The organism is Rhizobium sp. PL01, assembly GCF_033447125.1.
Classification (GTDB): domain Bacteria; phylum Pseudomonadota; class Alphaproteobacteria; order Rhizobiales; family Rhizobiaceae; genus Pararhizobium.
Genome location: NZ_JAWQUM010000010.1, coordinates 1 through 57,671 on the forward strand (window position 1 = coordinate 1; position 57,671 = coordinate 57,671).

45 protein-coding genes and 6 pseudogenes (1 of these 51 running past the window's edge) are annotated in these 57,671 nt (G+C 58.9%); 39 read left to right on the plus strand and 12 right to left on the minus strand.

What is annotated here, in order from left to right:
- Positions 1 to 181: pseudogene (locus R6X40_RS31650) on the minus strand (IS110 family transposase); the annotation flags it as partial.
- Here R6X40_RS31650 and R6X40_RS21870 point away from each other — a divergent pair.
- Positions 121 to 660 (plus strand): annotated as a pseudogene (locus R6X40_RS21870) (ABC transporter ATP-binding protein); the annotation flags it as partial. The pseudogenes R6X40_RS31650 and R6X40_RS21870 overlap by 61 nt on opposite strands.
- A gap of 98 nt (positions 661 to 758) precedes the next feature.
- Here R6X40_RS21870 and R6X40_RS21875 read toward each other — a convergent pair.
- A pseudogene (locus tag R6X40_RS21875) lies at positions 759 to 1,138 on the minus strand (DDE-type integrase/transposase/recombinase); the annotation flags it as partial.
- Positions 1,139 to 1,342: 204 nt separating this feature from the next.
- Here R6X40_RS21875 and R6X40_RS21880 point away from each other — a divergent pair.
- Both R6X40_RS21880 and R6X40_RS21885 read left to right on the plus strand, forming a co-directional pair.
- A complete protein-coding gene (locus R6X40_RS21880; RefSeq protein ID WP_318416045.1) occupies positions 1,343 to 1,648 on the plus strand; it encodes a hypothetical protein in 306 nt (101 codons plus the stop codon).
- A 245-nt stretch (positions 1,649 to 1,893) separates the two neighbouring features.
- Complete coding sequence (locus R6X40_RS21885) at positions 1,894 to 2,019, plus strand: DDE-type integrase/transposase/recombinase (RefSeq protein WP_318416503.1); 126 nt, start codon at positions 1,894 to 1,896, stop codon at positions 2,017 to 2,019.
- A gap of 93 nt (positions 2,020 to 2,112) precedes the next feature.
- Here R6X40_RS21885 and R6X40_RS21890 read toward each other — a convergent pair whose 3' ends face one another.
- Complete coding sequence (locus tag R6X40_RS21890) at positions 2,113 to 2,868, minus strand: hypothetical protein (protein ID WP_318416047.1); 756 nt, start codon at positions 2,866 to 2,868, stop codon at positions 2,113 to 2,115.
- 59 nt (positions 2,869 to 2,927) lie between these two features.
- Positions 2,928 to 3,581 carry a TetR family transcriptional regulator C-terminal domain-containing protein gene (locus tag R6X40_RS21895; protein WP_318416048.1) on the minus strand — a complete coding sequence of 218 codons (654 nt, stop codon included), beginning with the start codon at positions 3,579 to 3,581 and terminating at the stop codon, positions 2,928 to 2,930.
- Positions 3,582 to 3,852: 271 nt separating this feature from the next.
- Between R6X40_RS21895 and R6X40_RS21900 the strand changes: the two genes are divergently transcribed.
- The 12 genes and pseudogenes from R6X40_RS21900 to R6X40_RS21955 form a co-directional block, all read left to right on the plus strand.
- Complete coding sequence (locus R6X40_RS21900; protein ID WP_318416049.1) at positions 3,853 to 5,955, plus strand: FAD-dependent oxidoreductase; 2,103 nt, start codon at positions 3,853 to 3,855, stop codon at positions 5,953 to 5,955.
- Between the two features lie 9 nt (positions 5,956 to 5,964).
- Entirely contained in the window at positions 5,965 to 7,236 is a 1,272-nt protein-coding gene (locus R6X40_RS21905) for an MFS transporter (RefSeq protein ID WP_318416051.1), read from the plus strand.
- Positions 7,233 to 9,251 (plus strand): CocE/NonD family hydrolase, encoded by a 2,019-nt coding sequence (locus tag R6X40_RS21910; RefSeq protein ID WP_318416053.1) that lies wholly within the window; start codon positions 7,233 to 7,235, stop codon positions 9,249 to 9,251. Before R6X40_RS21905 ends, R6X40_RS21910 begins: the two co-directional genes overlap by 4 nt.
- A gap of 31 nt (positions 9,252 to 9,282) precedes the next feature.
- Positions 9,283 to 10,227, plus strand: coding sequence for an ABC transporter permease (locus R6X40_RS21915; protein ID WP_318416054.1), 945 nt, complete (start codon positions 9,283 to 9,285; stop codon positions 10,225 to 10,227).
- A gap of 1 nt (position 10,228) precedes the next feature.
- The gene (locus tag R6X40_RS21920; RefSeq protein WP_318416055.1) at positions 10,229 to 11,137 is read left to right on the plus strand and encodes an ABC transporter permease; all 909 of its coding nucleotides are present in this window, start codon (positions 10,229 to 10,231) and stop codon (positions 11,135 to 11,137) included.
- The gene (locus R6X40_RS21925; RefSeq protein WP_318416057.1) at positions 11,134 to 12,036 is read left to right on the plus strand and encodes an ABC transporter ATP-binding protein; all 903 of its coding nucleotides are present in this window, start codon (positions 11,134 to 11,136) and stop codon (positions 12,034 to 12,036) included. The genes R6X40_RS21920 and R6X40_RS21925 overlap by 4 nt, the downstream gene beginning before the upstream one ends.
- Positions 12,033 to 13,037 (plus strand): ABC transporter ATP-binding protein, encoded by a 1,005-nt coding sequence (locus R6X40_RS21930; protein ID WP_318416059.1) that lies wholly within the window; start codon positions 12,033 to 12,035, stop codon positions 13,035 to 13,037. The genes R6X40_RS21925 and R6X40_RS21930 overlap by 4 nt, the downstream gene beginning before the upstream one ends.
- A 52-nt stretch (positions 13,038 to 13,089) precedes the next feature.
- On the plus strand, positions 13,090 to 14,652 hold the full coding sequence (locus R6X40_RS21935) for an ABC transporter substrate-binding protein (protein ID WP_318416061.1): 1,563 nt from the start codon (positions 13,090 to 13,092) through the stop codon (positions 14,650 to 14,652).
- A 59-nt stretch (positions 14,653 to 14,711) separates the two neighbouring features.
- The gene (locus R6X40_RS21940; RefSeq protein ID WP_318416063.1) at positions 14,712 to 15,890 is read left to right on the plus strand and encodes an aromatic ring-hydroxylating dioxygenase subunit alpha; all 1,179 of its coding nucleotides are present in this window, start codon (positions 14,712 to 14,714) and stop codon (positions 15,888 to 15,890) included.
- A gap of 48 nt (positions 15,891 to 15,938) precedes the next feature.
- Positions 15,939 to 16,688 carry an electron transfer flavoprotein subunit beta/FixA family protein gene (locus R6X40_RS21945; RefSeq protein WP_318416065.1) on the plus strand — a complete coding sequence of 250 codons (750 nt, stop codon included), beginning with the start codon at positions 15,939 to 15,941 and terminating at the stop codon, positions 16,686 to 16,688.
- A gap of 26 nt (positions 16,689 to 16,714) precedes the next feature.
- Positions 16,715 to 17,644 carry an electron transfer flavoprotein subunit alpha/FixB family protein gene (locus R6X40_RS21950; protein ID WP_318416067.1) on the plus strand — a complete coding sequence of 310 codons (930 nt, stop codon included), beginning with the start codon at positions 16,715 to 16,717 and terminating at the stop codon, positions 17,642 to 17,644.
- 5 nt (positions 17,645 to 17,649) lie between these two features.
- Positions 17,650 to 17,860 (plus strand): annotated as a pseudogene (locus R6X40_RS21955) (electron transfer flavoprotein-ubiquinone oxidoreductase); the annotation flags it as partial.
- A gap of 105 nt (positions 17,861 to 17,965) precedes the next feature.
- Here R6X40_RS21955 and R6X40_RS21960 read toward each other — a convergent pair.
- Both R6X40_RS21960 and R6X40_RS21965 read right to left on the minus strand, forming a co-directional pair.
- Positions 17,966 to 18,805: an alkaline phosphatase family protein gene (locus tag R6X40_RS21960; RefSeq protein ID WP_318416506.1), complete on the minus strand. Its 840-nt coding sequence runs from the start codon at positions 18,803 to 18,805 to the stop codon at positions 17,966 to 17,968.
- Between the two features lie 87 nt (positions 18,806 to 18,892).
- Positions 18,893 to 20,476 (minus strand): ABC transporter substrate-binding protein, encoded by a 1,584-nt coding sequence (locus tag R6X40_RS21965; protein WP_318416069.1) that lies wholly within the window; start codon positions 20,474 to 20,476, stop codon positions 18,893 to 18,895.
- Between the two features lie 229 nt (positions 20,477 to 20,705).
- Here R6X40_RS21965 and R6X40_RS21970 point away from each other — a divergent pair, with 229 nt between their 5' ends.
- The 3 genes from R6X40_RS21970 to R6X40_RS21980 all read left to right on the plus strand — a co-directional run bounded on the left by R6X40_RS21970 (position 20,706) and on the right by R6X40_RS21980 (position 23,235).
- The gene (locus tag R6X40_RS21970) at positions 20,706 to 22,127 is read left to right on the plus strand and encodes a PLP-dependent aminotransferase family protein (RefSeq protein ID WP_318416070.1); all 1,422 of its coding nucleotides are present in this window, start codon (positions 20,706 to 20,708) and stop codon (positions 22,125 to 22,127) included.
- Between the two features lie 491 nt (positions 22,128 to 22,618).
- A complete protein-coding gene (locus R6X40_RS21975) occupies positions 22,619 to 22,792 on the plus strand; it encodes a hypothetical protein (RefSeq protein WP_318416072.1) in 174 nt (57 codons plus the stop codon).
- Between the two features lie 149 nt (positions 22,793 to 22,941).
- Positions 22,942 to 23,235: a hypothetical protein gene (locus R6X40_RS21980; RefSeq protein ID WP_318416507.1), complete on the plus strand. Its 294-nt coding sequence runs from the start codon at positions 22,942 to 22,944 to the stop codon at positions 23,233 to 23,235.
- Positions 23,236 to 23,460: 225 nt separating this feature from the next.
- On the opposite strand, the gene R6X40_RS21985 is transcribed toward R6X40_RS21980, so the two are convergent.
- Positions 23,461 to 24,297, minus strand: coding sequence for a PDZ domain-containing protein (locus R6X40_RS21985; RefSeq protein ID WP_318416073.1), 837 nt, complete (start codon positions 24,295 to 24,297; stop codon positions 23,461 to 23,463).
- A gap of 363 nt (positions 24,298 to 24,660) precedes the next feature.
- Here R6X40_RS21985 and R6X40_RS21990 point away from each other — a divergent pair, with 363 nt between their 5' ends.
- From R6X40_RS21990 to R6X40_RS22020, 7 genes are all read left to right on the plus strand, one after another.
- Positions 24,661 to 24,810 (plus strand): hypothetical protein, encoded by a 150-nt coding sequence (locus tag R6X40_RS21990; protein WP_318416075.1) that lies wholly within the window; start codon positions 24,661 to 24,663, stop codon positions 24,808 to 24,810.
- A 1,984-nt stretch (positions 24,811 to 26,794) separates the two neighbouring features.
- Entirely contained in the window at positions 26,795 to 32,785 is a 5,991-nt protein-coding gene (locus tag R6X40_RS21995) for a hypothetical protein (RefSeq protein ID WP_318416076.1), read from the plus strand.
- Between the two features lie 25 nt (positions 32,786 to 32,810).
- Positions 32,811 to 33,416 carry a hypothetical protein gene (locus R6X40_RS22000; RefSeq protein WP_318416078.1) on the plus strand — a complete coding sequence of 202 codons (606 nt, stop codon included), beginning with the start codon at positions 32,811 to 32,813 and terminating at the stop codon, positions 33,414 to 33,416.
- Position 33,417: 1 nt separating this feature from the next.
- Positions 33,418 to 35,301 carry a hypothetical protein gene (locus R6X40_RS22005; protein ID WP_318416080.1) on the plus strand — a complete coding sequence of 628 codons (1,884 nt, stop codon included), beginning with the start codon at positions 33,418 to 33,420 and terminating at the stop codon, positions 35,299 to 35,301.
- Between the two features lie 23 nt (positions 35,302 to 35,324).
- Positions 35,325 to 35,885, plus strand: coding sequence for an SCO family protein (locus R6X40_RS22010; protein WP_318416081.1), 561 nt, complete (start codon positions 35,325 to 35,327; stop codon positions 35,883 to 35,885).
- On the plus strand, positions 35,882 to 37,228 hold the full coding sequence (locus R6X40_RS22015) for an ABC transporter substrate-binding protein (RefSeq protein ID WP_318416083.1): 1,347 nt from the start codon (positions 35,882 to 35,884) through the stop codon (positions 37,226 to 37,228). The genes R6X40_RS22010 and R6X40_RS22015 overlap by 4 nt, the downstream gene beginning before the upstream one ends.
- A gap of 94 nt (positions 37,229 to 37,322) precedes the next feature.
- Positions 37,323 to 38,723, plus strand: a complete 1,401-nt coding sequence (locus R6X40_RS22020) for a hypothetical protein (protein WP_318416085.1) — start codon at positions 37,323 to 37,325, stop codon at positions 38,721 to 38,723.
- Positions 38,724 to 38,873: 150 nt separating this feature from the next.
- On the opposite strand, the gene R6X40_RS22025 is transcribed toward R6X40_RS22020, so the two are convergent.
- Together R6X40_RS22025 and R6X40_RS22030 are read right to left on the minus strand one after the other, a co-directional pair.
- Entirely contained in the window at positions 38,874 to 39,305 is a 432-nt protein-coding gene (locus R6X40_RS22025) for a type II toxin-antitoxin system VapC family toxin (protein WP_318416087.1), read from the minus strand.
- A 5-nt stretch (positions 39,306 to 39,310) separates the two neighbouring features.
- Positions 39,311 to 39,556: a type II toxin-antitoxin system VapB family antitoxin gene (locus R6X40_RS22030; protein WP_318416089.1), complete on the minus strand. Its 246-nt coding sequence runs from the start codon at positions 39,554 to 39,556 to the stop codon at positions 39,311 to 39,313.
- Between the two features lie 526 nt (positions 39,557 to 40,082).
- Between R6X40_RS22030 and R6X40_RS22035 the strand changes: the two genes are divergently transcribed.
- The 14 genes from R6X40_RS22035 (at position 40,083) to R6X40_RS22100 (ending at position 55,475) form a co-directional block, all read left to right on the plus strand.
- Complete coding sequence (locus R6X40_RS22035; RefSeq protein ID WP_318416090.1) at positions 40,083 to 40,952, plus strand: alpha/beta hydrolase; 870 nt, start codon at positions 40,083 to 40,085, stop codon at positions 40,950 to 40,952.
- Between the two features lie 404 nt (positions 40,953 to 41,356).
- Positions 41,357 to 43,477, plus strand: a complete 2,121-nt coding sequence (locus R6X40_RS22040) for a TonB-dependent siderophore receptor (protein ID WP_318416092.1) — start codon at positions 41,357 to 41,359, stop codon at positions 43,475 to 43,477.
- Positions 43,478 to 43,964: 487 nt separating this feature from the next.
- Positions 43,965 to 45,029, plus strand: a complete 1,065-nt coding sequence (locus R6X40_RS22045) for a LacI family transcriptional regulator (RefSeq protein ID WP_318416094.1) — start codon at positions 43,965 to 43,967, stop codon at positions 45,027 to 45,029.
- Between the two features lie 30 nt (positions 45,030 to 45,059).
- Positions 45,060 to 45,806 (plus strand): transporter substrate-binding domain-containing protein, encoded by a 747-nt coding sequence (locus R6X40_RS22050; RefSeq protein WP_318416096.1) that lies wholly within the window; start codon positions 45,060 to 45,062, stop codon positions 45,804 to 45,806.
- 83 nt (positions 45,807 to 45,889) lie between these two features.
- A complete protein-coding gene (locus R6X40_RS22055) occupies positions 45,890 to 47,539 on the plus strand; it encodes an amino acid ABC transporter permease (RefSeq protein WP_318416098.1) in 1,650 nt (549 codons plus the stop codon).
- Positions 47,520 to 48,935: a GH1 family beta-glucosidase gene (locus tag R6X40_RS22060; protein ID WP_318416100.1), complete on the plus strand. Its 1,416-nt coding sequence runs from the start codon at positions 47,520 to 47,522 to the stop codon at positions 48,933 to 48,935. The genes R6X40_RS22055 and R6X40_RS22060 overlap by 20 nt, the downstream gene beginning before the upstream one ends.
- The gene (locus R6X40_RS22065) at positions 48,925 to 49,626 is read left to right on the plus strand and encodes an SDR family oxidoreductase (protein WP_318416102.1); all 702 of its coding nucleotides are present in this window, start codon (positions 48,925 to 48,927) and stop codon (positions 49,624 to 49,626) included. Before R6X40_RS22060 ends, R6X40_RS22065 begins: the two co-directional genes overlap by 11 nt.
- A 248-nt stretch (positions 49,627 to 49,874) precedes the next feature.
- Positions 49,875 to 50,801, plus strand: coding sequence for an amino acid ABC transporter permease (locus R6X40_RS22070; RefSeq protein WP_318416104.1), 927 nt, complete (start codon positions 49,875 to 49,877; stop codon positions 50,799 to 50,801).
- Positions 50,798 to 51,562, plus strand: a complete 765-nt coding sequence (locus R6X40_RS22075) for an amino acid ABC transporter ATP-binding protein (RefSeq protein WP_318416106.1) — start codon at positions 50,798 to 50,800, stop codon at positions 51,560 to 51,562. The genes R6X40_RS22070 and R6X40_RS22075 overlap by 4 nt, the downstream gene beginning before the upstream one ends.
- Positions 51,563 to 51,594: 32 nt before the next feature.
- Positions 51,595 to 52,455 (plus strand): ABC transporter substrate-binding protein, encoded by an 861-nt coding sequence (locus R6X40_RS22080; RefSeq protein ID WP_318416108.1) that lies wholly within the window; start codon positions 51,595 to 51,597, stop codon positions 52,453 to 52,455.
- Positions 52,456 to 52,477: 22 nt separating this feature from the next.
- Positions 52,478 to 53,263, plus strand: a complete 786-nt coding sequence (locus tag R6X40_RS22085) for a GntR family transcriptional regulator (protein WP_318416110.1) — start codon at positions 52,478 to 52,480, stop codon at positions 53,261 to 53,263.
- Between the two features lie 27 nt (positions 53,264 to 53,290).
- Positions 53,291 to 54,031: a BtpA/SgcQ family protein gene (locus R6X40_RS22090; protein ID WP_318416112.1), complete on the plus strand. Its 741-nt coding sequence runs from the start codon at positions 53,291 to 53,293 to the stop codon at positions 54,029 to 54,031.
- A complete protein-coding gene (locus R6X40_RS22095) occupies positions 54,028 to 54,546 on the plus strand; it encodes an ureidoglycolate lyase (RefSeq protein WP_318416114.1) in 519 nt (172 codons plus the stop codon). The genes R6X40_RS22090 and R6X40_RS22095 overlap by 4 nt, the downstream gene beginning before the upstream one ends.
- Positions 54,543 to 55,475 carry a carbohydrate kinase family protein gene (locus R6X40_RS22100; protein ID WP_318416116.1) on the plus strand — a complete coding sequence of 311 codons (933 nt, stop codon included), beginning with the start codon at positions 54,543 to 54,545 and terminating at the stop codon, positions 55,473 to 55,475. The genes R6X40_RS22095 and R6X40_RS22100 overlap by 4 nt, the downstream gene beginning before the upstream one ends.
- A gap of 264 nt (positions 55,476 to 55,739) precedes the next feature.
- On the opposite strand, the pseudogene R6X40_RS22105 reads toward R6X40_RS22100, so the two are convergent.
- From R6X40_RS22105 to R6X40_RS22120, 3 genes and pseudogenes are all read right to left on the minus strand, one after another.
- A pseudogene (locus R6X40_RS22105) lies at positions 55,740 to 56,041 on the minus strand (hypothetical protein).
- 59 nt (positions 56,042 to 56,100) lie between these two features.
- Positions 56,101 to 56,664 carry a BrnA antitoxin family protein gene (locus R6X40_RS31655; protein ID WP_412178438.1) on the minus strand — a complete coding sequence of 188 codons (564 nt, stop codon included), beginning with the start codon at positions 56,662 to 56,664 and terminating at the stop codon, positions 56,101 to 56,103.
- Between the two features lie 541 nt (positions 56,665 to 57,205).
- A pseudogene (locus tag R6X40_RS22120) lies at positions 57,206 to 57,671 on the minus strand (GGDEF domain-containing protein); it runs 820 nt beyond the window's last position.

The following is a 57,671-nucleotide window of genomic DNA, read 5'->3' on the forward strand; positions in this document are numbered from 1 at the left end:
GATTGACATGCTGGACGCGCTCCGCGGTTAGAACCTTGCGCTCCCGGCAAACCCGGCGGCGATCTTCTTCCTCGGGGCTAGGTGTTTTGACCATTGCACAAACACGCGGCTCTCCACGCTTATCCACACCAGTCCTTTCTTCGGCAATGGTCGCGTGCTGACGAAGACGCCGTCGTCGGCGCCATGGCGGCAACTCATACTGAGGACCTCTCCGGCCGTCTTGTCGACGAACTGTCCGGCGGCCAGCGCCAGCGCGTCTGGATCGCCATGGTCTTGGCGCAGGAGACGCCAATACTGCTGCTCGATGAGCCAACGACCTTCCTCGACATAGCCCACCAGATTGAGATGCTGGACCTACTCTACGACCTCAATCTGCAGGGCCGCACCGTTGTCGCCGTGCTACATGACCTCAACCACGCCTGCCGCTACGCCTCTCATCTCATCGCCATGAAGGCCGGGCTCATTGTCGGTGAAGGTGTTCCAACCGAGATCGTCACCGAGCAACTGGTCGAAGATGTCTTTGGTCTGCAATCGCAGATCATCAGCGATCCGGTTTCGGGAAAGCCTCTCATCGTACCGAAGGGGCGGCATTCCCAAATGCATTCCACACAAAGAAAAAATGGCGCCGAGGGTGACATTGCAAGTCGAGCATCAACGTAGACTTTCACCGCCTGGAAGGCGGTGCGCGCAAACAGGGCCTACAAGGGCGTTGTCACGTTGTTTCCGAGGTGATGAAGTTAGGTGTGTCTGGGAAAAAATCAAGCACAAGCGCCGGTGACAGGTTTCCAGATGCGCCATCTCGCGGATACGGTGAATGTGGGTGGCGAGAGCTGAGCATTTCCGGGGCGGTGCAACGAAGAGATTTCGGATAGCTGAAAAGATCGATATGAAACGTTGCAGGCCACCGGGCGGGCCGAAATCCTTTCATCATTCGTTCCCGTTTTCGTAGTGGCAGGTGAGAATTCTCTGCTCGATTGTTCAGGCCTTTGTGAGAGCGATGTTCGACAGTGGGCATGACATCCCGTTTCGCCGCACCGTATGAGCGCAGTTTGTCGGTAATGATGCGCTTCGGCGTCAGCCCTTGCTTTTTGAGCAGTCTGACAAGCAATCGCTTGGCAGCCTTGGTGTCTCGGCGGGTCGAGAGCTTGGCCGCGCTATAGAAGGCATCCATGTGGAGGTAGCGACCTCATTAAAGAGGGGGGCTGCTCTGTTAGCACATGGCGCAGCCAGGTGAGTGGGTTTATCCCACATCCGTTGGGCTGGGGGAGTTCACACCGAATTGCGACTACCGAAGCGACGTCGCGGCCAAAGAAACGCTACGTCCGACGACCTCATTGAGGCCGTGCGGCAGCTCGTACTCATTGCCAACGATGACCTGATTGCTGGCATACTCAATCGCAATGGATTGACCACTGGCAATGGAAATCGCTGGACAAGGGAACGCGTCACAGCACTCCGGTCGTACCGCAAGATCCCGGTCTACCGGCCGCAGTCAGACGGGATAGAGCCTTGGCTCAATCTGGGAAAGGCGGCGAAGCTACTCGGCGTTACGCCAAAAACAGCGAGAATCGTATCGGAAGCAGGTGAGATCGAGGGCCTGCATCCCCTTGCCGGCCGGTTCATGGATCTTCAGTCGCTCAAAGCTTGAACTCCCGCAAGCAAAACAGCTCGTCGATCGCGCGCGACAGAACCCCAGATACCCCGCACGATCGCCAAAAAATCAAGGAAACCTATTTACGTCAACAACATAGAAAGATGGGCGTTATGAAACACGATTGTAGCATCGACGCCAAGTCTCCAACTTGGCAGGCCAGCAAAACAATAACTGGTTGCCGCTGTTGCAAGGATGGTTTCTGGCCGATCGAGACTTTGCAGGTCACAGTCCTCAACAACATGATTGAGCAAGACCGCCGGTTTATCAGAAAGTTGACCCGTCCGATGAAGGGCTTCAAATCCTTACAGTTTGCATCAGCGAGCCTGGATGGCATCAAAGTGGTACACCTGGTCCGAAAGCACTAATTTCCGGAGAAAAGCCAATCGGCATGTCAGCAATTTTCTGCACTTGCTGTATAACTGGGTCCAGCAACAACCGTCCTAACCACTTTCAAACATTTACGACAAAACCCCGGCGCCTGCCAGTATCGACAGGGCATCGGATACCCCAACACGGCGATAGGATTCCGAAACGACGCCCCTTTCACGCAACCGCTCACGCCGCTGTTCGATCGCAAGGCGCTGGCCGTCGCTGACGTCATCTTTCCGTTCCCGCAGCCAATCCGTGTAGGATGTGTCGGATTCCTTGACCGGCCGCGCTGCGGTCGAGACGGCTGATGGGCTGCGTTCGGGAGAAAACGGCCGCAAGGCCTGACGCGGATTGTACTCCGTTCGCTTGTCATTGCCTGCAATGACGATATCCGCATTTTCGGCTCGACCGGACGGGCTGTAGACGAAGGCCGAAACGATCCGGTCGAAAGCCGCATCCTCTTCCTTTGGACGATGCACGACCTGACGGGGCCGGCGGTCGGGAACGGCAATCCGCGTGATGCCGCGGTCATTGATGGCGTCGAGGATTTCGCGATGATCGTTGGAGAGAATGATCTCTCGCCGCGCCGGCCAGAAATCATAGGGCGCATGGGCGCCGTGGCCTTTACCGATATGGAAGGCATAGATTTCCGGATAGACCGCCAGCGTCGTGCGGCGGCTGGGCTTGATATCGTAGAACAGGGTCATCGCCAGCTGCAGGAGGTGCGTCGCCCCGATGCCGCCAAACGCCTCGTCGATGACCAACCCGAACCGGTCGTGCACATTCCAGTCGGGAAAGATATCAGCGGACGCCGCCGGCAGTCCGTCGACTTGAACGTTAAACATTCCCATTTTCAGCAGGCTGGCGACATGCATTCGAAACCCTTTCTCTCAAAGAAACAGCATCACGTCACTTGTTCGGCATAGGCGCCGCGGCGCAGTCCTTCAATCCAGTTACGACAGAGCAGGATGCCGTCTTCCGGTCGGAATGCAGCGGGGTTCAAGCACCACGCGAGCCAGAGCCCGTCGAGGAGCGCGGTGAAGGCAATGGATGTCAGCCGCAAGTTGCCGACGGCAAAGCCTTCCGCCTCGGCGAGATCTCGCAGCAATCCCTCAACGGTGACGACATAGGACGAATATTCGCCCTGTTGGGATGCGCTCATGCGCGGCGAATGCAGGATAAGCCCCCAGAAGACTACCCAGACGCCGAGCACGTCACGGTCGAACAGCATGGGTGAGAATGAGGCCTCGATGAAGGCGTCGAGCCGCTCGCGCGGTGAGGGCGGGGCGGCATTGACGGCTGCGGTGATCGCCTGCAGCAAGCCCTCCGACATGATGTCGAAGGCGTAGGCGACCAGTTCATTGATCTCGCCGAAATGATGGGTGATCAGCCCTTGCGTGACGCCGGCCTCGGCAGAGATCTGCCGCACCGAGACGCCAGCATTGCCATGTTTGACGATGCAGCGCAAAGCCGCTTCGCCCAACTGGCGGCGGCGGTCTTCCGGCGTCTCGCGCCGAAAGCGGGTGGAAGGTTTCTTGGCCGGCTTTGTCTTGATCACAGGGGCTCTCGTTCGGCATAAAGCTTATCATCTCCATCGTGCCGGTTTGAAAGAGTTTTGATCGAGCCTGGAAAATCGAACTCAAAAACTCTCCCGGCATGAAGAAGATGATTATCTGTATCCACAAAAATGCATAAATACAATTGCTTAAAACAGAAATTATAAGATCGTATAATTTCTGTTGCGCGAATTTTTTTTCGTGCTTATCCTTTTCCTCAATCAGCCGCCAAGAAGCGGACGCCCAAAAGGGCAGGGGAACAGAGGTAGAGCCATGACGCGGGATTCCCGTTACGACGTGCTGTTTGAACCTGTGAAAATCGGCCCGGTCACGGCGCCGAACCGTTTCTACCAGGTTCCGCATGCCAGCGGCATGACCAACGCCCTTCCCAGGGTGCGCGCGGCCTTCCGCGAAGCCAAGGCCGAGGGCGGCTGGGGCGTCGTCTGTACGGGTGCCTGTTCCACCGATCCGAGTTCCGACGATGCACCGCTGCCGATGGCAACGATGTGGGATGAAAACGATGTCCGCGCCCATGCCCTGATGACGGATGCCGTCCACCGGCACGGTTCTCTGGCCGGAGTCGAGCTCTGGCATGGCGGCGCCGCGGTTATGAACCGTGCCAGCCGGCTGCCACCGCTGTCGCCATCGGGCATTCCGTGGATGGCGACCCATATCGGCTTCATGGGCAACCTGCGCCCAAAGATCATGGACAAGTCCGATATCCGCAATGTACTGAAATGGCAGGCTGAAGCCGCGCGCAAGGCCCGCAGCGCCGGTTTCGATGTCGTCTATGTCTATGCCGGAATGGGCTATCTCGGTTACGAATTTCTGTTGCCGGAATACAATCACCGCACCGACGAATATGGCGGATCGATTGCCAACCGGGTCCGTTTCGTGCGGGAGTTGATCGAGGTTACAAAGGATGCTGTCGGCGAGCATTGTGGCGTCGCGCTGCGTGTTAGCCTGGAGGAATTGCGTGGCCGCCCCGGCCAAAACCAGCCGTCCGAAGCGCATGAATTGATCGAGCTTCTGGCAGACTGTCCCGACTTGTTCGATGTCAAGATGGACTCAAGCCCGACGGACTGTTCCGCCTCGCGATTTACTGGCGAGGGCAGCCATGAGCCGGTGATCGATTTCGTCAAGACGATGACCAACAAACCCGTGGTCGGCGTCGGCCGCTTCACATCGCCCGATACGATGGTGTCGCAGATCCGTCGCGGCGTCCTGGATTTCATCGGCGGCGCCCGCCCATCGATTGCCGATCCGTTCCTACCCGCCAAGATCCGCGAAGGACGGGTCGAGGAAATCCGCGAATGTATCGGCTGCAATATCTGCATTTCCAGCTGGCATGACGGCGTTCCCGTTCGTTGCACGCAAAACCCGACGGCGGGCGAGGAATGGCGGCGTGGCTGGCATCCCGAGCGCGTGGCGCCGAGTGCGACCAAGGAAAAGGTGCTGATTGTCGGCGGTGGTCCGGCCGGGCTCGAATGCGCGCTGACGCTTGGCCGCGCTGGTCATGAGGTGACGCTTGCCGATTCAGGCCGCGCCTTCGGTGGCCGCCTGACGTTTGAACGGACGCTGCCCGGCCTGTCCGCCTGGAACCGTGTTGCCGAATACCGGCTCGGCCGCCTGAACGACATGAGAAATGTCTCGATGTATCTGGAAAGCACGCTGGGGGTTGATGAGATCGTCGACCTCGCCCCCGATCGTGTCGTTGTCGCAACCGGCGCCCGCTGGACGAACATGCTCTATTCAACGCTTGAAATCCCTGTCGGTACGCTGGAGCATCCGAACGTCTTCACGCCCGACGATATCGCCGCCGGCCGGATGCCGGAAGGTCCGACCCTCGTCTTCGATTTCGACAATTATTACATGGGCGGCGTGCTGACCGAGCATCTGGCATCGATCGGCATCGACGTATCCTATGTCACGCCGGCAGGCCAGGCGTCCGCCTGGACGATCATGACCAACGAGCTGCCGCTGGTCCACAGGGCGCTTGCCAATCGCAAAGTGCCGGTGACGACGCTGCATATGGTCACTGACTTTGACGGCGAGACAGCGACGCTCACCCATCTGTTCAACGGAGAGCAGATCGCGGTTGCCTGCAGATCGGTTCTGATCGTCGGCATGCGCAGCCCGCGCGGCGAGCTTTATGACGCTCTGATGGCGCGATCGGATGAGCTGACCGCGGCCGGAATCCGCAGCGTCGAGCGCATCGGCGATACGCTGGCGCCTGGCGCCATCGCCCACGCGGTTCATAGCGGCCACAAACTGGCCCGCGAGCTTGGTACCGCCGAGATCGGCAAACCCTATCGTCGCGATACACCCTTTGTCGATGCCGAGCCTGACTTTGCGCCGCGCGTTGCGGCGGAATAGGGGTCGTCGATGAACCAGCTCCCGAGCCTGTCGCCATGGTCGATCGCTTCGCCGCTTGCCGGTGGCGCGCTTCATGCCGCCGGTTCGGGATTGTTTCACACGCTTCTGCCGTTGCGCATCGTCGCCAATGGCGAGGGCGCCAATATCGTTGGTCTCGTCGTCATGGCGGAAGGCGCCGGTTTTCTCGTCGGCTGCGTCGGCTCGGTGCGGCTGATCCGGTCGGTCGGCGAAGTGCGCGCCTATGCTGCGTTTTCAGCACTTTCGGCCGTGCTTCTTCTGTCGCTCGCCACCGAGCCTCGCGTTCTGGTGCTGATGGCAATCATGGCCGTGATGGGCTTCGTCAATGCCGGCCAAGCCGTAATCATCGAAAGTTGGTTGAACGCGATGGTCCCGAACGAAGGCCGTGGCCGGGCGCTGACCCTCTATATCCTGGTGATCGGTCTCTTTTACGGGCTTGGGCAATTGCTGGCCCGGGACATCAACCCCGCTGGCGACGCCATGCTGATGATCGCAGCCGCCTTCTATGCGCTGGCGCTGGTTCCCGTGACCGCCATCTGGGTCGGCGAGCCGCAGTTGCATGCACCGGTTGGCGTGCATTTTCTCAGAGCCTTCCGGACCTCGCCACTCGGCACGCTGGCCTGCCTTATGACCGGGCTGATTTCATCCACCTTTGCCAGCATCGGCTCTCTCTATGGGCTGGAGCTCGGCTTTACGCAGGACCGTATCGTTGTCCTGATGGCGGCCGTGGCGTTGGGGGCGCTGTTCCTGCAGTTTCCGCTCGGAGCTCTCTCCGATAAGCTCGACCGCCGCAGCATGATGCTGTGGTTGTCGCTGGTTCTCGCCGCCGTCTGCGCACTCTTTCTCGCCATTGATGCGACGACGCCGTTCTGGATGCTCCTGATCCTGTTCTCGGTTTTCGGCGGCATTTCGGAAATCTTCTATCCGCTCGGTGTCGCCCATGCCAACGACCGGGCCACATCGTCCGAGTTCGTTGCCCTGTCGTCCAATCTGTTGCTCGTCTGGGCCATGGGCGGCACGATCGGTCCGGCGATCGCAGCGACCGGCGTCGAGCACTTCGGTGCGGCCTCGTTTTTCTGGTATGCTATCGGCCTGTCGCTGGCCTTTGCCGGTTTTGCGCTCTGGCGCACCTTGCAGCAGCCGAAGGTCGGCAGCCGCGAGGATTTCGTCGCCTATCCCCAGACATCCCCCGCGGTCTACGAATGGCTGCCGCGCAAGGATGACGGTATTCCGCCCGCGGAAACGAAGGGGGAAGCGCCATGACCGCTCTGGTCGATGCTTTCCCACGGACGGTGCGCTGCCTCGATCCGGTGTTCATCCCGATGAAGGACGGCACGCGTCTAGCGGCGACCATCTGGCTGCCTGAAGATGCCAAGACGTCGCCGGTTCCGGCGATCCTCGAGCTCATTCCCTACCGCCGCCGCGATGGCACGGTGTTTCGCGACGCAAAGATGCATCCCTATATCGCCGGCCACGGCTTTGCCTGCTGCCGCGTGGATATTCGTGGCTCCGGCGACAGCGAAGGCATCCTCTCCGACGAATATACCGAGCAGGAATTCGATGATGCCGAGGAGGTCATTGCCTGGCTTGCCGCTCAGCCCTGGTCGACCGGTGCTGTTGGCATGACCGGCATATCCTGGGGCGGGTTCAACGCACTTCAGGTCGCGGCGCGCCAGCCGCCTGCACTGAAAGCCGTCATCGCGCTCTGCTGCTCGGATGATCGTTATGCCGACGACGTGCATTATTACGGCGGGTGCCTGCTTACCGAGGACGCCATGTGGTCGTCCTTCATTCTTGGCCTTGGTGCATTGCCGCCGGATCCGCAGATCGTTGGCGACACCTGGCGGTCGATGTGGATGCAGCGGCTGGAAGCGACAACATGCTGGTCCGACACATGGATGCAGCATCAGCGCCGGGATGCCTATTGGCAGCGAGGCTCAGTTTGCGAGGATTTTTCGAAGATCACGATTCCGGTCTATGCGATCAGCGGTTGGGACGACACCTATTACAATTCCGTGCCGCGGCTGATGCAGGGCCTGTCCGGCCCCCGCAAGGGGCTGATTGGCCCGTGGAGCCATGCCTACCCCTTCCTTGGCGATCCTGGTCCGGCCGTCGGCTATCTGCAGGAGGCTATCCGCTGGTGGCGTCACTGGCTGGAACGCGTCGATACCGGCATCATGGACGAGCCGGCATACAGGACATGGATGGCCGAGCCGCATGCACCGGCGCCGTTCTATCCCGATCATCCGGGGCGCTGGGTTGCTGATCCCTCGTGGCCGTCGCCGCATGTTTCTCAGCGCATATTGCATCTGAACGCGGGCTCGCTGGACGAGAAGGCGGAGCGGGGCGAACTCATGATGGTGACATCACCCGTCACCACCGGCCGCGATTTTGGGCGTTACGGCGGTTACGGCGGCACGGTGCCGGACATGGCGCTCGACCAGCGCCGCGAGGACGGCCTTGGCCTGTGTTTTGACACCGAGCCGTTGAGCGGCGGTTTCGACATGCTCGGTGATCCCTCCATCCACCTGACGGCCAGTTGCGATGTGCCGGATGCATTTATCGTCGCAAAGATCTGCGATGTCGCGCCGGATGGCACGTCAACGCTGGTGACATGGGGGGCGCTTAATCTCAGCCATCGCAACGGCAGCACGGAACCGCAGAAGCTTGTGCCTGGAGAAACGTTCACAGCCAGCATCGCGCTCAACCATACCGGCCGGCGTTTTCCGGCAGGCCATCGTCTTCGTTTGGTGCTGACCACCCAACTCTGGCCGATCCTCTGGCCCTCGCCGGTCGCCCCAACGATCTCGATCGCGTCCGGCACCTGCACCCTGTCACTGCCGGTTCGTCATTCCGCTGGAAACGAGATTGCTCCGGCCTTTCTGCCGGCCGAATGCTCACCGCCCGTGCCTTTTATCGAACTCGCCGCAGAGGAGCACCGCCGCGATATCTCAATCGCTGTTGGCAGCGGCAGGCAATCGATCGTGCTCACCAGCGATTTCGGCCGCCAGCAGCTCACGGATCGCTGCATCGTCACGGCCGCCCGCGTGGTCGATCGCATGGAGATCACCGAAGGTGATCCGCTGTCGGCACGCCTCGATACCGGCTGGAACATGAGTTTCGCCAGCGGTGGCGCTGACGTTGAAACCCGATCCAGAGTGACGCTGACCTCGGATGCAACGCAGTTCCATCTGGGCTGGCGGCTGGAAGCCTACGAGCGCGGCGCTCTCGTTTTCGAAAGGGAGGGCGCGACATGTTTCGACCGCGATCACCTTTGATGCAGCTTTCAATCGAGATGAGGGCCAGGCCATGACCTTCTTCATCCTCCGGCGCATCGGTCTTGGTGTGGTTATTCTGCTGATCGTCGCGCTCCTGCTGTTCGGCATGATGCACATGATCCCCGGCGATCCAACGGTGGTGGCGCTCGGACCGCGATCGACGCCGGAGATGCGGGAGGCTTTTCGCCAGCTGATGGGGCTGGACCGGCCGGTTTTCGAACAGCTCGGTTTGTTTCTCGGACGCCTGTTCCAGGGCAACCTCGGCGAAGACGTCTGGAGCCGGCGCCCAGTTCTGACAATGATCCTCGAGGTGCTTCCCTATACGGTGACGCTGGCGGTGGCGAGTTTCATCTGGGCCGTGGCGCTCGGCATCGTACTCGGCTGCGCCGCAGTGGTGCATCATGGCCGCTGGCCGGATTGGCTGATCGGCGTCCTGTCGGTGGGGCTGGTGGCGGTGCCGTCCTTCGTCGTGTCGCTCTATTCGCTGCTGATCTTTGCCGTCGCGCTCAACTGGCTGCCGGCTATCGGCGCTGGGGAACCCGGCGACCTGACGGGGCAGGCGAGAGCGCTGATCCTGCCGTCCTTCGCCATCGGTCTCGGCTGGGTGGGATATGTCTCGCGCATCGTGCGCGCCGCCATGATCGAGGCGATGGGGGAGGCCTACGTTCGTACCTTGCGCTCCTTCGGTGTGCCTGAACGCCGCATCATCTATCGTTATGCGCTGAAACAGGCGTTCCTCGCTATGCTCTCGGTCATTGCCATCGGTTTCGGTGGCCTGCTCACCGGTTCCGTCTTCGCGGAGATCGTCTTCTCCCGGCCGGGCCTCGGAAAGATGACCTATGATGCAGTGATCTCCCGCAATTATCCCGTCGTGATGGGCACGGTGCTGATGACCTCCGCTCTCTACGTCACCTGCATGATCATCGCCGATGTGATCACGGCCTTCCTCGATCCGCGCGTCAGGAGCGCTCTTTAACATGGCACTTGCGACACCGGACGTAATCAACCGCGCTGTCGCCTCCGAGCCCGGCAGGCTGTCTCGCGTCGCCGCTACAATTCGGCAGGTCGTCGCGACCCCGCTTGGTGCCATCGGTTGCGCGTTGGTGGCGCTGATCGTGCTGACGGCTCTGTTTGCCCCATGGATCGCGCCCTATTCGCCCACGGCGATCAACGTCAAGGAACGGCTGGCCGATCCGTCCTGGAGTCACCTTCTCGGCACCGACCAGCTTGGCCGCGACCTGTTCTCCCGTGTCATCCTCGGAACCCGCACGGCGATGACGGTGGCGTTGGTATCGCTCGCGGTCGCGCTGGCCGCAGCGCTGCCGCTCGGCCTGATCGCCGGGTACGGCCCGCGCTGGCTGGACGCCTGCCTGATCCTCGTGTTCGACAGCCTGAGCTCGCTGCCGATGATCATGTTCGGCCTTGCCATGGTCGTGCTGCTGGGCGCCGGTGTCTCGACGGTCATTTTCGTCATCGTTATCTATTCGGTTCCAAGCTACGCCCGGCTGATCCGCACCCAGACGCTCAGCATCAAGGCGCGTGATTTCATCAAGGCGGAGCAGGCGATGAATGCTGGCCTTGGCCGCATCCTCTTCGTGCATCTTTTGCCGAATGTCATCGGCCCGCTGCTCATCCTTGCCTGTCTCGACATGTCGACCATCATCACGCTTGAGGCCGGATTGTCGTTTCTTGGTCTTGGCGTCAAGCCGCAGATCCCGAGCTGGGGCAACATCCTGTCCGATGGTTTTGCAGTGATCCGTACAACGCCACTGCCCGTTATCGCCGGCGGCTTGCCGCTGATCCTTGCCACCATCGGGTTCACGTTCTTCGGCGAAGCGCTGCGTGATGCGCTCGATCCGAAGCTTGCGCGGGAGAGCCGGCCATGAATCTCGAATTCGGCTTCAATCGCGTGACGGGAGTAGCACTTGCCGAGCCGGTGCTTGATATCAGCGAACTGTCGATTTCCTATGGCGGCGGGCCACCGGCAGTCCGGGGTGTCGATCTCACCGTCCGTCCAGGCGAAGTCGTCGGCGTGATCGGCGAAAGTGGCTCGGGCAAGACCTCGCTCGCCCATGCGGTCCTGCGCCTTTTGCCACACTCAGCCGCCATCACCGGCAAACACCTCTCCCTCTGCGGTACGGACCTGCTCGGCGCCTCAGATAAAACAGTTGCATCGCTGCGCGGTCCGGGTGCTGCCATGATCTTCCAGAACCCGATGACGGCGTTCAGTCCCCTGCACACGCTTGGTCGGCAGCTGACGGACCTGCTCTGGCGTGATCGAACGGCAACCAAGGACGAGAAGCGCGAACGCATCATTGCGGTGCTGAAGCAGGTAGGCTTGCCAGATCCGGCGGCGCGGTTGGAAACCTATCCGTTCCAGCTGTCGGGGGGCATGCTTCAGCGTGTCGCCATCGCCGCCGCCCTTCTGATGCGGCCGTCGCTGCTGATTGCCGACGAGCCGACGACAGCGCTCGACGTCACCATGGAAGCGCAAATACTTCATCTGATGCGTGAACTGCGGGCTGAATCCGGGCTCGCCATCCTGATGATCTCGCATCATCTTGGCGTCATCGCCGAAATTTGCGATCGCGTGGCGGTCATGTATGCCGGGTGCATTGTCGAGGAGGGGACGGTCGAAGCGATCTTTGCCGATCCGCGCCATCCCTATACCAAGGCGCTGTTTGCCTGCGAGCCGTCGCTGCTTGAAACCGGTGTCCGGCGCATGCCTGTCATCGACCATGAGGTGTTGCGCCAGGCTGCTCCAGTCAAGAGGAGCGCGTTATGACCGCGAAAACACCGGTAATCGAGGCAGACCTGCTGACTGTCAGCGTTCCCGAAGGGCCGCACTATTTCTTCCAGCCCACCTACAAGCTCGATATCCTCATCGACGTCTCTATCGCCGTTCGACCCGGCGAGATCGTCAGCATCGTCGGCGAAAGCGGATCAGGCAAGACCACCTTTGGACGCGCCCTGATCGGCCTCATGCGGCCAGCTGGTGGCGAAATCCGGCTGAACGGCGCCGCTCTTCCGGACTTTTCCAAGGCGAGTTTCCGAAAGGTACGGCGCGAGGCTGCCTTGCTGTTTCAGGATCCGGCTTCGTCGTTCAACCCGCGCCAGCGCATCGGCGCGATGATCGCCGAGCCTCGGCGCATCGCCGGTCAGGGCAGCATGAGCCGCGCTGATCTCGAAGATCTTGCTGCAAAAGCAGGCCTTGCGGCTGGTCTGCTGGCGCGCTTTCCACATGCACTGTCCGGTGGACAGGCGCGCCGCGCCGCAGTCGCGCGGGCGCTATCTGTGGTTCCGCGTCTGATCATCGCGGATGAGCCGACCGCCGGGCTCGATGTTTCGGTGCAGGGCGGCGTACTCAATCTGTTTTTGGATATCCGCGAGCAGCATGATACCGCGTTCCTGCTGATCACCCACAATCTCGCGGTCGCTCGCCACGTCTCTGATCGCATTGTCATCATGTATCTTGGCCGCGTCGTGGAAAGCGGCCCGACGGCCGAGATTTTCCGCAACTCCCGCCATCCCTATACAAGGGCGCTACTCGACAGCGAGCCCGTCCCCGATCCCAAGCGCCGGCGGGCCGAGCCGCCCGTTATCGGTGAAGTGCCGAGCCTGATGCATCGGCCATCGGGCTGCGAATTCCACCAACGCTGCCGTTTCGCGCGTGAGCGCTGTCGGGTTGAGGCACCGGCGGAAACGCCGTTTGCCGATGGCCACAGCGTCCGGTGCCATTTTCCGCTCGATGCCCCGGCCGGAGCCCCGCTCATGGCTGCCGAATAGGGACAGCAAGATTGGAAGTGCATCCATAAAAACCAAAAAGGGGAAGACCATCATGACGACCACAATGCCGCTGAACAGACGACAGTTTCTGACCGCCAGTGCCGCCTTGGCCGCCGCCATTACCCTGCGACCCGGTCTCAGTTACGCCGTCGAAGGCGATACGCTGGTGATCCGCGGCGCGTCCGATATCGAGGTTCTCGACCCCGCCTTCCAGAACGGCCTGCTCGAGGAGGAGATCGGCCGCTGCCTCTTCCTATCTCTCAACCGGCTGAACGATGTGCGCGAAACCGCCGGTTGGCAGCCCTATGCCGCCAAGACCCTGACGCAGAAGTCGCCGACCGAGATCGAGTTCGAGCTGCACGACTGGCTGGAATGGACTGGCGGTTTCGGCCCGGTCAACGCTGACGACGTCAAGTTTTCCTTCGAGCGCGTCGCCGATCCGGCCAATACCTCGGCCTGGGCCTATGCGTTCGAGGCGATGGACAAGGTGGAGGTGACTGGCGAGCGCACCGGCATCATCCATCTGAAGACCCCGTCGATCCCATTCTGGGTAACGACGCTACCCTATTACATGGGCCATATCGTCAGCCGCAAGGCGGTGGAAAAAGCCGGCGGCAAGTTCACCACCGAGGTACCAGCGAGCGCTGGTCCCTATGTCATAGAAAAATGGGTGCCGAAACAAAACCTGCAGCTCAGCCTCAATCCCGGCTGGAAAGGCCCGACACCCGCATTCTCTAGGGTCAAGTTCGAGATCGTCACCGACGACGAGGCGGCGGCGCTGGCGTATGAATCCAAGGCCGTTTCCTATACCAAGATCAGCCTCAACACGCTTTCCACCTATCGCACGACGCTTCCCGCCGACACAACGCTGATCGAGATGAACGGCAACCGCTTTCTCTGGCTGTCGCTCAACCTCATCAACCCCAAATTCAAGGACGAGCGGGTGCGCCGCGCCATCCAATATGCGCTGGATGTCAGCCAAATCATGGACGGCTCCTATTCCGGTCTTGCGGCCCCCGCCACCGGCGTGGTGCCGCCCGGCATGATCGGCCACCGCGACGCGATCCTTTATGCGGCGGACGCCGAAAAGGCCCAAGCTCTGCTGGAGGAGGCTGGGGTTTCCGACCTGACGATCGAGCTTGCCGCCATGAACGACAAGACCAGCCAGCTGACCTGCCAGATCGTCCAGGCCTTGCTGGGCGCCATCGGCATTACGGTTGATATCAAGGCGGTCGATGAAGGCGTGTACTGGACGCTTGGCGACAAGAACGGCGAGACCTGGAAGACACTCGATATGGTGCTGATGGGCTTTGCCGGTGGCGTCGATCCATCGGAGAACCTCACGTGGTTCCGCCCGTCGCAAATCGGCATCTACAACTGGTCGCAGTTCGACAGCCCGGAATTCGAAGCGCTCTACCAGCAGGGGACCAACGAGCCGGACGCGGGGAAACGCGGGGCGATCTACAAGAAGATGCAGGATCTGATGGAACAGTCTGGAGGCTTCATCTTCCTCACCCACGAGACGTTTGCGGCAGTCACGCGCGGTGGCCTGAAGCCATGCATTCTGGCCGACGGCTATCTCGATGTTCCACGTTTCGCCAAGGGCTCGATTTGAAAAACCGCAAGGGTTTCCCGGCTCATCCGGCCACATGCTGCAAGTGAGGGAGTTCAGACATGAATATTGCCCAAACCGCTGAACCGGCAGAGCTGCAAGCCAGCCTGCCATCGTCCTGGTATCTCGAAGACCGCATTTTCGAACTCGAAAAACAGCGGATTTTTCTGAACGAATGGATCTGTGTCGGCCGTGTCGAGGATATTGACCGTGCCGGTGGCCACAAGGTCTTCCAGGTTTTCGGACAAGGCGTGCTGGTCGTCCGCAATCGCGAGGGCGTACTCAAGTCCTTCTACAATGTCTGTCGTCATCGCGGCGCCGAACTCTGTGTTGCCACCGAAAAGGAACAGCGTCCTGGCCGATCGCCGCTGAAGGGCGGTGTGGTCGGCAAGAACCTCATCCGCTGCGCCTATCACTCCTGGGCCTATAATCTCGACGGTGCGCTGGTCGCAGCCCCGCATCTGGCCGAAGGCGTGACCGTCAGGAAGGAGGATTTTTCGCTCTATCCGGTCGGGGTCGACAGCTGGGGTGGCTTCCTGTTCCTGCATCTGACGCCTGCCGGAGCGCCCTCGCTTCACGATCAGTTGGGGGCGATGCCCGCGCGCATCGCCCGCTATCCATTGGCTGACCTGCGTGCCGGTGCCGTGCTCCACTACGAAGTCGATGCGAACTGGAAGGTGATCGCCGAGAATTACAACGAATGTTACCACTGCGCCGGAGTGCATCCGGAATTGTGCGCGGTGGTTCCGGCTTTCCGCGAAAATGGCGGCGCCATGCTGGACTGGGAAAACGGCATCCCGCACCGGGAAGGGGCCTATACGTTCACGGCGACGGGCACGACGAGTCGCTTGCCTTTCCCGGGGCTCGATGAGCATGAGCTGACCCGGCACAAGGGCGAGCTGGTCTATCCCAACCTGTTCGTCAGCCTCGCCTGCGACCATGCCGCCTGTTTCCTGTTGACGCCAAAGGGGCCGAACCGGACGGATATCGACTGCATCTTTCTATTCGAGCAGCAGGAGATTGAAAAGTCGGCCTTCGATCCATCCGATACCGTCGATTTCTGGGATCTGGTCAACCGTCAGGACTGGTCGGCCTGTGAACGCGTCCAGCGCGGCATGGCCAACCGGGTCCATCAATTTGGATATTATGCGCCGATGGAGGACTGGAGCCTGGATATTCGCAACTACGTCCGCAGCCGCGTTGGCGAGGCTGCTGATGGCCCCGCGGCACCGCAGGGATAAGGGCGCGTGGAGTGCGCGTCTGCTGATGAAATCATTGAAGGGAATGCCATGAAAGTTCTGGTCACCGTCAAGCGTGTCGTCGATTACAACGTGAAGATCCGGGTGAAGCCGGATGGCACGGGTGTCGAGCTTGCCAATGTGAAGATGTCGATGAACCCGTTCGACGAGATTTCGGTCGAAGAGGCGTTGCGGCTGAAGGAGGCCGGCAAGGTCGAGGAAGTGATCGTCGTTTCCGTCGGCCCGGCCAAGGCCGAAGAGACGTTGCGCACGGCGCTGGCCATGGGCGCCGACCGGGCGATCCTGGTCGAGACCGACGATGCTGTCGAGCCGCTGGCGGTTGCCAAGATCATCAAGGGTGTGGCGGAGGCCGAACAGCCCGGCCTGATCATCGTCGGCAAGCAAGCGATCGATGACGATTCAAACCAGACCGGACAAATGCTGTCCGCGCTGCTCGGCTGGGCTCAAGGCACGTTCGCCTCGAAGATCGACCTCGGTTCGGACAAGGCGTCGGTGACCCGTGAAGTCGATGGCGGTCTGCAGACCATCGAGATCAAGCTGCCAGCCGTTGTGACCACTGACCTGCGCCTCAACGAGCCGCGCTACGCGTCGCTGCCCAACATCATGAAGGCAAAGAAGAAGCCGCTGGACAAGAAGACCCCGGCTGACTTCGGCGTCGACACGGCACCGCGCCTGAAAGTTCTGAAGACCGAAGAGCCATCGGGCCGAAAGGCCGGTATCAAGGTCAAGAGCGTCGCCGAACTCGTCGACAAGCTGAAAAACGAAGCTGGCGTGCTTTAAAGGTCCAGGAAAAGGGAGACTAACATATGGCCATTCTTCTTCTGGCTGACCACGACAACGCAACGCTGTCCGACCAGACCGCCAAGGCACTGACGGCTGCCCAGAAAATCGGCGGCGACGTGCATGTGCTGATCGCAGGCAAGGGCGCAAAAGCCGCTGCCGACGCGGCTGCAAAGCTGTCCGGCGTCTCCAAGGTGCTGCTTGCCGAAAGCGACGACCTTGCCAACAATCTGGCTGAGCCCTTGGCGGCACTGATCGTTTCGCTCGCAGGCAGCTACGACACCATCCTGTCGGCCGCCACCTCGACCGGCAAGAACGTTTTGCCGCGCGTTGCAGCGCTGCTGGACATTGCCCAGATTTCGGAAATCACCGAAGTCGTCTCGGCCGATACCTTCAAGCGGCCGATCTATGCCGGCAATGCCATCCAGACGGTTCAATCGGGTGAAGCCAAAAAGGTGATCACCGTGCGCACAGCCTCGTTCGCCTCGGCATCCGAAGGCGGTTCGGCATCGGTCGAGGCCATTTCGGCTGCAGCCAATCCGGGTCTCTCGACCTTCGTCAAGGACGCGCTGTCCTCGTCGGATCGTCCGGAACTGACCTCGGCCAAGATCATCATCTCCGGCGGCCGGGCGCTCGGTTCGGCGGAAAAGTTCCAGGAAGTCATCCTGCCGGTGGCCGACAAGCTCGGTGCCGCCGTCGGCGCATCGCGCGCTGCGGTCGATGCAGGCTACGCCCCGAACGACTGGCAGGTCGGCCAGACCGGCAAGGTGGTCGCACCGCAGCTCTACATCGCGGTCGGCATTTCCGGTGCGATCCAGCATCTGGCCGGGATGAAGGACAGCAAAGTCATCGTCGCCATCAACAAGGACGAGGAAGCCCCGATTTTCCAGGTCGCAGACTACGGCCTCGTCGGTGACCTGTTTACGATCCTGCCTGAGCTTGAAAAGGCGCTATGACATATATGGCATCTACGACGCATGACCTGCCCGAACAGGAAACATGGATTTCGACATCATGATCGTCGATCCGGGGCTAACCGGTTCCTCTGTGACAATCCGTTTGAAACAGCTTAATCTGAATCTGTCCGTCTTTGTTCTGGAAAAGGGGCTGAAGTCGGTGCGCCTATCCTATCGGGTGCGATTGTTGATCCCATCAGTATCGACCGGCTATTGTCAGAGCGGGCGCAGGAGATGGAATAGCGATATCACTTCAACGTGAAATTGCGCTTCAGTTCTGCGCTCGGACAAGAATCAACCCGGCAACCAGCGGATCGTCATTCAAAACAAAAATTGCTTCCCCGTCATGGTCGCCGGTACAGGGACAGCAAGCCGTGACAACACAGTCGGTGCGAGATGCAGTTGATCCAGAAGAGTGTCGGCGGGCGGCCCTTCGCCGCCCCCAAACCAATAGAACGCAAAGTCTTGCATATCGTTGTCATGGCCGCCGTGATGACCGCGATCGGTTTGGCCATGATCGGCCGTGACGATCACCTCATAACCGTTCTTGCGCCAGCGCGGCAGGAAAGCGGCGAGCTGAGCATCGATTGTAAAGCAGGCGGCGTCCATCTGCGTGCAATCATGGCCATGTCGATGGCCCATGCTGTCGAGCGTGCATGTATGCAGGACACCGTAATCGATGGAATAGCGCTCGGTCAGCATGGTGAGTGTTGCGAATAGATCGAGATCGCTGGGCGTCATCTGGTTTTGATGATTATAGCCAGCCATAGTATGGAAACGGCCATGATGAATTGGCCCTGCCAACTCATCATATTCGATGTCACGCACCATATCGAACGGCGCGCGCTGAAAGAACGTCGACCAGAAGGAATGAGTTACGGCGCCTGTCTTGCCGCCCGCCTTGGCCACCTCGGAAAAGATGTCGGGCTGCTCGACACGAAAGAGCGTCTCATTCGAAAGAACTCCGTGAACCTGCGGTGGCACGCCGGTGTGGATCGAGGCGTAGCAGGATGCCGAGGTCGACGGGAGCACGGAGCGCATCTTCCACACGCGCGCCTCGCCTGCCTGTACCCAGCCTTCAAGATTACCCATGAGGCGTCGCGCATTGCGCCAGGGCTGGCCGTCAAGAATGATCAGCAGAAGTTTGTTGTGAAGAGACATGGTACCATTCAAGGATCTTGTGCTGACGGGATGCGATGCCATCGGTAAGGGCTGACAACGCGATGGATCGTATTGCCTCTGTCTTGCTCAGGCGTTGAGCCAGCAACGAAGCGGCGCGTCTCCATTCATCAGTTCGCCCGCTGGATTGTCCACCCAGCCCTCGACGCTGTCGCTAACACCGTCGATAAAGTCGTTGAACATCGGCACGATCAAACCGCCTTCGTCACGCATCATAACCGCCATATCTTGGTAGATCCCGCGCCGCTTGGCCTCATCCAGTTCCCTTCGAGCTTCGATCACCATTTTATCGAAGATACCGCTCTTGAAGCGGGTATCGTTCCAGTCCGCCGTCGAGATATAGCCCGTGGAATACATCTGGTCCTGAGTCGGCCGCCCGCCCCAGTAGGAGGTTGCGAAGGGCTGGACGTTCCAGACGTTCGACCAATATCCGTCACCTGGCTCACGTTTGACTTCAATCACGATGCCGGCTTTTTTGGCACTTTCCTGGTAGAGGACGGCTGCATCGACAGCTCCGGGGAAGGCAACTTCCGACGTTCGCAGCAGGATAATGCCGTTATGGCCCGATGTTTTGAAATGGAAGGCGGCTTTTTCCGGGTCGTAGTTCCGTTGTTCGATTTCTTCAAAGAGCGGATAGGCCTTGTTGATAGGCGTATCGTTTCCGATGGAGCCATAGCCGAAAAGAATACGCTTCAGCATAGTCTCGCGGTCCATCGCGAATTTCAGTGCCAGACGCAGGTCCTTATTGTCGAAAGGTGCCGTATCGCAAAACATGTTCAAGGGATAAAAGCCTCGACCGGCAACATTCTTGATGATGACCTTTCGCGTGTTCTTGAGCAGGGGAACGGTCTTGGGCTCAATGCGGTTGATCATGTGCACTTGGCCGCTTTGAATGGCCGCAATCCGGGCAGTGGCGTCATTGATGACGACGATTTCGACCTGCTCGGCAAAGCCAACCGTGTCGTTTGCCCAGTAATTTTCGAAACGGACGGCATTATAGCGTACCCCTGCTTCACTGCTGACAAGCGTGTACGGGCCTGTCCCGATCGCGGCCTCGGTGGCATCTTTCCCACCATTTGGCTGAATGACCAGGTGATAGTCGGTCATCAGGAACGGCATGTCGGCATTACCGTCCTTGAGCGTAAAGATGACGGTATCGCCGTCCGCCCTGACGGCCTCTATATCCTTGAGGATGCCGAGAGCGCCGGACTTTGAATTTGCGTCCGTATGTCGCTGGATTGTTGCGACCACGTCATCGGGCTTTAGCGTCCTGCCATCATGGAATTGGACACCCTTGCGAATTTTGAAGGTCCACGTTTTGGCGTCTGATGAAGCGCTCCACTCTTCGGCCAGAACCGGAAGGGGCGAACCGTCTGGCGCCAGCCACACGAGAGTTTCGCCCCAGAGGTGGTTGACCATCGCGGCGACCTGATTGGTGGCAAGGCCAGGGTCCAGACTATCGGTCGATGCCCCGCCCTGCATGCCGACCTTGAGCGTTCCTCCCCGCACAGGCCCCTGCGCTCGCGCGACGGTGGACAGCAAGGATCCGCCTAAGGCAACGCTGACACCTAAGGCCGTGCTGCGCCCGAGAAAATTTCGACGCGACATCCGGCCCTGTGCAACGAGACCGGAGAGGTAGGTAAGTTCATCCATCGGTAGTCCCCCAATATGGGCAAGGTCTGACGGCTCGCATCAGCAGTGCCCTTATAAATATTGGATGGATATTGACCGGGAAAAGTGCTGGATACATATCCAGAAATCAGAAAAATGACCAGTCCACTTGTCATTGTCGCGACACAACGGATAGAGGCGCATCATCGCACGTACGGTTGACAGTTCTAGCCTGGACGGATTGGTACTCGACGCCGGCAGCACACGGCCTTTGTACGCGCAAATTTATGACGGCCTGCGGCAAATGATCCTGTCAGGTGCGATTCCGGGGGGCGCGCGCGTACCTTCCTCTCGGGTTCTTTCGGAAAGCGTGGGGGTTTCTCGCTTCACGGTCGTGACGGCGCTCGATCAGCTTATCGCGGAAGGATACCTAAGCTCCGCGCGCGGCAGCGGGACATATGTCGAAACCGTCCCGAGACGCAACGCTGGTAAATCCAGTGCGCGCATAAAGGGCGGGGTTCCGGATTCTGACCGGTTCGAGAAATTGACGTCGCGGCGCGCGAACGCATTGACATGGCGCAGTTCACTGACCCTCAACGACGGCGCGCAATATCTCCACATGGCCACGCCCGACCATCGGTTGTTCCCGGTGCAGACCTGGTCGCGGCTGACAAAAGAGGTGTTTGCCGAGTGTGATTTTCGCATCGTCAATTATCGCGAGATTCTCACTCCGTCTCTGCTCGAACAACAGATTGCACAGCATATTGCAATCAGTCGCGGTATCAGATGCGATCCTGAGGAGGTGGTTACTACACTTGGCGCACATCATGCCGTCAATCTTCTCGCTGAACTGCTCCTCGATCCCGGAGATACGGTCGCCTTCGAAGAGCCGGGAATGGCCGCGATCCGATCGATTTTCCAGTCTTACGACTGTAGTATAGAGCCGATGCACGTTGACGCATCCGGTCCGAACCCGCACACGATCAGTAATCGCGACGTCAAACTGGCCTTCGTCACCGCCGCCAAGCAGCAGCCGATGACGATCGCGATGCCTATGAAACGCAAGCTGGAAATGCTGCACTGGGCAGCCGACCGTGGCAGCTTGATCGTAGAAGATGATCTAGGCAGTGAATTTCGCTACCAAGGTGGCCCCATTCCACCATTGAAGGCTTTGGATCAGGGCGGTCAGGTTATCTATATCGGCGCGTTCAGCATGACATTGCTGCAGTCGCTGCGGGTTGGGTACATGATCATGCCGAGGGCCTTGGCGGAGAAATGTCGCCGGCTTATCCAGGTTCGCTACCGGGCACTACCGCAGTTTACCGAACAGATCGTTGCGCGCCTCATCGAAGATGGCCACTACGGCCGCCATCTTCATCGGGTTCGCCGTATCTACGCCAAACGCCAGACCAGGCTTTTGCAAATCATCCGCTCCGATTTCGCTGATGTCTTCGAAGCCCCCGATTTAGCGTCCGGATTTTACATCCTTTGCTACTATAGGGATCAATCAATTGATGAAGATGCCGTTCTGAGGCGCTGTCGAGAACTCAACCTGGGCGTCGAGCAGCTATCCTACTACTATGCGAACCGAACATCGCCAAGAAAGGCGCTTCTTATCGGCTTTGCTGCATCCAACGAGGCTGAGATCGAGCTGGGAACCACCCTCCTCAGACGCTGTCTCGATGGTGGGTAGTCTTCCCGGGATGAGACATTGTTCCGGGATGGTTCGGCTCGGCGAGGTGCCGGAGAGCGAAGTGTGTATTGCACTTAGCAAGGAGGAATTGCCGGGCAAAAACGCTATGCCCGAGGCGCCGATATCGAGAAAATCAGCCTTGCCCAAGCAGAATGGGGCACTGTGGGAGAGCTCAGAATAGAGACAGCGGAACAGGATGCCAGACTCCGTTTGAAGGTCCTTGAGTTCGCGGGCCTGGGCCATTGCATTTGTGCGTTCAAGAGTTTTGACAAGATCGTTGCCGGAGCTGAAAATGGAGCGGAGTGTTGTGAGAAGCTCCGCTTCGGCATGGGTGGGCGAAGGTCCGATCGATTTAGTTCTTGTCGCCTTGGTGTATGAAGCGCATTGACCAGCAAACCCGAAACGACGGAACAAGCGGACCGCTGTTAAAGTGAGTATCTTTGCCAACGATTCCCATGCTATCGGGGAAAACTGCTTGGTTAGGAACCATCATGGACGACGACAACATCATAAAATTCGAGCGACCGAAGCCGAAAAAACAGCCAAGAACAGTCTCTTCCAGACAGAAAAAGGCGCTGATCTGGCTCGGTGCGATCGCGGGCATTTTCCTCGTATGGGCCTATTATCAATATGTTGCGGTGTCACCGGGGCAATGGCCCGGTTAACTCACGCCGATGAGCGTCCTGATTCATCATCTGCGTCACAGTTTCAACGGTGTTGTCACATAAACTTGGCACCAGTGAATTTGGCATAGAGACGGCGGGATGAAGAGTTCTGCCGTCAGCGACAAGCGCCACCATTTCGCCTCGCAGTCATTCACCAGCGGCTCGACAGCCAAGTGCAGCAGATCTCCCACATGGAAACGACCATTGCTGTCAGCGGGCAGATAGATGCTCAGGTGAGGGGCGAAATCCAAGGGCTGAAAGACACGGTGGAAAAGAACCAAGAGTCCGTCTCCCCAACAATCGCGGAGTGGCAGCGGATGAAAACGCTTGGCCTCGGTATTGCCGGTCTCATAGCCATGGCGGGGCTGACGATCGGCGGCATTGTCGCCTATATGAGCGAGACTGCGGTTTCGGGGATACGGCGCTGGCTGAAAATACCGTAGAATGAAAAACCCTCCCGCATTTCCGCAGGAGGGTCTGGGTATAAGGCTACAGCCGCTTGGAGTGGCCTTCCAAGCTCTTGCTAATATTGCCATCCGTCGGTTAATGAATACTTAACGGCATTGTCAGTCGGGCCCCTCAGCATCGCCAACGACCTTCGTGAACGACGTTCACCTTCTCAGGAATGACCCTGCCACATTCAACGGCAGGGTCGATTGGAGTAAACTTTACTCGCTGTCGTCTCCGCCACTGTCATCTGACGACGCATCATCGCCGCCCGAGTCGTCGGCGGAAGAGTCATCACTGTCCGCCGCGCTGTCGTCATTCGCTTCGGCGTTGCCATCTGAAGCATTGTCGTCTGCGGCATCATTGCTGTCCGCTGTCGTGTCATCGGCGGTAGATGTGTCGTCCGTTGTGTCTTCGGTCGATGTCACTTCTTCACTTGTGGTTTCTTCCGAGGTTGTTTCCTCGTGGGAAATCGATTCCTCGACCACGGTTTCCTCGCTGGTGTAGGATTCTTCGATCGACACCATTTCGTCTGAAATGTACTCGGAATAGGAGAACGAACCTTCGAAGCTCGTAGTGGTTTCCCAGCTCGACAACTCACTGACACTGTAGGTTTCGTTGTAAATCTCAAGCGTGATGACAGCCGCAACGACTACCATGACACCGGCGCGCTCAACGTCGAATTTGAAATTCGAGTTTCCGGCCTTCAATTGGCGGCGGACGGCGACATCCACATCGATCGGTTTGTGAACCTTCCGACCAAGGATTTCTACCAGAACGTCACCTGGCTTTATGCCTTGCTTGTCGGCTGGGCCATCTGGCTTGACGGAAAGAACAAGCAGCCCCCGATCCGACTTGTCGAGTTTGAATTTTTTGATCACTTGCTTGTTGATCGGCACCAGGAGAGCGCCGAGTGCACGTGAAATCGCAGGCTTTGGCAGACCGTCTGCAGCAGCAGAAGCGGCGGCGTAGGCCGGGTTGAAACCGGCAATGGGGGCGGCGACATGTGTCAGCAAAAGGGCAACTGCAGTGGTCACGATAAAAAGCTTGTTTTTCATGAAAGGTGTCCCGCCCGGAATTGGGTAACACCTACTATATTGCTTGCTTATTTAGGGAAAGGAAAAACAGGGAAGGTGTGTCGAGATCACCAAAAATGGCGTATGTCCGACCTTGCACAGCGCGCCCGGCGCAGGCGGGACGGCCTTGCGTGTAGACTCGTGCAGAAGGTCTTTCCGCTGCTGCGCCCTCAATCGATTACTGCGCTCCCGCCGTCGGCCTTTGTCACGTTCTCAATGCGTTCAGCACCTGTGCGATGTTCTCACCAAAAATGGCGCAGCGAGGGCATGAAATTAGGATATTCATGTTAGCATCTCGTTAACGATCAGGGCTCAGGCTTTCAACGTCCGATAGAGGAGTTGATCATGCCGAATGCAATCATGGATCTGCTTGAGAGTGCGAAGATTTTGGCTAGAGCCAGCGACGACCGTATGCTGATGTATTTGATAGAGATGGCGCAGCAAGAAGCTGGAGCAGCTAAGAGAGCGGGGGATGAGCCGAAGAAGGCAGCTTAGCCGACCAAGCCGGGCTCAGTTAGCGACTTAGGTCTCGCTGTCCACCTTCGTCCACGTCAGCGACCACTCATCCCTGCTGCCTTTGCCATGAGAGTACGAGCCGTCGACTGACGCTTCCATATCGAACGTCACCCAATCTGCTGGATCAACGCCTGGCAGATCGAGCACCCGTAGGTAACTGCCTGCGAACATTCTCCAACAATTCAATGTCGCGATTATACTCCCCTGGCAAAGCCGACGTTGGTTATGTGTCAAGACAAAGAGCGGGGTGAGCGTGCAGCCCCGGAGAAGGGACAAGAAAGGATACCTCAGCATGTAAAGCCAGTGCCGATATCAGGAATTCCGCAAGTGGGCAGGGCTCATGCGCGGTCCCTTAATCCCCCCCCCGTGCGCAGCCTGCTCTCGGTCAACGGTGATTTTGAGAGGGAATGTCGTGAGTGCAGGACCTTACCCGCGCGATGCACGATGCCTCACTTTAGCCTGCCCAGCAGATCGTTTGACATAGGTGCCTCTCCCATTCGAGACGGCCACTGTCACTGCCGATAAGGCCAATGTCTTGCGACTGTCGATGATGCAGATGAAACCGCCACACCAGAAAGCTTCGTCTTGCCGCTGACGCAGGATGATTTGCCGTGGGCCCGGATCGGGGAAGCGGCTGGGATGTCGGACAGCGATTATTTTCTGCGCCAGTTTCTGGATACCGAGGGGAGCCCTTTCTTTGGGGAAATCGTCATGAACAATCAGCCAGCTAGTCGGTGTTTTGGGATGCTCTTGCCAGCGTTTGGAGCGATATGGGCGGGGCACCTTGCGTCGAAAGGCGGCCGTAGTCTGGCCAGGGATTGGTGAGGTCGTTGCTATGACCCAATTGCGGCAAACCGCGTGCCAACATGCGCTGGATTTTATGGCCGGTGTCATGGCCTGCCAGAAATCTCGTCGTGAGAATCCAGATTTTGATGGCTTCCTGCGCCGTGTCGAATGGCTTGGCTGTGTCGATGTGTCCACTGTCGAATCCTCGGATTTGATAACGGCATATTGCCAGACGATGCGAGTAATCGCTGCTTCCGCTGCCTTTGGCATGAGCAACACGCAGTCCCTGCGTGTTTGTGAGCCTGTATGCGTCGGGGTTTGGTCACGGCCTCTGCGGCGTTGTGACAGCCTCACCGTGGGACATTCAGCAACTATCGAATCTCTCCCGCCCTTATCGAAAAAAAATTGGGCGTTGGGTGAACGGTACGGCCTCCACCAGCACAGGCTCCTTGCGTGGAAAAGGGCAAGTTTGTGTCCGGAACGTCACAGCAGACTGAAGTGGTGCACGGTTTTGGAACGTTCTTGTGTTAAACAGGCAGATACTCTTTGTCATCCTAGTATATTTAGTCATATCTAATTGACACATTGCTATTTTAGAGGCTTCATTGGCGCAGTCGGCGCTGGTACGCTCCGTGTTTTGGGGACTGCTACCGCTCTCCGAAATTGAAGGCACAGCATTCCTTCGTTAGAACTTCACTCGACGGAGCAGGCATCGAGAAGCCGATATTCGCATCAATGCGATGTGGCAATGACACCCTTTTCAGGAAGCCACGTCAGTTTTAAGTCAGTGCTATAGATCCAATCTGTTGGCGAAAAATTTCAAAGGAAGGTCTTGGAGCATCACGTTCCTTGGGCCTGGAGTGAGAATTTTTCGGAGGACGATATGCTTTTTCGCACGCGTGGAAAACGTTGGTTTCAATCGACGTTCTGGACCATCGGGATCGCGGCATGTCTGATCGCAGGATCGACAATTCGGGACGCTGGAGCGATTGCGATCCCTGTAGCGAAGCCATCCGCATGCGCGCGGATTGTGAAAGCTGATATCGTTGCGCTTGAGCAGGCCTATCTTCTCAATCGGTTTTCGGCTTTTGTTCCTGCCGGCATGCTTTTAGCCCTTCGACGCGATGTCGTCCCACTCGATCCTGCGCTCGGTTCCGCGCCTAAGCCCGGAAACGCAATGCTCCGGCCGGACAAGCGGCCGAGACCGATTGTGCTGCGTGTCAATGAAGGCGATTGCCTTGAGGTAACCTTCACAAACCTCTTGTCCGAAACAACGCGGGAAGAGGGTGGAATTCCGTCTGAGAACGGCGGACGCCTGCCCGATCATGTTCAGTCGCTCCCCGGTTCTGCGCCGAAGATCGGTGTTGGTCCCGCGGAGCCCATCAGCGTGGATATGCCGCGAACGCGGGCCGCTTCCTTCCACATTGCCGGCTTGGAGATCGACCCGATAAGGGACATGGAGTGCCCGCGCGACGCGGCCTGCGGTGGTGATGGTTCGAATGTCGGGTTGCCATCGCAACAAGGCATGGTCTTCAATCCCGCAACTCCGCAGAAGACGCGCGCCAGTTTCTCCCACGGTTCACTTGCCATGCCTGGACAAACGGTTGTCACACGCTGGAGAGCGGGCAAGGACGGCGCTTTTTTTGCCTATTCGATGGGCGCGCCGGTTGGCGGAGAAGGGGACGGCGGCCAGATCGGTCTGGGTCTGTTCGGCGCTGTTAACGTCGAGCCCGCTGGATCGCGTTGGTACCGCTCGCAGGTGAGCAATGCCGACATGCTGGCAATCCGCGGCTCTGTCGTAAGCAAGAAGCATCCCTACTCAAACATCGCCTACGAGAAGAAACGTCCAGCCGATGGTGTGCCGATCCTCAACCTTCTCGACAAGGACAACAACATTGTCCACAGCGACCTCAACGCTATTATCGTGCCCCCAACCAGCGCAACGGCGCAGAATTGCGACGGCCGTGCCTATGGGGCGCGATGCGGAAAGGCCTTCCGCGAGTTTACGGTCATCTTCCACGACGAAGTGCACGCGCAACAGGCATTTCCCGAGCTCGAAGACGAAAACAATCCGCTCAGTTTGATCAAGGACGGCATGGGCATCAATTATGGCGTCAGCAGCATGGGCTCGCTGGTCATGTCCACCAAGCAATTCGGCAAGCAGGTTGGTCCCGTGAAGGATTGCGCCGAGTGCAGGGCAGAAGAGTTCTTTCTCAGTTCTTGGGCGAACGGGGACCCGGCGCTGATACTGAGGTATGACGCCGACGGAAAACCGGCCGGTGCCCTTTACAGCGACGATCCGTCCAACGTTCACCATTCCTATCTCGGCGATAATGTCCGGTTCCGCAATCTTCACGCTGGGCCGAAAGAAACGCATGTCTTTCATCTCCATGCACATCAATGGGTTCCTGACGCCACAGATCCAAATGCATCCTACCTCGATTCGCAAACCATCTCACCGGGTGCGACATTCAGCTACGACATCGAGTTTGGCGGTTCTGGTAATCGCAATTACACACCCGGTGACTCCATCTTCCACTGCCATCTCTATCCGCATTTTGCGCAAGGCATGTGGGAGCTCTGGCGCAGTCATGATGCGTTTACGGACGGCCATATCGGCTTTTTCGATCACGCAAAGCCCGTAGGCCCAAGCAATGATCCGGCCGCGATGAATCTCCCGGACAAGGAAATCCCAACTGGCACGGAAACGCCTGGGCTTGTTCCGATACCCGGTGCCGCACTTGCACTGATGCCGACCGAAAAATTCAGGGGCTATCCATTTTATATTCCGGGAAGTCCTGGTCATCGCCCACCGCAACCCGTCCTCGATTTCGACGTCGATGCGCCTTGGGCGGATTTGAGCGTTGCGCCGCCCGAAGAAAAGATTGTCGATGGAGGGCTACCGCGTCACGTCGTGATCGAAGGTGACGTCAGCAAGGGATCGGACGCAATCCGCAGTGCGCTGGAAACTGGCGGCAAGGCCGCGCAACTTATTGCCGAGCGCGTCGCGACGCAGGATCCCACCGCGCTCAGCGCATTGGCGGGGGAATGGGAAACGCTCGATATTGCACCTTTGAAACTGGAGGGTGAACCATCTGAACAAGTTGCTATGGCGTTTCATGAGGGCACCTTGGCGTCGCCAGGTATCGTCCCAGGCGCGATTACCAGCTTCCCCAATCCGACCTGGTGGCAGCCCAAAGCCTATCTCACCGACCGGTCCGTTGGATTACAGGGACAAAAGGTAGTCCCAGGGCAGGCTTATTTCTACGTCAATGGCCGCAAACGAGCACAAGGTGCGCCTTATGCTGAACCTTGCCCCCAGGATGCCCCGCAGCGCGATTATCGGGCGGCCTTCATTCAAACCGAACTGACTTACAACAAACATGGCTGGTTCGATCCGCAAGGACGCATCATCGTCCTCGAAAACGATATCAAGGATATGATCGATCCCGATACGCGCACCACCCTTCCGGCGCCATTGTTCTTCAGGGCCAACTCTGGAGAATGCATCAACTTCAAGTCGTCGAATTTTGTGCCTGCCGCACTCAATGTCGATGATTTCCAGATTTACACCCCCACGGACACAATCGGGCAGCATATCCATCTGGTAAAATTCGATGTCACGTCCTCCGATGGTTCCGCCAACGGCTTCAATTATGAGGATGCCACCTTCTCGCCCCAGGAAGTCCGTGACCGGATCTTCGCCTATAACCGGCATCTCGACGCGACAGGCTCGCCGGCAAAGCGCCTGACACCGAAGGCCCATCCTCTGTTCCTTCCTGGGGGCGATATCTTTGCTGCGGCGCAGCTCGATCCAGCCCGCTACGCTGCTCTGTTGAAGCGGGGCCAATGCCCGCCGCAGGGCGGCCTCAGCGGCCACGACTATGAACAGTTGCTGCGAAAAGAGCATCCTTTATGCGGAGCCCAGCGCACGACCCAGCGCTGGTGGGCCGATCCGATCCTCAACACCGTGAATGGTAAGGACAACACGCTTCGCACCGTCTTTACGCACGATCATATGGGCCCAAGCTCGCATCAGCAGCATGGGCTCTATGCTGGCCTGGTCATCGAACCGGCCAATTCTCTTTGGACGCGAATAGGCGCAACGATCGATAGCGCCGATATCAAGACGGCGAGCACTTTGAAGTGCAACGGATTGCCCGGCGATCCGAACATAAATCCACTGTGTGGAAAATTGATTGGCGGCTCGGATATCACCACCAAAACATTGCCGACGCTTCTGAAAAATTCCGGTTCGCTTCTGCAGGTCATCGAGCCGCGCAAACCGCTCAAGCTGCGAGACGATGGTGGACCGACAGCGGCGATGGCCAATATCCTTGCGCCAAAGTGCATCGGGGATAGCGATTCCTACCAGGCTCTCCAGCCCGACGAGGGCCGCAATGTGCCCGCCTGTTTGCCGCAAGCGCAGAGCCACGATACACGGCGTGAGTTCGATCTTGCCATTGCCGATTTTGGTATCGCCTACAACATGGCGCTTGAACCGATCAATCCGGAGCCCTTCGCCGATAACGGGTTCCGCGACAAATCCGCGGTCCGTTTTGGCCGGCGGCATGTAAACACGACACTCGCACGTCCACTCGCCATATCGTCGGAAGATCCCGGAAGCCAGTATTTCAACTATCGCCACGAACCGCTGGCACTGCGCATCAGCGAGGCGACAGCCGATCCAGCCAAGGGTGGATGGAACTACAGCCAGCATACGCGGCGCGCCATTCTCAACCAGCCGTGTACCACCGGGGACCAGGATTGCATTGGAGACACCGCCAACGGCTTCAGCACGGCGGTGCACGCGAAACGCGATGAACTTCTGGCAAAGCAGCCCCTGACAACCGTCGTTGCGCCGGCGACACGAGAGCTGATGCGCCAGAAGGGCATGGAGGACAGGCTTGACGGCGTCGTGGCCAGCGTCGAGAGATGGCGCCGGAACTTCAATTGCGCATTGTACTCAAAGGACCTCTTGCCGGATTCCTCGGGCTGTGATCCGCGCATCTTGCGGATGGAGCCTTGGCGGGAGTTTGGGGATCCCGCGACGCCGATCCTGCCGACGTTCGAAGGTGACCGCGTACAAATCCGTCTCATCCAGGGTGCGCAGGAAGCCCAGCATGTCTTCACCATGAATGGCACGAAATGGCACCGCCTGCCCGGTCTGGGCGGAGCAACGGACGGCAACAATTCGGGTTTTGTCAATTCACAGCCGGTGGGCATCTCGGAACATTTCGAATTCGATGTCACGACCAACCCGGTTAAATCCCCGGTCACCGACTATCTCTATTTTGGTTCGTCGGTCGATCAGTTGTGGGATGGTCTATGGGGCGTGATGCGGACCTATCGCGATACGCCAAAGACCGAAGTGTCATTGCCGATGAAGACGAGCAGCACCGCTGACCTCGTCATAAGCCCGCGGGATTTTCTGGCGCCGCTTCCCGATCCCGCCGCGACCGAAATTGGCGGCGATACCAAGGATGCTTGCGCGACGCATGACCCGGCAGACTTTGAAACCAAACTGCACAGATATTTCCCAGTCAGCGCCGTTCGTGCCTGCGATCTCTATGGCTCCTGCGGTTCGCAGCACCCGCGCGGCATTCAATACAGCACAAGACTGGGCATCGAGGATCAGAGCGCTATCGTTTACGTTCTCGAAGATCAGGTGCGCACGTGCACCATCGGCGGCACCAATACGCCGCAGGGATCGAGCATGCCAGCCTGCGAAGAACTGCAGGATCCACAAGGCGGTGCGATGAGCAACGCTGCCGTGCTCCAGAAACTTCGAGTCGAATTCAGCGCGGGCCGCAAGCTGGAGCCCTTGGTCATGCATGCGGCGGCCGGCCAGTGCATCGACGTCCATTTGCGCAACCTGTTGCCGCCAACGCTGGATGACGGCCCGACTGTCGTGACGAATGGGAAACCCCAAGAGGTTACCGAAGCTAAGGCGTCGTTTAATTTCCTTCCGATGATTACCGACGGCTTTAACGTCAACCAGTTCCGGATGTCCTCAAGTGTCGGCATTTCTCCGACGCTTGTGTTTCAAAGTCCCACATTCGGAGATGGCTCGAATGTCGGTTTGAACAGTGCGGTCGTCCTGCGGGCGCGCGACACGCAGCCCGGCGAGGATCCTTTCACCCGTGGACCGGATCGCCTGAAGCGGCAGGGCACGCTCGTGCCGCCATGCGTTGGCAATGCACAGGTCGATGGCGATGAGGAGCAGCGTTGCCGAAGCTTGTTCACGTGGAGCGCGACCGACTTCATGGGCACCGGCCCGGAATTCAACAGGCCTGTGGAGTTCAACGCCATTCCCCTTCGCAGTTTCGGGGACCCCTTGAAGCATGCGGGGCACGGGATGGCAGGCGCGCTGATCATTGGTCCGGAAGGCTCTCAGATCTGCGACGACGATCGGTTTGCCTACGATCTCAAACATCAGGACGGTTCACCGCTGACCGATCCAGACGGCAAGCCCGTGCGGATTAAAGAGGGGCCGAGCACGGAAGTCTGCACGAAGGCGGGCAAGCGCTATGTCGATCATACAATCGTCATGCAGGACGCGGTTTTTGCGACGCATGGCGGCCTTCCGGTCGAAAATCTATCAGGTGCCGAAGAGCCGGACGATTACGGCGTAAAGGGCATGAACTACAGGACAGAGCCGCTGTGGGCACGCACCGGCAATGACCCGAGCGTGGGATTTCCCGAGCGCAACGAGCACGACCAGGTCGATATGATGAGTTCGGCGCAGACTGGAGCGCCTCCCGCCGTCACATGCGCGGCAGGTATTCCCCCAAACTACGCGCTTTCGCATCCCTGCGACCCCGAAACGCCTGTGCTAAGCGCGCGGGCGGGCGAAGCCGTTCGCCTGCATTTCGTTCACCCCGGCGGTCATACACGGCAGCAGGGGTTGGCCGTCAGCGGACATCCCTGGAACCCTTATCCCTGGAAAGGCGGGTCGCGTGTCCTTGATTCCGGCGCGGGCTCCAGCATCCGGCAAGGCGTCTACAACGGCTTTGGACCGATGATGGGCATTACGCTTGAATTGGTGGCCGGCGGACAAAGCAAGGCAGCGCTCGATTATTTGATCCGCAGCCAGGCCAGCTTTCTCTTCGATGGCGGTCTCTGGGGAATTCTTCGGGTCGAGCAGCCCGGGAAAACGCCCCGGTAGCAACTCAGTATAGGGAGACACGCTGATGGCTGGTATCAACATGGTCAAAAAGGCAGACCAGTTCTCATCCCCGTCGCAACAACTGATGTGGGATCGCGTCGGCGGCACGGCTGCAGGAGCGCAGATTGCCGAAGACGATCCGGTCCGCAACCGGCCCCATCTCTACGCGGCGAATGGCGCGCCGGTGACGATCAATCGTGTCGGCCCGGTCACCCGGCTGCGCATCAACGGCGTGATGATCGACGTGAACTTTGCCACCGGCGAATGCGCCCTCATGGCAAAATATCCTCCGGGCGCAAGCCAGCCGAACAATACACCGCTCACTTTGACGTTCGATGCGCCGGTTCTGGGGATCGGCGGATATCTTTCCATCCTCGGCGATCAGCAACTCTACGACGGGCGTGGTCTGCACGGGGTCATGTGGGTGCTCTTGACCGGAGATCCCGAATGGAAGCTCGCCTATGGCGACGGGATCACAGGTCCCGCACTGGTGGCAGGCAGTGTTCCAACGGCTCCTTTCGTCGGTGCAGAGGCGACGGGCGCCGCGCGTATCCAGAGTGTCTGTTTCGACGCATCGCTGGCCGGAAATTTTGACCGGCTGGTGTTATCGCGCATTTACTGGACCGCCTGAAATGCGGTCCGCTCTCAAAATTCTCCCCATCTGCCTGGCAGCGATTGCGCCCTTCACGATCCCGGCCAATTCCGCGATGACGGATGTCGGCACTGGAGCGCAGGGGCAGACGATCGACGGCGGTATCTCGGTCCGATGGACATTTTCTCCAGCGCGGGAAACGGGTCTCGGCATTCTCGACGTGTTCGTGTCCGACAAGGCCTCTGGCGCGCCCATCCGGTATGACAAGGGCGCCGTGCTCGGCTGGATGCAACGCGATCGCGGCGGGCTTGTCGAGCCGGAAAAGAGCTGCGCGGAGAAGATCAAGACATTGGCGACGCAAGGCATCGGCCGGCGCAGCGATATTGATTTGAACCAGTACCGGATCGTCTCGCTGAATGCCGACGGCAGCATGGCGTTCATCAACCCCTTCGTCGGTTTCAACAATGCGAAACTCGAGAGCATCGTCGATCTGAAATCCCGGCCGCTCGACTGGCTGCAGGTGAAGGACCGGATGGAGATGTGGGTCCTGCTTGCAGATCCCGCCAAGCTTGTCGCGGTGGATTTGCATTCCTCGACAGTGACACGAACCATTCTCTTGCCCGACACAGGCGCGGCCCGTCACATGAACTTCGAGCCGTCGACGCGAAGGTTGTGGATCGGCTTACCCGGAGCCGGGCAGATTGCCTCGCTTGCCCTTGATGACCCAGAAGCACAGCTGGAGGTTTCGAAAGCGCCGGGGCTTGCGGATATTCTTTCAACACCGGACGGCATTGCTGTGGCCTGGCTGGACGACAACAATGCCCTCCGTTTCCTCGGCCATGCGGCCGGCAAGCCGGATCTATTACTCCCCGAAGCTGCCGAAGCTCTCGTGCACAGCTCCAATGCAAAACAGACCATTGTCGGGGTCGCGAACGGAACGCTGCATTTCATGCCGGATGGCGAAGGTATCCAAGCGTCCGAACTGATCTTGCCGCACAGGCTGAAAGCCATGCAGCTCCTCGATGATGGACGGCTCGTTCTTGCGATTGGTGAGGGACGTGCCAGCGTCGTCGATCTTGCAACCCGCCACGTCGTTCTGCAGCTTACCACCCAACCCGGCGCCGATCGCATTGTCCTTACCCATCAGTTTGCCTATGCGGTCGGCGGCCCTTCGGGCCATGCGACCATGTATGCACTCGAAGACCTCAGGCGCGGGAGGAACCAAGCGCTCGATGTCATGGTCAGCTCTCCGGACCCCTCAGATGAGGACGGTACGATGTCCAGAGTGGCAGCTGCGCCTGAGGGCAACGGTATTCTTGTTGCGAGCCAGACCGATGGAATGATCTATCAGTACAGCGAGGGCATGATGGCCCCGGTGGGTAGCTATTCAAACTATCGCCGGGCCGCGGTCGGGCTGGACATTGTCGATTATGCGTTCCAGGAGGTCGGCGCAGGACACTACAGGGCGACCGTAAAAGCCGGGAATGGAGGCCGGTACGAGCTCCTCATCGGCGCGATCGGCCCAAGGGTGTCCAGTTGTTCGGATTTGATCATAAATGGCGGTCATGCCCAGCAAACAAGCCCTGCCGCGCGGTTGCACGCGCAGTTTCTGGGTGCTGGGGAAAGGGGAACCGGCGAGCACCCTGCGGCAACCGGGATTATTCGTGTTGGCGTGACCGAGATCCTGCCCGGGCGCGCGCCTGTTACGCTCGCGGGGCTCACCGATCTCACTCTGCTTGTTTTCGACAAGCATACCGGCTGGCAGCGCCGCGTGCTCCTACGCGATATGGGGGGCGGTCAATACGAGACGATGGTGAAGCTGCCGCGCAAGAGCAACTATGATCTTCTCGTGTCGAGCCGATCCGCCAATCTGTCGTTTGTCGAAGGACAGATTGGCGAGAAACTCTTGGGGCCGACACAATGATTGGGCCGTCTGCAAAGAGCCTGATGGCTTTTATCTTTTGCTGCACCTGGCTTATCGCTGGAGCGGCGGCGCAAGACGGTAGATGGATAAGCCCAGGCCCGACACTCTCGCATGCGCAGCTTGTCGATCAGGACGATAAGGCCCGGTCCATGGATGACCTTCTGAGGGATCGTCCGGTGCTCGTCAATTTTTTCTTCACGGGATGTCAGGCCGTTTGCCCAACGCAGACGGCGCAGCTTGCATTGCTTCAGGCCGAAATATCTAAATGCCGGGCTCTCACTGGGTCGCAGCCGCTGCTGATCTCTGTTTCCCTCGATCCTTATGGCGATACTCCCGCATCGATCCGGGCCTATGCCGAGCGTTTTGGTCTGGTCCTGGGCGACAAGGGCAACTGGTTGATGCTGAGCGGCACCCATGAACAGCTCAGTGCCGTCTGGAGAGTGTTTGATCAGGAGAACGGCGATCCGTCCCAACATGCATCGCTGTTCTGGATCGGTCATCCAGCCTCCAAACGATGGACGCGTGCGGATGTCACAACGGAGCCCTCGATCCTGTTGAAGCTTTTGACGGAGGCGAATGAGTGAAAAGCCGGGCGCAGGCGAAAATCTGGATGGTCGTGTTAATCTGGACAGGCGTTTCAGTCGCTCTTGCCCGTGCCGATGAAATTGTCGATGGCCGCGCGCTCTTTCAGGGCACCCGGCCGTTCAGTGCTGGCATCGCGGCGACCAACAGACATCTACCCATAGCATTCGCGGCCTGTGGTAACTGCCATGGAATGGATGGCGCCGGAAAGACGGAAGGCGGCATGGTTGCGCCCGCCATCGATAAAGTGTCGCTGGAAGCGGTTCGCGGCCACTTAGCCCGTTTTAGATCAAAAGATGCGGTGATCGCAGCCATCGAATCCGGCATCGGACGCGACGGACAGTTGCTTGGAAGCGTTATGCCCCGCTACGCGCTTGCCGCCGCCGAGCGTGACGCGCTGTACGCATATCTGGGCCGCGTCGGCACAGCAGGTGATTTGCCGCCTGGCGTCTCCGCCGATACCATACGTCTGGGATTATTGCTGCCTCTTTCCGGCCCGCTTGGTAACCAAGGCAAGTCGGTTTTTGAGGGAATAGACCGCGTCATCAAGGCAACCAATCACGCTGGCGGCATTCATGGGCGTCGTATAGAGCTTATCGCGCGCGACACGGCCCAGGGAGAGCTTGCCGCATTAAATGACCTCATCCCGCAGGACATCCATGCCATCGTCGGTGGCATGTGGAATGCAACGAACGACGCGCTCGAACAGCGTCTTGCAGAGGCTCGCATTCCAGTCATTGCCAGCCTTGTCGTGCGTGAGAATCTGCAGCCAGCCAACCGGTGGATATCCGATCTTATGGCGTCGCGATCCACTCAACGGAGACTTTTGAAGACTGCGCTTTTGTCCTGCCAGACAAATGGCCCGCGCTGGCTCTTGCAACTGGGCGAAGACGATATCGGTGATGCCGAAGGGGTTGTCGAGGTGACGGACGACATGGTCATTCACCTGCCACAGTCTGGGGCTGCAGGCTGCCTCGGTTACGACCTCAGCCGTTTGCGCGTTGTGAGGGGAGAGGTGGCAGAGCGCTGGAAAAGACGGATCGTACTGCCATTTCCACCGGCGGTATTGAACGAAGCGGGCGGCGATATCTGGACCCTCTTGGGCGGCACCTCTGCGCGCATAGCCGTGGAAGCGCTTTCCGCCGCCGGGGCGTCCCTGCACGAAACATCGCTTATCGACGTTTTGCCCCGGCTTACCGGCTTCGAACCGATACCGGGAGCCTCCGTTGCGTTCTCCGTGCGGCGAGCGAACGCATGGGACGCCGGTATCCTTGCTCTGGACCCTGAAGACATCGGTGAAGACAGAGACATAAGCTCGTTGGCTGCAGCGAAGAAGGAGGACTGATATGTGCACCCTGCTCCAGGCGGTACGCAGATATATTCTCGGAGGCATAGCACTTTGCATAGGCACCATTCCGGACCACGTGTCGAGCCAAACAATGGAACCTTCTTTCTCCCTCACCGGTGAAATCGAGGCCTTCACATTGGAAACGCCTGCAAGTTCTGTGTCGGCGGCGAAAATGACGGTGAGCAATATCCCGGTTACGCTTCCAACCAATCTCTTGGTGACAATGCCGGGCAAGTATATGACCCCGCACGATCTCTTTCTTGACGCCGGCGGTGCCATGCAGGCAGCGAGCGGTCTCGCGCTCGGCGATCCGGTGCCGCCGAAGACCGCATTTGAAGTGGAGATTATCGGCAATATCGTTGCCGGAGAGTACATAGCCGGCGTCGTTCATGTCTCGCAGGGCGCTCTCCACAGCGGCGCGGGTTTCATTCAGCAGATCGATTATGCCACAGGTGAGATGCGCATCGGTGCAAAGGGCGGTGCCGTTGGTGCCCGTGTTCGGCTGAACGATGTTGAAGGCGTCTATGGATTGCGAAATGACGAAGGTGCCAAGGCCGCCTTGGCGATGGATGCGCGTTTCGAACTGGATCCGGAAAACTCTCCCGTACACGCAAAGACTGGTTTCCCTGTCTGCGTGCCGAGGAGCGATCCGGCAATTGCCGATGATCTGAAGTGCCCATCTGGCAATCGTCCGGTGGGGCAAAATGCATACCGATTCACCTGTGTACGTTCGGTCGGCGAGGCTGCGGCCTCCGGCGATGCTCCAGCGCATGTTTGCAACCCTGATGTGCCGATCCTTCTCAGAATTGACGACTATGTAACCTATGCAGGGATCTTGCAGCCTGACCCGGCAGGCGGCTTCCTGATCTCCGCCTATGGCCTGGATGCTGAACTCGGTGTCTATACATCCCCTGGAGCCGAGCCGGTCTACGTCTTTATCGAGGAAGCTCTGCAGGGAACGAAGGGCGAGCGGTTCCCGGATATTCCGCAGGAAGAAACAACGCGGTTTCGGATCGTCGGGTTCAGCACCGATCCGACCCGCAGCGTCGATGTGAGAATTGCCGATTCCGATCGTGCGAATATCGGGTTTTCCTTCTCCGGGCCTGCAGGACTTTCGCCATCGAATGGCCCGCAACTCGGACGATTCCGCAACACTTGGCCTTCTAAGGACAATGCCCGTGCGGTCAGGCGCGACGTTGAAGTCTCTGTGATCGGCAGCCCGCATGCTATTTTGCCGACCGGCCTGACGTCAGGGACCTACACGGCGCCGATATCCGAATACATCTATCCCGAGATCACGACATTTGGCGTACCAGGATATCCAAGTCCGGTCTCGTTTGAGAATTTCTGCTTTCTCATGAACGCAGGTGGAACGTTTGTTGCAGCATCCGGACCCGTCGCCCTGACGCGTCCGTCGCCGTTCCCTGAATCGGGTCATCCACTTTCACAGGAGATCGGAGCTGGCCCGGGCAGGGTGTGCGACGGACAATAGAGCGCCCGGTCTCTTCATCCCGCGGACGACGGATTTCTTCGTCGCTGGTGCGCGGTTTGTATCTCCGAAAGGAGCTACCCGGCATTGCGCCTGCCTCGACTTCAAAACATTTTTGTGCCGGCGAGATCGCCGAGTCTCCATATGCGTTACTCATGCCAATTCGATATCAGTTTTCGAGAAATCATCGCCCTTGAACAGGAGGGGAAGTCGGTACGAACGAGCGCACGCATACGCGAAACAATCACCGAAATTCAACTTTGCAGGATGGCCAACAAAACGCCCGTAGGTCCGGGCAACCTCAATGGCTTTCTTATGAAGGGTACCCGTGATCGACAGTTCCTTGGCCCCGATTGCCTCGATGAACGCCTCGACCTGAGCTTGGACCTGATCGATGACCTCGGGCGGAGTGGAAACATTGTCGCCGTGAATGGATATAGTTTTCTTCCTGGCTAAGGCGATAACGGCCTCAAACATTGACAGCGAGGAATATAAAATAGGATTGCTCGCCATCTCGATTTTGGCGATGAAGTAACCAGCGTCTTTTTCGTCATTGCAAATGGCCGCGATCACGGAGGCATCCAAAAACGTCAGGCCTCATCCCACATTTCGTCACTGAATGCCTTCAAATCAAAATTCGGATTATCCGGTCCAATCGCCTTCACGTTCTCCTGGATCTTTCTGATCCTGTCACGCAAAGGTACAGTCTCTTGCATTCGTCGAAGCTCGTTTTGCAGGGCACGCCGTACCGCTTCGGTCTTGCTCGGCGCATTGGACAGTTTTTGCACCTGTACCGCCAACGCATCGACACTATCGTCGCAAATGTAGAGAGGCATTCATTTTTTCCATAAGAATATCCCTTACGGGATACGCGAATATACTATCGAGAATATTCCAGGAAGGCAACGGTGGCGATCCCGACGCAGGTCATGATCAAGCCCCAGGAGCGCGGCCGGATTTGAAACGTTATCCGGGACTTTCTGGCCGTGACCAATCGTTATGGAACTTGTTGCGCGTCAACCCCGTGTGGGCTTGCCTGACTGCGTCACAAGTCCCACGGATTTGATCCGAAAGTTGTTGGAACTGCTGGAGCACCCCACGACCGCGCCAGCTAACGCGCTGTCACAGCTAAACTGGTGAACGACGGCGTGAATATTGCGATCGAAACCGCCTGCTCAGCAGTGATGGCACCTTATCGGAAGTGAAGCGCTGCTCCGCATGAGCGTTACCTCTGGCGATGAACTGGGAGCACCAGTCCTTCGCAATCGGCGCAGATCCATCCGTACCCTGATGGTTCACTTGATATGACTACGATAATTTCCTAATCCCCGCCTTGGCGTATTAACATCAAACGAGGTTCGCGTGGCCAATCATGCCAACATCTACTCAGTGCCGAGAGCGTCTTTTTTTGACCTTCCCGCTACCGCAGGCGCAGAGCCGTATCGAATATTCCTTTCCATCCCGGCAGGAACCCCACCTGCAGAAGGGTGGCCACTCCTGGTTCTGACAGATGGAAACGCCACTTTTCCCTTCGCAGCGGCCTGCCTCGCCACGCAGGCGCCATATCCGGCCGCAACCAATACCGGCTGGGGCGTCGTTGTCGCAATCGGCTATCCTATAGACGAGGCATATGATGGCATGCGACGTTCCTGGGACCTGTCGCCGCCGCCTGGCAAGTCTTATCCCCCGTTTACCACCGATGGTCGTCCAGTTCGCACAGGCGGGGCCGAGGGTTTCCTAACTTTTATCCAGAATGTGCTTCTTCCGTGGATCCAGGAGAAGGTACCAGTGAATAATGGGCGCAAAACACTCTTTGGCCATTCTTTCGGTGGCCTTTTCACCCTTTATAGCCTGTTTGAGCGCCCAGGCTTATTTGATAATTGGATCGCTGCCAGCCCAGCCATTTATTGGGAGGAGGCTGTGATCCTACAAAACGAGCGACGGCGTCGAAATGTGCCGGATGGTGCAGCCTTTCTGCATCTGTCCGCTGGCGAGTATGAGGGCGATGAGCTTGCACCGTTCCAGCAAAAAAATGAGGACGCAGACACGCGTATGGAGCATAAGAAGGAGACACGAACTGTGCTTCTTGCCAGAGAGATGGCGCAGCGTCTGGAATCCGGTCCGGACGGATTACGAGCGCGTTTCGAGCTCTATGCGGGGGAGACGCACATGTCCGTTCTTGCTGTTGCCGTAAGCCGCGCCGTAGGAATAGCGTTCGCCATACGAGCTTGATCGAAGGACAAACGCGGTCTGCACCGCCTGCCGTTCCTCCGCGTTTTCTCCGGGTACGCTGATCGCGCCAAAGAGGGACTGAGTTCCAGGTGCCGATTATTTGCCCAGCGCCAACTGGCCAATCAGGGCGCCTCACGCGCTGCGGCTGCCGAGGAGAACGTCGCTCTTGCCCGGCGTAAAACCGGCGTTCATTTGGATGGTTTCGCCACTGCAATGCCAATTTCAAAAATGCAGATATATAACATGATGAAATAAGTCATATTATATTGATTTTAGCAAATTGACCGTCTATCAAGTGCTCGGCATTGGGGACTTTGCCCAGCAGCATTTTGCTCTGTTTCATGAGATTTCAGATTTAACCCCGGTTTCGCCGGCGGTTCTGCTCGTCTTCAAGGGGCCTGACAGTGACTTTTTTATTCACCCACCCTCGCGCGCGCTACAGATTGACCAGCTCGACGATGCTGATCGGTCTCGCCGCCGTCATTTCATTGCCTTCGCTTGTCGTAGCTCAGGACGCTGAAAAAAAGGCTACACAGCTGGAGACGATTACCGTCACCGCCGGAGGAAATGGCCAGGCTCAGACGATCAGCGAAGACAATGATACGGTCGTTCCCACCCGCTCTGTCTCCGCACTTAAGACCGACACGCCACTTGTCGAAACACCACGCTCAGTTTCTGTCGTCACCAGCAAGGAGATTGAAGATCGCGGTGCGACGGACATGATCCAGGCGACACGCTATACGTCGGGCGTCACCACCGGAGCCTTCGGTTTCGATCCACGCTTCGACCAGATTTACATCCGCGGTATAGAAACCACCACCAGTGGCGACTTCCGCGACGGACTTCGCCAGCCGATCATGACCTACGGCTCGTTCACGACGGAAGTCTACACGCTCGACCGCATCGAAATCCTCAAAGGCCCGGTTTCAGTTATGTACGGCGCCGCAAGTGCTGCCGGCATAGTCAACCGGATTTCAAAAATGCCGCTCGAACAGGACCATCATGAGGTCGAGCTCCAATATGGAACGATAGGCCGCAAGCAGGCTGCTTTTGATTTCGGCGGACCAATCAACGACGACATCTTCTACCGCGTCGTAGGCCTCGTACGCGATGGCGAAGGCAGCTACGATATCACGGACGATCGCTATCTGTTGCAGCCATCCCTCACTTGGAAGCCAGACGACAGCACCACCTTCACAATCTACGGCCTCGCCCAAAGGGGTGAGACGGCGGCGAGCGCGTGGAGCTTCTTGAGTGATGGCAATGTCGAACTCTACACCGATCCTGACTACAACAGCCAGAAAACGGAGCAATACCAGCTCGGATACCAGCTCGAACATGAATTCGACAACGGCCTGACCTTCCGCCAGAATGCCCGAGCCGGTGACGTCGATCTCAAGGCTCACTATCTCAATCGTGTCTTCGTCAACCCTGACAACACCTGGCCGACAACAGCGGTCACGGACTCGATGCGCACCTATCAGATTGACAACCAGCTCGAAGCCAAGTTCGATACCGGCGCCATCTCGCATACCTTACTTACCGGGCTTGATTACACGTGGGTCACGTCTGATTTCGCGATGGGGTCTGGGTCTATACTGCCCGGTGCTGTTACAGACGCGCGGATACCGACACTCGCCTCCTTCACCCGGAGCGACCTGAACCAGACGGGAATTTATGCGCAGGATCAGATGGAGTTTGGCAACTGGCGCGCCGTGGGTGGTCTGCGCTACGACTGGGCGCACCAGGAATCGGCTGTCAGGGGCTCGGGATCGGCCGATGCCAAAGATGACGGCGTGCTTTCCGGACAGGCCGGCCTGCTCTACCTCTTTGACAGTGGTGTTGCACCGTATGCGAGCTACGGCACGTCTTTCGTGCCGTCTACCGCGCTTTCGGCTGATGGGACGGTGCTGAATCCAACCAAGGGCCGACAGATCGAGGCGGGTGTCAAATACCAACCTGAAGGCAAGAACTACTCGCTGAGCGGAGCGGTCTACCGCCTAGTTGAGACTGGCAAGCCGCAGTATGATCGCAGCTTCCTGTTTTCCGAGAATTCGGGCGAAAACACCTATACGGGCGTCGAAGTCGAGGGCCGGACAGAGTTTGGCAACGGTGTCAGCTTGATCGCTGCGTATACATATGCCGACGCCGAAATCACTGGAAATAACGATAAGAGCCTCATCGGCAACGCACCTTCGACAGTGCCACACCACGTCGCATCCCTTTGGGTCAATTACCTAATGTCTGATGACACGGCGTTGACAGGCCTCAGCATCGGTGGCGGTATCCGCGCAGTAAGCGAGTCTTATAAGAGCGACGCAAACACAGCGAAGAATCCAGGGGCCGTTTACTTTGATGCGTCACTTGCTTACGATTTTGGAGCCAAGTCTCCTGAACTCAAGGGCCTTTCGCTTGCGATAAGCGCATCCAATCTCGCTGACAGGCGCGAACAGGTCTGCACCGACGGTTACTGCTATATAGGTCAGAGCCGCACAGTGATCGGTTCGCTCAAATACAAATGGTAAGGATCTGAGAAGCTGGCGCCGGATCACACAAATTACGGTGCCAGATGCCCCGTATTGCGGGTCAACGCAAAACCGTAAGCAGTCAGCGAGGCGCGTCAGGCCCAAAGTTCCGAAGTAAGAGCGTTTCTCTTGCTGATGCGGACCAGCGTAGAGCAATGCGGGGCATCATCTGGGAGGGCGATGCCAAGCGGATTGACGTGATCTGTTGCTGGTCTTGCGTAGGCACTCATTTTTCATAAGCCTTTTCAGAGAAAAGCAATTCGCAGACCCCACGGGCTTGCCTGAGGCGGACTGCTGCAGCTTTTCGCGGCCAATTTTGTGGGCCAGAGGGCATGTCGCGGGTGCCTCAGATGAGCACATTGGTTCCACCAATGCGGCGGCCTCCTTCAGGGTACAACACAAAATAAAAACGATTTTATTTCCATTGAAAACGTTTTTATTATTTGCTACAAGTCCCGGCATCAGGTCAGCGAGCTGGGAGGCATGCGTGGCAGAGACTGAAGCATCAGCGCGCCGGACGCCCCCGACCATCAAGACGTTGGCCGATCTCACCGGCTATTCCATCGCCACCATCTCCAAGGCTCTCAGGGGCTCTCCGGTCGTCGCTCAAGCGACCAAGGATGCGATCTTCAAGGCTGCACAGGACATCGGCTACCAGGCCAATGCCCGCGGCATGGCGCTCAGAACCGGCAAGACCTATCAGGCGGCCGTTCTGATGCCGGTCACGGCGGTGCGCGATTACGAATGGGACGGTGTTGAATACACCCAGATCCTCAGCGGCATCAGCCAGGCGTTGGAAGGCTCCGACTACCGCATATCCGTGCATGTCATCCGCGATACCCAGGACGGTTGCGACATGGCGCGCCGGATCATGGATCAGGGGCTGGCCGACGGCATCATCTTTTCAGGCATTCTGGCTGACGACCCGCGTATCGATCTTCTGGTCGAAAGCGGATTTCCCTTCGTTTCGCTCGGCCGCTGCCGCAAGCCGCTGGTCTATGCCCACGTCGATATCGATAACGAATGGGCTGCCTTTGCCGCAACGGAACGCCTGATCGCTGGCGGTCATCGCCGCATCGCGTTGATCAATCCGCAACGTCCCCTCTCCTACGCCATGGACAGGATCGACGGTTTTACCCGCGCGTTCAGCGCGGCCGGGCTCGAAACGCCCACCGACCTGATCACAGAGGGTGATCTGTCGACCCGTTTCGGCCGCGAAAGCGTGCTTGAGCTGTTGCAGCGGCCGGAACCGCCGACAGCCTTCATCTGCATCAACGAATCCACAACGCTCGGCGTGCTCTCGGGGCTTGGCAGCCTCGGGCGGCAGGTTGGCGCCGATATCGATGTCATCGCTTACGACGATATCAATGTCAGCGCCTATTTCACCCCGCCAGTCACCACTTTCTACCAACCTATCGAAGTCCTCGGGAGGACGCTCGGACAATTCCTGTTGCAGCGCATGGCGGGCGGAGATCCGCAGATGCTGAGGCAGGTTTTCAGGCCAACGCTGATCGAAAGGCAGCCCGACAATCTCGGCGCGCGCCCGGCCTGACATCCCATTCACAAGCGGAGGAGAACGAACGTGAAGAAATATATGATTGCCCTTGCCATGGCTGCTCTTGCATCCGGCGTTTCCCATGCGGCCGATCTCGGCGGCAAGCTGTTGAAGGTCGGTTCCGACACCACCTCGCCGCCGATGGAAAGTGTCGATCCGGCCAGCGGTCAGATCGTCGGCTTCGATGTCGACGTGGTGAACGCCATCTGCGCCAAGATCAACTGCCAGGCAGAGTTCGTCACCACCGGCTGGGACGGCATCTTCGCAGCGCTCGATCAGGGCAGTTTCGATCTCGTCGCCTCCGGTGTCTCGATCACCGACGAGCGCAAGAAGGCAATGGACTTCTCCGATCCCTATATCGTCAACAGCCAAGCCGTGCTGATGCGCGTCGCCGACCAGGGCATTTCGCTCGACGATTTCAAGGCGAAGGGCAAGAAGCTCTCGGCCCAGGCCAACACGACGGACGCGCAGGTTGCCGAAGGCATCGTCGGCAAGGAAAATGTCATCGCCTATGACAGCTTTTCGGCTTCGGTCATCGCCCTGAAGAACAAGGATGTCGACGGTGTCGTCATCAACGGCGCCAACGCCGCCGCCTATGAGCGCGAGTTTGCCGGCGAGCTGGTCGTTGCCATCAAGGATCTGCAATCCGATCCGCTTGGCCTCGTCTTTCGCAAGGACGACGCCAATATCGCCGCCTTCAACGAAGGCCTGAAGATGATCAAGGACGACGGCACGCTCGACCAGCTGGTCGGCAAGTATTGGGGCCTCAAGTAAGCCTGATGATGCGGCGGCCCGGAGCGCGCATTCGCTCCGGAACCGTTTTCCGAACACCTCGAACCACTCTTGCGGAGGAATGAATGTCATTCCTGAAAAGTGTGCGGCCCAGCAATCTCATCATTCTGACCGCACTGCCCTTCATTATCTATCTGTTCACATCCTCGGCAGACTACCAACGCTCGCTGCGCGCCATCCTCGGCGTTGAAAACGGCTCATCCGCCTTCGTGCCTGGTTTCATGGCGCTGGCCATCGCCTTTTCGTCGGGGATCGCCATACTGGTCTTCTCGCGTGCCAAGGCAAACCGGCCGCGACTGGCATTGTCAGCCGCTATCCTCAATCTGGCGGCGGCCGCGACGATCTTTGCCAGCGGCGCTGTCCATCCCTTTGCCGCATCGGTCGTCGCCAATGGCGTGGATTCCTTCACCTCAACCCTCGTTGCCAAGGGCGTCACGCCCCGGCAACTGACGGAGACGGCCGACCTCGTGGTGCGTGGCATCGAAGCCATGCTCTATGCCGCCTATCTCGGCCTGACGCTTGCCGGCCTTGGTCTCTTCCTCGCCACGCGCCAAGCCGCCGCTGACAACCGCCTGCGTCGCATCGGCCGCTGGATTATCGGTCTGACCAATGGTGCAGGCGCGCTGTTCGTCTTCTTCTTCGCCCATATCGCCTTTGCCGCCGGTGTTGCCACCACCATCCGTGCCGCCTTGGCTGCCTATGTGCTGGCCGCCATCATGGGGCTGATCTGGGTCGGCCTGTTGCAACTACACTATGCAAAGCGCACCGGCCTGTATTTCGCCACAACCACGCTTGTACTAGCCATCGCATCCGGCTGGTTCCTGCTGCAACCGCGTGACAATTATGTGCTGACGGGCACGCGCAGCGGCAAGGTCGCGATCATCAGCAACACGCCGTCATCGCTGATCGGCGCCGTCCGCTACGGCCAGTATCCGGGCGGACCGGCCGCAGAAACGCCGGTCAGAACCTTCCTTGGCCCGACGGAGGCGATCGCGGCCCTTGAAAAGAAGGAGGACGTCAGCGCAGCCCTGATGCCCGCCGCAGCGGTTCCCACCGGCTGGCCAATTCTCTGGCAGGTTGAGACACTGAACGACCGCGACCGTTCGGCGGGCATTACATTCGCAGTACTGGCGATCATCCTCGGACTGCTCACCTTCGGCGGTTATCTGCACCGGCGTCATCCGCTGGCAATCGGTTCGGAATTCATTGTCGATACCATTCGCGGCATCCCGATGCTGGTGATTGTGCTCTATGTCGGCCTGCCGCTCAGCGGCGCTCTCAAGGACGCAACACAGGGCGTCGTCGATCCACCAAACCTGGTGCGCGGCATCTTTGCCATGGCGGTCGCCTATTCGGCCTATCTCGCCGAAATCTTCCGCTCCGGCATCAATGCCATTCCCGCAGGCCAGGTCGAGGCTGCTTATAGTATCGGCCTCACCCGCTGGCAGGCGGCCCGTCTCGTTGTGCTGCCTCAGGCGTTCCGGATCATCATTCCGCCGCTTGGCAACGAGCTGATCGCAATTCTCAAGGATACCTCGCTCCTGTCGATCCTCTCTATCCGCGACATCACCCAGCGCATGCGCGAGTTCCAGTCGGCAAGCTTCCTGCCGTTCGCTCCCTACAACTCCGCTGCCATCTTCTACATCTTCCTGACGCTTGCCGCGGCAAGCTTCGTCAACACTATCGAGAGAAAATATGACGTCAAACATCGCTAACGACCGCAAGATCCTTGAAGCACGCGCAGCAAATCTCGTCCTGCCAGAGGGCTTCGTCTTCGGCGCCGCTACAGCCGCCTACCAGATCGAGGGCGCCCCCTCAGCCGACGGCAAGGGCGAGAGCATCTGGGACCGGTTTTGCAAGGTGCCCGGCGTCATCGTTGATGCCAGCAGCGGCGATGTCGCCTGCGACCACTATCATCGCTGGGGACAGGATATCGCCGTCCTGAAGGCCATGGGGCTTGGCGCCTACCGGTTTTCCTTTGCCTGGGCGCGGCTGATCCCGGAAGGCAGTGGCACTATCAATCAGAAAGGCATCGCCTTCTACGACGGTTTGATCGACGACCTGCTTGCCGCCGGCATCGAGCCTTACGCGACCCTCTATCACTGGGACCTGCCGCAGGCGCTGCAGGAGCGCGGTGGCTGGTACAATCGCGAAACGGCTGAGCATTTCGCCGACTACGCCGCCGTTGCTACCCGCGCCTTCGGCGACCGCGTCAAGAAATGGACGACACTCAACGAACCCTGGACATTCTGCTGGTCAGGGCATGCGAGTGGTGAGGATGCGCCTGGCCTGCATGACGGCACGAAAGGCGGCGTCACCGCCAGCCATCACGCCCTGCTGGCGCATGGTCTGGCCGTGCCCGTCATCCGAACGGAGGTGCCGGACGCATCTGTCGGCATCGTCTTCGATCTCAACGTCGTCGAACCTGCAAGCAGCGATCCCCGCGACATCGCCGCGGCAAAACGCTTCGATGGCGCCCAGAACCGCTGGTTCCTCGATGCTATTTTCAAGGGCAGCTATCCGCAGGATATGCTCGACCTTTACGGCGACCTGCTGCCGCCGATCCACGCAGAAGACAGTGCCATCATCGCGGCGCCGGTTGATTATCTCGGCGTCAACATCTACCGCCGCTCGGTCATGACAGAGGGGACCGAACTGGCACCGCTGAATTTCCAGCGCGTCCAGCCGGAAGGCAGCTATTCCGAGGTCAACTATGAGATTTGGCCACGCTGCATCTACGATATCCTGCACTATGTGCACGAGAATTACGCCCCGAAGGAAATATTTATCTCGGAAAACGGCGTCGCGACCGCGCCGGAAAGCGTCGGCGAAGACGGCCATGTCTGGGACGATGTTCGCGCCGCCTATTACGTCGATCACCTCGAGTACGTCGCCAAGGCGGCAAGCGAAGGCGTTCCGGTCAAGGGCTACTTCGCCTGGACGCTGACCGACAATTTCGAATGGGCCTACGGCTATACGACGCCGTTCGGCATCACCCATGTCGATTTCGAAACGCAGGTGCGGACGGTCAAATATTCCGGCGAAATCTACCGCCGGATCGCAGCGCAGAGCCACGCGGCGCCAGCAAGGAGTGTGAACCTTGGTGGTTGAGCCTAACCAGATCGCTCATCCGACGGTTTTGATCACCGGTGCATCTCGCGGCCTCGGCCGCGAGATGGCGCAGCAATATGCGGCGACCGGCTGGCGCGTGATCGCTTGCGGCCGCGCCAGCGCGGCACTGGTTGAAGACAGCATCGTGCCGGAAATGCTCGACGTTGCCGACCCGGCGTCGATCATCGATCTCGCTCGCCGTCTGGCCGGCGTACCGATCGACGTGCTGATCAACAATGCCGGTATCCGCGGCGATACCGGCGGACTTCAGACACTGGGGCCGGACGATTTCTTGGAGGTCATGCGTATCAATACGCTCGGGCCCTTGCTTGTCACACGTGCGCTGCTGCCCAATCTTGTGACCGGCACGAGAAAAACCGTTGCCAATATCAGCAGCCGCGCCGGTTCGATCACTGAGGGCACGCTGGACGACGACGATGGCGATTATGCCTATCGCTGCTCGAAGGCAGCATTGAACATGGCGACCGTCAAGCTCGCCCACGACCTGCGCGCCAATGGCATTGCCGTGCTGTCGCTGCATCCGGGATGGGTGAAAACCGACATGGGCGGCGATGGGGCCGTCGTGCCCGTCGCAGATAGCGCTGCCGGATTGCGCCGGATCATCGATAGAGCCACGCTGGCAGAGAGCGGCGGCTTCCGCACCTTCGATGGACAAGCCGTTTCCTGGTAAGGATTAGGGCTGACCGGCAGCCCCGGTCAGCCGAGCGCCAGTTCTGTCTTTGCATCGAAGAGATAAAGCGCATCCTCGTCAAAGCTGAAAGCGTGCTTCATGCCGACCGCCAGCTTGGTGCACGATGGCAGGCAGGCGGTGACCCGTTGGCCAGATCCGGCCGGTGCCCACCAGTTGGGCTTCTAGGACTTGACTCGTTTTCGAATTGCGCATATCCAGTTGTAGGCCTAACCCTACAACTGGATATTATGACCCAATCGTCTCTCAAAACAATGTCCGCATTGCCATTGGCAGATCTGCCGGGGCCGGACACACCTATTCGCCGCCTGCACCATCCTGGGCGCTGGCTGAGCGGCATTGCCGTCATTGCGCTGCTTGCTGTAATCGGTCGCGCCTTTGCCGTTGGGCAAATTCAGTGGCCGGTGGTCGGAGAGTTCCTGACGGCCGGCGTCATCATCACCGGTTTTGGCTGGACCCTTTTGATCTCGGCCTGCGCGCTGTTGCTCGGCGTCATGCTCGGCTTCGTTTTCGGAATCTTACGCCATTCGGAAAACCCGGTCCTGCGTTTCGCCGCCTGGCTATACGTCTGGATATTCCGCGGCACCCCGGTGCTGCTGCAGCTTCTCATCTGGTTCAACATCGCACTTGTCTTTCCACGGCTCTACATTCCGGGCCTTGTCGATGAGCGCATGGTCGATGTGGTGACGCCCTTCGTCGCAGCCGTTCTCGGCCTCGGCGTCAACGAGGGTTCTTATCTCACCGAGGTGGTGCGCGGTGGCATCGGATCAGTCGATCATGGTCAGAAGGAAGCGGCTCACACGCTCGGCATGACACCTGGCCAGACGATGCGCCGCATCGTCCTGCCACAGACCCTGCGGCTGATCCTGCCGGTTCTCGGCAACAGCGCCATTGGCATGCTGAAATTCTCCTCGCTGGCCGCAACCATCGCCATGGGCGAAATGCTGAACGCGGCCCAGCGGATCTACTTCATCAACGGAGCGGTCATCGAGCTGCTGTTCGTCTGCGCTGCCTGGTATCTGGCCGGAACGACGGTGCTTTCCATCGGCCAGTATTATCTCGAACGTTATTTCGGCCGCAACACCGCGGTCGCCACCAGCGACCGGAGCTGGTTCAAGGGTTGGGCGCGGCGCCCTGCCACCTCGGGGGAAGCATGAGTCTCGCAGTCAAGGCGGTCGGAATCCGCAAGAGTTTTGGCAGCCACGAAGTGCTGAAAGGTCTCGACCTTGAGGTTGCCTATGGCGAGGTCCTGTGCATCCTCGGCCCATCAGGCAGCGGCAAGAGTACGTTTCTGCGCTGTATCAACCATTTGGAAACGCCGAACAGCGGTTATGTCTGGGTCGACGGCGCCATTATGGGCTACGAGCTTAATCGCGGCGCCCTGCAGGAGCTGCCGGTCAAGCGGCTGCGCGCGCAGCAGAGCCAGCTCGGCATGGTGTTCCAGCATTTCAATCTCTTCGCCCACCGCACCGTACTTGGCAATGTCATCGAGGGGCCGATGGTGGTGCGCGGCCTGCGCCGCGCCGAAGCGGAAGCCCACGCAATGGAATTGCTGGAACAGGTCGGCATGGCCGGCAAGGCGTCGAGTTATCCCTCGCAACTTTCCGGCGGCCAGAAGCAGCGCGTGGCGATCGCCCGTTCGCTGGCAATGGAACCGCGCGTGATGCTGTTTGATGAACCGACTAGCGCACTGGATCCGGAACTGGTTGGCGAAGTGCTGGAGGTCATGCGCAACTTGGCGCGCGGTGGCACGACCATGATCGTCGTCACCCATGAGATCGGTTTTGCCCGCGAGGTGGCCGACCGCGTTGTGGTGATGATCGACGGAGAAATTCGCGAAACTGGCGTGCCGGTGCAGGTCCTCAGCAATCCCGGCGATCCGCGCGTGCGCACATTCCTCAGCCGCGTACTGGCCTGAGGTTCACAACTTCAAATGGGAGAACGAAGAGAATGAAACGACTGTTGCCAATGCTAGCGGGACTGGCCTCCGCAACCTTCATCAGCCTTGCCGTATGCAGTGCGGCCCATGCCGCCGACGAAAAGCTGGCTGCCGCGCTGCCTGAAGCCGTGCGGACCGGCGGCAAGCTGAACGTCACGATCAGTCTTGCCTACCCGCCGATGGAATATAACGATGCCGGTTCGACAGAGCTGAAAGGCTTCGACATCGATCTCGCCAAGGCCATAGCCGACCGCCTCGGGCTCGCAGCCGAATTCCAGAATGTCGAATTCCCGCAGCTGATCCCACAGGTCATCACCGGCCGTTCCGATTTGATCATGACTGCCTTTTCCGACAAGGTCGAACGTCAGAAGCAGCTCGATTTCATCGACTACTTCCAGACCGGCAACGTCCTGTACTCGACCGTCGATCATCAGAACGAGATCAAGTCCGAAACTGACCTCTGCGGCAAAACCGTGGCTGTGGCGACCGGCACGAGCTGGGTCACCTGGACGGAGGAGCTCGGCAAGGCCAAGTGCGCTGAAGACAAGCTGATCACCGTCATCCAGATCCCGACCCAGGCCGAACATATCATGCAGATCCGCCAGGGCCGAGCGCAGGCTTCGGTGATTGGACTGGAAGGGCTGCTCGACCTGATGAAGCACGAGCCCGGCAAGTTCTACCAGATCGGCGAGGTCGGAGAGGTCAACCACTACGGTATCGCTTTCGCCAAATCGAACGATCAATTGCGCGACGCCGTACTGGGCGCACTCGATGCTCTGAAGGCCGACGGCACTTATACACAGATCCTCGACCGCTACGGCTTGAATCAAGCCGGTGTGAAAGAGTTCAAGGTAAACGGAACTACGAAGTAACCGACCCATCGGGGAGCCCGCCTTGACTCATCCTTCTACGCCAAACGCCTCCATCGCAACGGGCGAACGTCCCGACGACAGACTGTCCCGGTTGCGGCTCGATCTCCATTCGAGCGAGCAGCTCTACCGACAGCTTTACCGGGCGTTGCGCGCTGCCATCCTCGGTGGTGATTTCTCCGAAGGGGAAGCCATTCCCTCGGAGAACCAGTTGCGCGACCAGTTCGGCATCGCCCGAACGACCGTGCGCAACGCGATGGCGCTTCTGGTGTCGGAAGGATTGGTCCAGCAGGTTCGTGGCCGGGGCACGATCGTTTCGCATCGGCCGATCAGCCACAACATCTGGAATTTCGGCAGCTTTACGGAACTGGCGCGCCGGCAGGGCCAACGTCCGGTGACACGGGTACTCGAACACCGCGTGGAAAACGGCGAACTGCTGCTGGTGCGTGCCCGCGGCCTTGCCAATGATGAAACGGTGAACTGGTTGAACGTCGACACGTCGCGGCTCGACTTGGCCCTCTACCCAGGGGTCGACCGCAACGATTTCGCGGCGCAATCGCTCTATGAGGTGTTGCGCCGCGATTATGATCGCCATCCCCTGCGTTCGGAACTGCTGCTGACGGTTGTGCCGCCATCCGATCTCCTGCGGGAGGTCTTTGCCCCGGCACTGGATGTGCCGGGCTATCTTTGCGCCAGCGGGGATGTACTCGACGCCGACGACCGATTGGTTGAGCGGACATCCATTGTCTACTCGCCGGCGGTCCAGATGAAATTCGCTACCCGCTGGGGGCGTGATACCGCGCCGGCATGAGAGCTGCGCGACGCAGGAGAACAAGACATGAGCCGTTTCGACGAGACTTTTATCAACCCAAAGCCCATCCTCGGCATGCTGCATCTGGCCGGCGAGGGTTCTGCGGCCAAACTCGCCCAGGCCGAGGAAGAAGCCCGCATCATGGCTGGCGAAGGGATCGACGGTCTTGTGGTCGAGAATTATTTCGGCGATGCCGACGATGTCGAACGAGTACTGGAGCGGCTGTGCAGCCTTGATCTCGGCACGCGCATCGGCATCAACGTGCTGCGGGACAACGCGCGCGCCTTTGCGCTCGCCAAGCGGTTTCCGGTCTCCTTCATACAGATCGATTCCGTCGCCGGCCATCTGCCACTGGAAGACGATGCGCCTTTCGCTGCCGGTCTCGCCATGCACCGCGAAAGCGTTCCGGCGCTGCTGCTCGGCGGCGTACGGTTCAAATACCAGCCGATTCTGTCTGGACAACCCGAGGAAGAGGACGTTCGCATTGGCTCATCGCGCTGCGACGGTCTTGTGGTGACCTCGGATGCAACCGGCCAGCCGACCGATATGGGCAAGGTGGCCCGTTTCCGCACGGCTAGCGGCGGAAGCATCCCGCTCCTGATCGGCGCAGGCCTGACCGAAACCAACGCGGCCGAGCAGCTGGCGCAAGCCGACGGCGCCGTCGTCGGCAGCTGGTTCAAGCACGACCACAAGGACACCGGTCGCGTCGACGCCACTCATGTCGCCCGCCTGATGCGGGCCGTGCGGGCCATAAGGCGGGCCGCATGAGCACCCTGGATGCCATTGTCGCCCGTCCGGTGACGTCCGAGAATTTTGCCCCCTTCGGCACGGTCTACGACCTCACTAGTGATATCGACCCCAAGGCGGTGTGGACCGCAGGCGACGGTTGGTACGACGGCTTTACCAGAACTCCGCTGATCGAAGGTTCCGGCCATCTTGGTGTGACGCGCGGTGGTGGCACTCCCTGGCTCTGCGTGACAATGGAACGGCACCCCGGGACAGAGGAGGCGATTTTCTGCGGGGCACAGCCGGTTATCCTCGCGGTTGCCCCCGCATCGGATGCCGATGCGGCCAATCGGGCGGACATCGAAGCATTCGTGATTGCGCCGGGTCAAGTTGTCGTGATGCGCCGGGGCGTCTGGCATGATGCCTGCCGGGGGGTGTCCGGCCCTGCGGCCTATTACTGGATGGCGATTTGTGGTCTCGGCGAAAGCCCCTGGGTTCCTGTTGCAGGCGGGCCAAGGCTGGTGCAGGCCAAACCGAATGAGGAGCTGAACACATGACCGCCTTCTTCATCGGTGACGTGGCAATCGACGAATATTACACCGCCGATCGCTGGCCGGGGCGAGCCGACAAGGGCATGGTCGCGGAACTGCCTGCCGAGATCGGCGGCTCCATTGCCAATGCCGCCGTCGTCCATGCGGGGTTGGGCGGCGAGACGCAGTTCATCTCGCTCTTGAACGATAGCCCGCTGTCGCAGCGGCTGATTGCCGACTTGCGGGATAACGGCGTCGGCGTCGATCACATGCTAACAGATCCGGCGATTGCGGAATCGCGCAATCTGATCTTCTTGGTTCAGGGCGAGCATATCGTGCTAACTGTCGAAATGGGCGAGCAGCCGATGTGGCTAACATCGGAGAGCCTCGAAGCGTTGCGGCAGCCGGGCTTTCTTTACACCACACTTTACCGTGCCCGCCGGCTTTATGCGCAAGCCGTGGATGGCGTCCTTAAGCAGGCGGCGCTTTTGGCCGATCTGCGCCAACGTGGCCGCCGCGCCATCTTCGATCTCGATGTTGGCGGCTGCACGATCGAAGACATGCCCTATCTCATCGGGGCCGCCGTCGTCATCTTCAATCAAGTCGGCTTCCGCGCCGCCTTCGGCCATGACGACATTAACCGTATTGGCGACTGGACGAGAGAACACCAGATCGGCTGGGTGGTGCGCACGCTCGCCGCGGATGGCGCCGAGGCCTGCAACGGCGGGACGGTCCTGCGCGCGGCCGGATTTCCGGTCGATGTCGTCGATGTCACTGGCGCCGGCGATACGTTCGGCGGCACGCTGACCTGGTGCTTAACACGGGATCGACGCTTCGACGACGCACTGGAGTTTGCAGTTGCAGCCGCCTCTCGCGCGGTAACGATCCATGGCCCGCGGGGCGGTAGGGCATGCGCCGAGGAAATAAACCGGTGGCGTAACGAGCGGCGAAAATGATGCAGTGGAAATGGTCGAAGCAGCCCGAAAGAAAATTGTCCCTTTGCCGCTGATGTGAACAAAACAAAACCGTGCTCCACGCACACAGTGTTGTTTCGTAGTCAAAGAGCCGCCATGAGGTGCGCTGGTAGATGCTCAACCGCACCGAACATCGAGTTGCGTAAATCACTGTATCCCCAAGTGATTGAATGCGGATCGGCGGTTCGATACCATTCAAGGCGAGGAAGTTTGCGTAGCGGCAGTCAGAGTGAGTTATGTCTCATCCTAATCATCGCGCAACCAAGCTGGCCCGATATCGTGCTCTATGCCAACTGCCGTCCACACCCGAGGTTTTGACGGCTCATCCAACCACTCTATCCATTTATCCCTTTCCTCGATCGTGTCGAAGAACCGCAGCGTTTGTATTCGTCGTCGGTCGCCTCAAGCATTTCGCCGATTGACACCAATTCTAAGGGTAGCGGCACCTCGCGGCCGTCAAAGCGTGTAAAATGAACCCCTTCCGCAGCGAGGCGAATGACTCGATCTGTGCCATAGCTTCCATCAAGGTCATCGACCGTGGAGTACATGCCAGTCCATAAAAATGCTCGGGCTATGAAATTCGCTCAGGTGCGCGCCAAAGGCAAGATCAAAGGCTAACAGTCTTACGCAGCGCATCGTTCATGCGGGACCGCCAACCTTTGCCTGCGGACTTGAACGCATCAACCACATCGGGATCGAGCCGGATGGTAACTGGCTTCTTCGTCTGCTCAAGTGTAGGGCGACCGCGCTTGGCGATCTCCCTGTCCATGCCTGCGGCAAGATCGGGAAAGACCTCAGCGAACGGCCTGGCCTCGGCGAGCTGCTCCTTAGTCAGTTCCGGATTGTCTGAAACCTCGTCCCAATCGGTTTTGCTATAGTCGCGTCCAGGTTTGAATTCGTCCTGCTTTGTGTGCTTGATAGCCATCAGATCAGGTTCCTTTCGTCTTTTGCGGGTCAGATGCATCGAGATAACCGACAGTCCTTCCGTGCCAAGTGTAGTGAAGATCACCGAGATCGTGCCGTCTCCAAGACGACCGACTGCCTGAAACCGACCAGCCTTGGCAGGACTGACCAGAGCGCCAAGGAAGAACTCGTATGATAGGGCTGCCAAGTCGAGGCCGTGTTTCTCGATGTTGGCAATCCGCTTGGGTTCGCCCCAGATGATTTTCATATATTGTATGTACGAAAAGCTCCTACTGCCGACAGAGTTTGTTGTACGTACATTGAGTAATATTTGTACGTACACCGAAGAGTGCCCCATGGCTGATCCTACAGCCGAAAAACAACCCGCTGACCTTCGAGATGAACTCAAGTTCAAACCTGGGCAGTCCGGCAACCCTGTGGGCCGACAAAAGGGATCGTCATTACGAAGTTCTCCTTAAAGTTTTTGGCGGCAGCAAAATTTGTCGTTTGCGGTTGTGAACCCCTACTAACAGACTGCTGCACGGGCCTGACCTTCGATGAGGCGTGGGCCAGTTAACCACCATCGCGTTTGCCGAGCAGCGACTAGGCGGGTATCGGCATGTTATTCGGGAACCAGACTGTCCGCTCCCGGCCCCAAAACAATCACTCCAGCCAACTCAAGTTGCTGACTCGCCCATGGAATTTGCTCCCAAGGGGTTTTGTAATAATGGGGTCGTTGGTTCTGATCCCTCAAGAGGAGCAGGTAGACTGTTTGGTTAGCTTGCTGAAACCTCCAATCGCTGCCTTTCCTAAGGACCAGCGCCCCTCGAATAAACCATTACGCGATTTCGTCCGGCCTTCTTTGCATTATAAAGGGCCATATCAGCATTGCGTTGTAGCAGTTCTGTCGTGATGTTCGTTGAGGGGAGCGGGGATACGGCTATTCCCACACTGACCGTAACATACGAAGTGACCTGTGAGGTGGGGTTCGGAAGTGATGCGGCTTCCACGCGGTCGCGAATTGTTTGGGCGATCGTTTTCGCGACCTCTTCATCGGCGTCAGGCAAAGCGATCAGAAATTCCTCTCCACCGTAACGAGCGACGAGATCCCCCTCATCCCGTAAACAGCTCTGAATGATGCCTGCGACCTTGACTAGGCAGCGGTCACCCTCCGCATGCCCGAGACTGTCGTTGAGTTTCTTGAACTCATCGACATCACACATCAGCATCGCAAGACGTCTCCCGGTTCCATCATTGTTGCTCCACAGGCGTTCG

What these genes read in the sequence shown, in the direction of transcription:
- R6X40_RS21885 (WP_318416503.1), top strand. Translation starts at nt 1,894, where the DNA reads ATGATTGAGCAAGACCGCCGGTTTATCAGAAAGTTGACCCGTCCGATG.
- R6X40_RS21890 (WP_318416047.1), bottom strand. Translation starts at nt 2,868, where the DNA reads ATGTTTAACGTTCAAGTCGACGGACTGCCGGCGGCGTCCGCTGATATC.
- R6X40_RS21900 (WP_318416049.1), top strand. Translation starts at nt 3,853, where the DNA reads ATGACGCGGGATTCCCGTTACGACGTGCTGTTTGAACCTGTGAAAATC.
- R6X40_RS21905 (WP_318416051.1), top strand. Translation starts at nt 5,965, where the DNA reads ATGAACCAGCTCCCGAGCCTGTCGCCATGGTCGATCGCTTCGCCGCTT.
- R6X40_RS21910 (WP_318416053.1), top strand. Translation starts at nt 7,233, where the DNA reads ATGACCGCTCTGGTCGATGCTTTCCCACGGACGGTGCGCTGCCTCGAT.
- R6X40_RS21915 (WP_318416054.1), top strand. Translation starts at nt 9,283, where the DNA reads ATGACCTTCTTCATCCTCCGGCGCATCGGTCTTGGTGTGGTTATTCTG.
- R6X40_RS21920 (WP_318416055.1), top strand. Translation starts at nt 10,229, where the DNA reads ATGGCACTTGCGACACCGGACGTAATCAACCGCGCTGTCGCCTCCGAG.
- R6X40_RS21925 (WP_318416057.1), top strand. Translation starts at nt 11,134, where the DNA reads ATGAATCTCGAATTCGGCTTCAATCGCGTGACGGGAGTAGCACTTGCC.
- R6X40_RS21930 (WP_318416059.1), top strand. Translation starts at nt 12,033, where the DNA reads ATGACCGCGAAAACACCGGTAATCGAGGCAGACCTGCTGACTGTCAGC.
- R6X40_RS21935 (WP_318416061.1), top strand. Translation starts at nt 13,090, where the DNA reads ATGACGACCACAATGCCGCTGAACAGACGACAGTTTCTGACCGCCAGT.
- R6X40_RS21940 (WP_318416063.1), top strand. Translation starts at nt 14,712, where the DNA reads ATGAATATTGCCCAAACCGCTGAACCGGCAGAGCTGCAAGCCAGCCTG.
- R6X40_RS21945 (WP_318416065.1), top strand. Translation starts at nt 15,939, where the DNA reads ATGAAAGTTCTGGTCACCGTCAAGCGTGTCGTCGATTACAACGTGAAG.
- R6X40_RS21950 (WP_318416067.1), top strand. Translation starts at nt 16,715, where the DNA reads ATGGCCATTCTTCTTCTGGCTGACCACGACAACGCAACGCTGTCCGAC.
- R6X40_RS21960 (WP_318416506.1), bottom strand. Translation starts at nt 18,805, where the DNA reads ATGTCTCTTCACAACAAACTTCTGCTGATCATTCTTGACGGCCAGCCC.
- R6X40_RS21965 (WP_318416069.1), bottom strand. Translation starts at nt 20,476, where the DNA reads ATGGATGAACTTACCTACCTCTCCGGTCTCGTTGCACAGGGCCGGATG.
- R6X40_RS21975 (WP_318416072.1), top strand. Translation starts at nt 22,619, where the DNA reads ATGGACGACGACAACATCATAAAATTCGAGCGACCGAAGCCGAAAAAA.
- R6X40_RS21985 (WP_318416073.1), bottom strand. Translation starts at nt 24,297, where the DNA reads ATGAAAAACAAGCTTTTTATCGTGACCACTGCAGTTGCCCTTTTGCTG.
- R6X40_RS21990 (WP_318416075.1), top strand. Translation starts at nt 24,661, where the DNA reads ATGCCGAATGCAATCATGGATCTGCTTGAGAGTGCGAAGATTTTGGCT.
- R6X40_RS21995 (WP_318416076.1), top strand. Translation starts at nt 26,795, where the DNA reads ATGCTCCGGCCGGACAAGCGGCCGAGACCGATTGTGCTGCGTGTCAAT.
- R6X40_RS22000 (WP_318416078.1), top strand. Translation starts at nt 32,811, where the DNA reads ATGGCTGGTATCAACATGGTCAAAAAGGCAGACCAGTTCTCATCCCCG.
- R6X40_RS22005 (WP_318416080.1), top strand. Translation starts at nt 33,418, where the DNA reads ATGCGGTCCGCTCTCAAAATTCTCCCCATCTGCCTGGCAGCGATTGCG.
- R6X40_RS22010 (WP_318416081.1), top strand. Translation starts at nt 35,325, where the DNA reads ATGGCTTTTATCTTTTGCTGCACCTGGCTTATCGCTGGAGCGGCGGCG.
- R6X40_RS22020 (WP_318416085.1), top strand. Translation starts at nt 37,323, where the DNA reads ATGGAACCTTCTTTCTCCCTCACCGGTGAAATCGAGGCCTTCACATTG.
- R6X40_RS22030 (WP_318416089.1), bottom strand. Translation starts at nt 39,556, where the DNA reads ATGCCTCTCTACATTTGCGACGATAGTGTCGATGCGTTGGCGGTACAG.
- R6X40_RS22055 (WP_318416098.1), top strand. Translation starts at nt 45,890, where the DNA reads ATGTCATTCCTGAAAAGTGTGCGGCCCAGCAATCTCATCATTCTGACC.
- R6X40_RS22060 (WP_318416100.1), top strand. Translation starts at nt 47,520, where the DNA reads ATGACGTCAAACATCGCTAACGACCGCAAGATCCTTGAAGCACGCGCA.
- R6X40_RS22070 (WP_318416104.1), top strand. Translation starts at nt 49,875, where the DNA reads ATGACCCAATCGTCTCTCAAAACAATGTCCGCATTGCCATTGGCAGAT.
- R6X40_RS22075 (WP_318416106.1), top strand. Translation starts at nt 50,798, where the DNA reads ATGAGTCTCGCAGTCAAGGCGGTCGGAATCCGCAAGAGTTTTGGCAGC.
- R6X40_RS22080 (WP_318416108.1), top strand. Translation starts at nt 51,595, where the DNA reads ATGAAACGACTGTTGCCAATGCTAGCGGGACTGGCCTCCGCAACCTTC.
- R6X40_RS22090 (WP_318416112.1), top strand. Translation starts at nt 53,291, where the DNA reads ATGAGCCGTTTCGACGAGACTTTTATCAACCCAAAGCCCATCCTCGGC.
- R6X40_RS22095 (WP_318416114.1), top strand. Translation starts at nt 54,028, where the DNA reads ATGAGCACCCTGGATGCCATTGTCGCCCGTCCGGTGACGTCCGAGAAT.
- R6X40_RS22100 (WP_318416116.1), top strand. Translation starts at nt 54,543, where the DNA reads ATGACCGCCTTCTTCATCGGTGACGTGGCAATCGACGAATATTACACC.
- R6X40_RS31655 (WP_412178438.1), bottom strand. Translation starts at nt 56,664, where the DNA reads ATGAAAATCATCTGGGGCGAACCCAAGCGGATTGCCAACATCGAGAAA.